We start from the raw sequence: 55,377 nt of genomic DNA on the forward strand, positions 1-55,377 counted from the left end.
GAGGCGGTGGGCCATGGGGAGCCAGGCGCAGACGATCTCCTCGCGCAACCGGGTGCGGGCCGGGCCGTCCGGGAGGGTGGCGAGCTGGTGCAGGGCGACGCGGGTGTCCGGGTCGAGTTGCGGCTTCCGGCGTCCGGTGGGCGCCTGGTGGGCGACGCGTCCGGTATGGATTGTCATTCCCCTCACGCCTTCCGTTCCGTTCGGTGGTCCGCCCGGTGCGCCGCAGGGTGCGGGTCCGTGGCGGGGTGTTCCGGTCGGTGGCTGGTGTCCGCGGGGCCGTGGTGCGGCCGTGGGCTCCCGTCGCCCGGTCCGCGCGTCCGGGACGGTCCGGCCCGCCCGCAGGGGGCGCGGGGCGTCTCCGCCCGTCAGCGCGGCGCTTCTTCACTCGTCCGTGTGATGTCCCTGTGATGTCCCTTCCACTGTGCAGCAGGCGGGGGCGGTACGCGCGACAGCGTTCCGACCGCAGGTGGCAGGCGGTTCACGGCGGTGGGACGCCGCCACGGGGCCGCGCGGTGACCGTGGGTGATTCTTCAAGGTGCCGATGGCGGCGGGCGCTGATTCGCTGGGGGTGGAGGTTGCCGACCCGTGTGTTCGCGCGGACGGACCGTTCGAGGAGTGATCATGAGCGCAGACGAAGTGCGTGGCCGGATCCAGCAGATGCGCGAGAAGGCGCAGCAGTTGGAGGACCGGGCCCAGCACACCCGCGATCCCGCCGAACGCGACCGGCTCAAGGAGAAGGCCCGGAAGCTGCAGAGCCGCAGTGAACAGGAGAGCGGTATGCGGAGCGGGGACATCCACCCGTCCCTGTGAGGCCCCTGGAGGGCGAACCCCGTCATCCCTCTTGGGGGAGCCCGGGGGTCGCCCTCCGGGGAAGAGACCGGTCGTGCGGCTGTGCCCGCCCCTTGCGGAGGGGCGGGCACAGCCGTCTGCCGGGAGGGGTACGCCTCCGGGGCGGCCGTCCCCGTAAGGGCGACCGTCCCCGTAAGGGCGACCGTCCCCGTAAGAGGGAGAGAAGGCCGGTCCCCTACGGGATACGGCTACGGGACCTCAGTCGTTCTCAGGTGTGTCCGTGACCGTGAAGAGGGCGCCGTGCGGGTCGCAGATCATGGAGCGTCCCCCGGGGCGGCCGGTCTGGGGCGCCGGGGACATGACCGTTCCTCCGGCGGCGACGGCTGCGGAGATGACGGACGGCAGGTCGCGTACCTGGAAGTGGACGTGCCACCGGGGGCGCAGATGCGGGTCGGGTGCCTCCTCCACGCCGCCGCCCCGGAGCGTGGCGACGATGTGCCGGTCCTGGCGGACGATGACCTGCTCGTCCTCGTAGGTGACGTCGCAGCCGCCGGGGCGCTGGGTGGCCCAGTCGAAGATCTCGGCGTAGAAGATGGCGGCGGCGAAGGCGTCGCGGGTGCGGAGTTCCAGGCAGGCGGGGGCGTTGGCGCGGCCGACGGACCAGCGCAGGGTCTGGCCCTCCCAGAAGCCGAAGACGGCGCCGTCGCGGTCGGAGGCGAGGGCGGCGCGGCCGGTGCCGAATTCGAGGGGGCCGACGGCGACGGTGGCGCCGCGTTCGCGGACGCGGGCGGCGACGTCGTCTGCGCTGTCGACGGCGAAGTACGGGGTCCAGGCGGTGGAGCCGCGCAGCCGCTGGGTGAGTTGGGCGATTCCGGCGACGGGGCGGCCGTCGTCCAGCGCCACGCAGAACTCGTCGCCGAGGCTGCCCGGCCGGAACTTCCAGCCGAGGACCTCGGTGTAGAAGTCCTGGGTGGAGCGCAGGTCGCGGGTCATCAGGTTGACCCAGCAGGGCGCGCCGTGTATGGGGACGGTGGGCGCTGCGGTGGCGGGTGCGCGGTGCTCAGCGGCCGACATGGTGGACATCTCCCTTTCGCGGACCACGCGGTGAGCACTCCGCCGGGTCGGCGTGGTGCACTCGGAAACGGTGCGGCGGGTGTGGTGGGCGGCCGGGGCCCGGGCGCGTGGCCGGGCGGCCGTGTTCGCTCCAGGGCGAGGCGGCCCCTCTCCGACGGTACGCCTGCACCGGGTGCCCGGCGCGCTCGCGCGGGCCGGGCGGGGCATCGGCCCCGTGAGGGCTGGGGAGTCCGCCGCCGGGATGCGATCTCGTCGTATCCGGAGTGCGATGGAGGGGTCCGGGGCGCGTACGGGTGACGGGGGGCGCGCGGGCCCGGCGCGGGCGCCCGGTGTGGCGGGGCCCGCAGCGCGGCGCCGCCTCCCTTCCGGGATGTCGGCGGGCGACCGCCTCCCGCATTCCGGAACGCCCTGCGGTGGACCACGTACACCGCGCCCCGGAAAAGGGGCGGACTCCCGGAATTGCACGTCCGGAAGAGATGTGCACACGGGAGGCCGGTTGCACATATGGGAGAAAAGCGGGGGATCGCAGAGAGGGGCGTCGAGGCTGGACGGCGTGCGTCGAGCATTTCGAGGAATGTCGAGCATTTCCAGGAATCCGGTATTCGATACATCCGGCGACATCGCGACGAGAGGGCGGACGACATGCAGATCGCGTTTCTGGTGGCCTCCGAGGGCGTGGAGCAGGTCGAGTTGACGGAGCCGTGGCAGGCGGTGGTGGATGCCGGTGCGGTGCCGCATCTGGTGTCACCGTCGGGCGGATCGGTGCAGGCTTTCCACCATCTGGACAAGGCCGACTCGTTCACCGTGAATCGCACCCTGGACGAGGCGCAGGTGGCGGATTACGGCGCGCTGGTGTTGCCGGGCGGGGTGGCGAATCCGGACGCGTTGCGGCTCGACCGGCGGGCGGTGGACTTCACCCGTGGATTCTTCGACGCCGGAAAGCCGGTCGCGGCGATCTGTCATGCGCCGTGGATGCTGATCGAGGCGGATGTGGTGCGAGGACGCACCCTCACATCCTGGCCGAGCCTGGCGACGGATATCCGTAATGCGGGCGGCTCCTGGGTCGATGAGCGGGTGAAAATCTGTACCAGTGGCAAGAATACGTTGGTCACCAGCCGTAAACCGGATGATTTGAAAGCGTTCTGCGCGACCCTGGTCAATGAATTGGACGACGGCGGGCGGTGAATTTCCCAGGAGGAAGCACGGAGCGCGGTTTCCGTCCGACGCCGCGGAAGGCGGGCGGACGGCAGGAGAGGAGTGCTGTTCAGGGGGCGGGTCCGGCGGGGTGCTGCGCCCCGCCGTCCGCCCTCTGTACGGCGTCACCTGGAGGAAGGCATGGTCATGGAGCACGGTGCGGACAAGATCGGGCCCGCTCGGGACGAGATGATGAAAAAGGAACTGCGGGCGGAGATGACGGCCGACCGGTCGCTGCGCGCCGCGGAGGACCGGGAACTCCAGCCCGCGGGTGAGGATCAGCCGGAGGTGGCGCAGGCGCCCGACCGGGTATTCCGCGGGGGCACTCCGCGGGGAATGACCGAGGAGGACGTCGGTATCCGTTCCGACATCGCGCGGCATCTCGGGCGGAGCATTTATCCGGCGGACAAGCCGTCGGTGGTCGACAAGCTGCGCCGGGACAATGCTCCGGACCGTCTGGTGTCCCTCGCCGAAAAGCTGCCGTCCGAGGGCACCTATCCGAATGTGCAGAGCATCGCGCAATCCCTCGGCCTCGGTACGGAAAGGCGGCGGGGCCGGGAGTGACCGGATCGGACGCGGCACCGGGAGGGCGGGGCATGCGGTATTTCGACCGGCGGCATGCCGGGGAGGCGTTGGCGACGCGCTGCCTGGCGCTGGTGCGTACCGGCGCTCTCACCGACCCGCTGGTGGTGGCGCTGCCGCGGGGCGGTGTGCCGGTCGCGGCGGTGGTGGCGCGGGCGCTGGGGGCGCCGCTGGAGGTGCTGGTGGCGCGGAAGATCGGGGTGCCGGGGCGGCCCGAGGTCGGGGTGGGGGCGCTGGTCGGCGAGGATCCGCCGGTGTTCGACGAGGGTGCGCTGGCGGCGCTCGGGCTGACCGCCGAGCGGTTGGCCGGGGACGTCGAGCGGGAGCGTGCGGAGCTGCGTCGCCGGGAGGAGGCGTACCGGGCGGGCCGTCCGCCGCTCGGGGCGGCGGAGGTGACGGGCCGGGCGGTGCTGCTGGTCGACGACGGGCTGGCGACGGGCGGGACGGCGCGTGCCGCGCTGCGGTATCTGCGGCGGTGGGATCCGGCCCGGCTGGTGCTGGCGGTGCCGGTCGGTGACGCCGCTGCGGCTGCGGCGCTGCGCGAGGAGGCGGACGATGTGGAGTGTGTCCACCAGCCGCGGAATTTCCACGGTGTGGGCGAGTGGTATCTCGATTTCGACCAGGTGCAGGACGCGGAAGTCATCAGCATTCTGCGGGGTTCCGGCACCGCAGTATGAGAAAGCAGGGTGAGAAACCCTCGCATCCGGAGAAGGAGAGCGGACATGCCCGACAATGCGATGGGGGACGAGGTCTATCAGCCGTCCGCTTCCGATCCGCAGGACAATCCCGATGACCTGGATATGGAGGACGCTCTCGGTGAGCCGGATCTCGACCAGATTCTGGACGAGGGATATTCACCGCCCGAGCGTCCGCTCGCGGTGAATCGCGGCACCACGGCACGGGAGCAGTTCGACGGCGAATCCCTGGAGCAGCGGCTCGCGGAAGAGGTCCCGGAGGTGTGGGACCCGGACGGGGACGGCATCGGGGACAAGGTGGACGGCGACGGGGAGCCCGTGGACGACCAGGTCGGCGAGGTGCGCGCCGGGCGGCTGACGACCGCCGAGGAGGGTTTTCCGCGCCACCGTAACGACGTCGTGGCGCACGATGTCGGGATCGACGGCGGGGCGGCGTCCGCCGAGGAGGCGGCGGTGCATCTGTGCCCGGAGAGCGGCGAGGAGGCCACGACGGGCTGAGGGGCCACCGCGCCCCGGGGCCACCGGGGTCGGCCGTCGGAACGTTCAGGAGCTTTGTGGCGGTTCGTCCCGGGCGTCCGCGGCCACCTGGCCCAGGGTGCGGCCGCTCCGTACGGAACGGGCGCGCAGCGGATCGGGGGCGCCGTGGGCGGCCGCGCGGGCGTCGTTCTCCTTGACCAGCAGCCAGGACTCGCGGTCACCGGCCTCTTCGCCGGTGCGGAAGCGGGTGAGGGCGTAGCCGCCGTGCAGTTTGGCGCCGTCGAGCCAGAAGGAGGCGTGGCCCCGCTCCAGCGCCTCGGCGAAGTCGGCCGCGTGGTCCCGGCGCCTGCCGGGGAGCGGGCGGTAGGTGCCCTGGTCCCAGACGATGACGGTGCCCGCGCCGTACTCGCCGCGGGCGATGACGCCCTCGAACTCCCGGTACTCCAGCGGATGGTCCTCGGTGGGGACCGCGAGCCGCTTGTCGCGCGGGTCGGCGGACGGCCCCTTGGGCACGGACCACGACTTCAGGACCCCGTCGACCTCCAGCCGGAAGTCGAAGTGCATCCGGCGGGCGTCGTGGATCTGGACGACGAAGCAGGGCGCGTCCTCCGGGGCGCCCGGCCCGCCGCGGGGCTCCCCGGTGCGGTCGAAGTGCCGTTTGCCCCGGTAGTCGGCGAGCCGGTCACGCTCCCCTGGACCGCCACCCGCCGGGGAGGGGGCGTGCGGGGCGTTCCGGCCGCCCCCGTCGTGCGTCGTGTCGTCGCCGCTCATGTCCGTCCCTCCGCCGCCGTGCCACACCGGCGCGCACGCGCGACCGCACGCCCCGCACGCCCATGCTTGCGCCCCACGGACGACGCGGCCACCGCAGCGCACCCCGGGCACCGCAGGCGGGCTCAGACCGGGCGGGTACCCGGCGGCTGCACCCACACCGGTGCCTGCGCCGCCGTCTGTCCCAAGGGCATCCCGCTGACCGGTGTCGCCGTCATGAACCGCGAGTTCCTCCGGGCCGTCCGTGAGGAGCCCGGAGCCGGGCGCCACTGATGCCCGGCCGCCGGACCCGTTGGCCACGGGTCCGGCGGTTTCGCGGGCCTTGGGCCGTCAGACGGCCCGGTGGTACTGCACCGGTGCGGCAACCTCGCCGCCGAGTGCCTGCGCGGCACGGCGGGCGAAGTACGGGTCGCGCAGCAGCTCACGGCCGATCAGTACGGCGTCCGCCTGCTGGTTCTCGATGATCTTCGCCGCCTGGTCCGGCCCGGTGATCTCCCCGACGGCGGCCACCGCGAGTCCGGTCTCGGTCCGGACGCGCTCGGCGAACGGCACCTGGTACCCGGGGCCGGTGGGGATCCGGGCCTTGGGGGCGTTGCCGCCGGTGGACACGTCGAGCAGGTCGACGCCGTGCTCCTTCAGGACGGCGGCGAACCGCACGGTGTCGTCGGCGGTCCAGCCCTCGCGGGCGTCCTCCGGGTTCTCGGTCAGCCAGTCGGTCGCGGAGACGCGGAAGAGGAGGGGCAGTTCCTCGGGCCAGACGTCCCGTACCGCGTCGACGACCTCCACCGCGAAGCGCGTGCGGTTCTCGAAGGAGCCGCCGTACGCGTCGGTGCGGTGGTTGCTGTGCGGGGAGAGGAACTCGCCGATCAGATAGCCGTGGGCGCCGTGGATCTCCAGCACCTCGAATCCGGCCTCCCGGGCCCGCCGGGTGGCCGCGGCGAAGTCCCGGACCACCTGCCGGATCCCGTCCACCGTCAGCTCATCCGGCACCGGGTGGCCCTCGTCGAACGGCAGCGGGCTGGGCGCGACCGGCTGCCAGCCGAGAGCGTCCGGGCCGACGGGCGCGCCGCCGCGCCACGGTGCGTCCGTCGACGCCTTCCGTCCCGCGTGCGCGAGCTGCACACCGGGCACCGTGCCCTGCTCCTTGAGGAAGGAGGTGATCCGCCGGAACGCCGCCGTCTGCCGGTCGTTCCAGAGGCCCAGGTCCCCGGGGCTGATCCGGCCTTCCGGGGAGACGGCGGTGGCCTCGACCAGGATCAGACCGGTGCCGCCGCCGGCGCGGGCGCCGTAGTGGGCGAGATGCCAGTCCCCCGGGGCGCCGGTCTCCGGCCCCGAACCCTCGGCGCTGTACTGACACATCGGGGACATCCAGATCCGGTTGGGGACGGTCACCGACCGAAGCCGGTAGGGCTCGAAGAGGGCACTCACAGAGGACTCCGTTCACGCGGGCAGCCGTCGCGGCCGCCCCCAGTACGACGACAATCACCGTACTACGAAGATTCTCGAATTACGACAGCTCTCGTACAAACGCCGAGCCATCCACCGGACGCCGCAACACCGCCGTCACACCGGGACCCGGCGGCGCGCCCCCGCCCTCCCCGCCGGGCCGTCCGACCAGCTCACAACGGCCGTACGACGGCGTACGGAAGTCGCTGCTCCGCACGCCGTCCCCACGTGATCACTGTCACCCCCATGACGTAATCTGACGCTCGATCGCGGGCGTTCGGCCCGCCATGAACGTCGGGGTACGCCATGCGCCCATCCATCCGTGTCGCCTCGCTCCTCGCGGGCGCCCTCCTCACCGCCGGTCTGACGACGGGCTGCTCGCCCTCGGGTGACGACTCCAAGAAGCCCGCCGATGCGGGCAGTTCGCAGGAGGCGCCGAGCGGCGACGCCACCGGGAAGTCCGGGAAGTCCGGGAAGACCCCGATCACCATCGGCGACTTCGGGACGTACCAGGCGGTCGACGCCGCCTCGGGCGCGCGGACGAAGATGTCGGTCACGTTCAAGGACCTCCGGGCGGTCCAGGCGTCGGAGATCAAGGCGACCAAGCCGCCGCAGCACCAGTACGTCGTCCTCACCTTCACCGTGAAGAACACCGGCGACAAGGAGGGCGCCTTCCACCCGCAGCAGCTGAAGTGGACCGACGGCGAGAGCCCCGAACGGGCCGTCGCCACCACCGAGAAGTCCGGTTCCGGACAGAACCTCGACACGACGTTCCACGCGGGGCAGAGCGCCACCGGCGATGTCGTCGTGGACATCCCGGGCGCGGGCGGCACCCTCCGCTACTACGACGGCTCCGGCCCCGTCTCCCTGTCGTTCGAACTCCCGGCGGACTGACCGCGGATCCGCTCGGGGCCCGCGGGGCCCGGCCGACGGCGCGCCGTACCGGACCCCGGTGCGGCGCGCCGTCGCGTGTGCCGAGGACCGACCGATTGCACCCGACGGGCCGTGTGACCTGGGGCGTTGGCGCGGCGGACCGGCGTTGTCAGTGGTCGGGTGCAGACTGGCCGCAGCTGAGACAACGGCGTCGCGGAGGTGTTCCGGTCATGACCGATGTGCTGCTCGCGGTGGGCACACGCAAAGGGCTTTTCGTCGGCCGCAGAAGGCACGGCGAGTGGGAGCTGAGCGGCCCCCACTTCCCCGCCCAGGCGGTGTACTCCCTCGGCATCGACACCCGCCGGGAGACCCCGCGGCTGCTGGCCGGTGCCGACAGCGCGCACTGGGGCCCGTCGGTCTTCCACTCCGACGACCTCGGGCAGACCTGGCGCGAGCCGACCAGACCCGCGGTCAAGTACCCCGGGTACACCGGCACTTCGCTGGAGCGGGTGTGGCAGCTGCATCCGGCCGGGCCCGCCGCGCCCGATGTGGTCTACGCCGGTACGGAGCCGGGCGGACTGTTCCGTTCCGAGGACCGCGGCGAGACGTTCGAGATGGTCAGAGCGTTGTGGGAGCACCCGAGCCGGGAGCGGTGGATGCCCGGTGGCGGCGGTCTCGCGGTGCACACCGTGGTCACCGACCCACGCGACGCGGACGCCGTAACGGTCGCGGTGTCGGCCGCCGGGGTCTTCCGCAGCTCCGACGGCGGCGCGCACTGGGAGCCGTCGAACACCGGCGTCCGGGTGTCGTTCCTGCCCGAGGAGTACCCGGAGTTCGGCCAGTGCGTCCACAAGATCGCGCAGGACGCCGTCGACCGTGACCGGCTCTACCTCCAGAACCACTGGGGTGTCTACCGCAGCGACGACGCGGGCGCCCGGTGGACGGACATCGGCGCGGGGCTCCCCACCGACTTCGGCTTCGCGGTGGCCGCCCACCCGCACCGCGCCGACACCGTCTACCTCTTCCCCATCACCGCCGACGTGGACCGCGTCCCGGCCGACCACCGCTGCCGGGTCTTCCGGACCTCCGACGCCGGTGCGTCCTGGGAACCGCTCTCCCACGGCCTGCCGGCGGAGGACCACTACGGCACGGTGCTCCGCGACGCCCTCTGCGTGGACGACAGCGACCCCGCGGGCGTCTACTTCGGCAACCGCAACGGCGAGTTGTACGCCAGCGCCGACGACGGCGAGAGCTGGCAGCGACTCGCCTCCCACCTCCCGGATGTGCTGTGCGTACGGGCATCCGCGGTGGCCTGAGGGTGCGGGCGCCCCGCCGCCCGGGTCCGGCGCCCCGCGTGGTGGGGCCCCGGGCCGGGTCAGGGCGCCGCGGGCTCCGGCGCCGGCGCACCGGCGGGCGCCGCGCCCGGTTCCTCGCCCGTCACCACCGGCAGCGCCGAGGGCAGCCCCCACTCGCTCCACGAGCCGTCGTACACGGCCAGGTCGCGGTGGCCCGCCAGGTGCGCGCCCAGCGCCAGCACACAGGCGGTGACGCCGGATCCGCAGCTGAAGTACAGCCGCCGTCCCTGCTCCGCCGCTGCGCGGAACGCCTCGCGCAGTTCGTCCGCCGGGCGCATCCGGCCGTCGCGCAGAAGGTCGCCGAAGGGCAGGTTCACGGCGCCCGGCATGTGGCCGCCGCGCAGACCCGGCCGGGGCTCGGGGGCGGTCCCGGCGTACCGTCCGCGGGTGCGGGCGTCGAGCACCACCGCCGCCGGGTCACTGAGCGCGGCCAGCACCTCGGCGCTGCCGACGAACAGCCCCGCCCGGGGCCGTGCGGTGAAGGTGCCGCGGGGCCCGTCGTAGGCGGCGGGCCGGGGCTCCACCGGCAGGCCCGCACCGCGCCAGGCGGGCAGCCCGCCGTCCAGCACGGCGGCCCGGTCGAAGCCCATGGCGCGCAGCATCCACCAGGCGCGGGCCGCGGAGTGGATCCCGGCGGCGTCGTAGACGACCACGGTGTCCTCGTCGTCCAGGCCGAGACGGCGTACGGCGGCGGTGAACGCGTCCGCGCCGGGCAGGGTGTGGGGCACCGGGGCGGCGGGGTCGGACAGCTCGCCGTCGAGGTCGAACGGCCGGGCCCCGGGGAGGCGTTCGGCCGCGCCCCGGTGGGCGCCGACGGACGCGTCCAGCAGCACCAGCCGCTCCGCGCCGAGCCGCGGCGCGAGCCAGCCGGTGTCCACCAGCGGGCCGGGCGGACACATCGCCGTCGGGCCGGACGGCCGCGGGTGCCCGGTGGCCGGGTCCGGAACGGAACGCGTGCTCATACGGGGCCTCCCTGCACCGGCAGACCGCCTCCGGGCCTGCGTACGGGCGTCACTCTGCCGCCCGCACCGGACGCGCGGGCACGCAGGGCTCCGGATGCCGTCCGGCCGCGCGGCTCACGGGAGCCGCCAGTCCACCGGTTCGGCGCCCTGGCGGATGAGGAGGTCGTTGGTACGGCTGAAGGGGCGCGAGCCGAAGAAGCCGCGGTCGGCGGACATCGGGGAGGGGTGCGCCGACTCGATCGCCGGGTACGCGTCGAGGAAGGGGCGGAGGTTGCGGGCGTCGCGGCCCCACAACACGGGCACCAGCGGCTTGCCGCGGGCGGCGAGGGCGCGGATGGCCTGCTCGGTGACCTCCTCCCAGCCCTTGCCGCGGTGGGCGGCGGGCTTGCGGGGCGCGGTGGTCAGGGCCCTGTTGAGCAACAGGACGCCCTGGCGGGTCCACGGGGTCAGGTCGCCGTTGGAGGGGCGGGGCAGGCCGAGGTCGGTGTGGAGTTCGCGGAAGATGTTCTCCAGGCTCCCCGGCAGCCGCTGCACCTCGGGCGCGACCGCGAAGCTCAGCCCGATGGCCATGCCCGGCGTCGGATAGGGGTCCTGACCGACGATCAGCACCCGTACGTCGTCGAAGGGTTGCTGGAAGGCGCGCAGGACGTTGGCGCCCGCGGGGAGATAGGTCCGGCCGGCGGCGATCTCCTGACGGAGGAAGTCGCCCATCTCGGCGATCCGTCCGGCGACGGGGCGCAGCGCCTCCGCCCAGCCGGGCTCGACAAGTTCGTTCAAGGGTCGTGCTGCCACAAAGCCTCACCCTACCGGCCCAACACCCGGGCTCCGTTCCGTCCGGAGCGGGCGCGGGCGCGGTCGGCGGTTCCCGGGGGGGCGACCGGCCACCGGAGGCGCCCTCCCGCAGTGCCGGGCGGGCCGCCCTGCCGCCGGTCCGGCGGGGTCCGTACCGGCCCGGCCGGGTGGTGTGCCGGGTCCGCGGTCGGGGCCCGGCGGTGGGGTGGCGGCCGGTACTGTGCCGCCATGACACATGCGAACATCCCTGCGGGCTGGTATGCGGACCCGCAGGGGACTCCCCACCAACTGCGCTGGTGGGATGGCGCCCGCTGGACCGAGCACACCCACGCCGCCCCGCAGCAGCCGCAGGGCCAGGACCCGGCCCGGCAGGCCCCCCAGCAGCCCCAGCAGGCCCCTCAGCAGCAGGTTCCGCAGCAGGCGCCGCCGCAGCAGCCGCAGGCGGCTCCGGCCGGGGCCGGGGCGCCCCAGCAGTGGGCCGCCGGGCCCGGGGCGCCGTACGCGGCGCAGCAGGCCCCCTACGGGCAGCCCGGCTTCCCCCCGGCGGGGGCGGCGCCCGGCAACCCCGATGCGGCGCGTCAGGTCCAGCAGCAGGCGGGCGTCGCCCCGACGGGTCCCGGTGGCGGCACGCTGTTCACCGAGCCGGTGCTGGTGGTCAACCAGAAGGCGAAGCTGATCGAGGTCACCAACGAGTACGGCGTCTTCGACCAGAACGGCAACACCCTCGGCACGGTCGTCCAGGTCGGGCAGAGCACCGCGAAGAAGGTGCTGCGGGTGGTGTCCAGCCTGGACCAGTACATGACGCACAAGCTGGAGATCCGGGACGCGTACGGGCAGCCGCAGCTGGTGCTGACCCGGCCGGCGAAGTTCATCAAGTCGAAGGTGCTGGTGGCGCGTCCGGACGGGCAGCCGGTCGGCGAGATCGTCCAGCAGAACGCCATCGGCAAGATCAACTTCGGGATGATGGTCAACGGTCAGCAGATCGGCGCCATCAAGGCCGAGAACTGGCGGGCCTGGAACTTCGCCATCGTCGACCACACCGACACCGAGGTCGCCCGGATCACCAAGACGTGGGAGGGCCTGGCGAAGACGATGTTCACCACCGCCGACAACTACGTCCTGCAGATCCACCGGCAGCTGCCCGACCCCCTGCTGAGCCTCGTCGTCGCCACGGCGCTGACCGTCGACACCGCGCTCAAGCAGGACTCCCGCGGCCTTGGCTGAGCCGTCGCGCACGGCGGGACCGGCCGTGCTGGGCGTCGACTCCGGCGGTTCGGGGCTCCGCCTCGCCGTCGCCCCGGTCGCCGCACCGCGCGTCCGCCCGGAGTTCCGGTACGCGTCGGACACCCCGGTGCGCACCGGCGGGCGCGGTATCGACGCGCACCATCTGCTGGGTCAACTGCTGCCCGCCGCCGAGAAGCTGCGGCAGGAGGCGGGGGTGCCGGGCTTCGCGGCGGTCTGTGTCGGCGCCGCCGGGATGACGACGCTCGGGCAGGAGCTGCGGGATGTGCTGCCGCAGGCGCTGGCCGACGCCTTCGGGGTGCGCGCCCTGGCGCTGGCCGCCGACGCGGTCACCGGCTACGCGGGCGCGCTCGGGCAGCGGCCGGGCGCCGTCGTCGCGGCCGGTACGGGGCTGATCGCGCTCGGCGCGGACCCCGGGTCCGGGGCGGGCTGGCGGCGGACGGACGGCTGGGGCCATCTGCTCGGCGACTGCGGGGGCGGGGCGTGGATCGGCCGGGCCGGGCTGGAGGCCGCGCTGCGGGCGCACGACGGGCGGCCCGGCGCATCCCCGGCGTTGCTGCGGGCCGCCGAGGAGCGGTTCGGGCCGATCGGCGGTCTGCCGGGGCAGTTGTACCCGCGGTCGGACCGGCCCGCGGTGCTGGCGTCGTTCGCGCCGTGTGTGGCGCGCGAGGCGGCGGCGGATCCGGTCGCGGCGGGGATCGTCCGGCGGGCCGCGGAGCACATCGCGGACACCGCGGCGGCCGCCTGTCCGCCCGGGCCGGACCGGACCGTCGTGCTGACCGGCGGGCTGTTCCGGCTGGGCGAGGTGCTGCGGGCGCCGGTACGGGCCAAGGTGGCGGCGCGGCTGCCGGACGCGGTGTGCGCGGAGCCGGAGGGCGACCCGCTGGACGGCGCGCTGCGGCTGGCCGCCGCGCTGGCCACCGACACGGTGCGGCTGCCGGTGGACGGCGCGCTGCTCCAGCTCGTCCGTCATGGCAGGTGAGCGGCGCGCCCCGATCCGGAAGGCCCGCGGCGCGGACACCGGCCCGGGGCGCGTCCGGCACCCCGCCGGACCACCGTGACGCGCGGGATAAATCGGGACGGATACCTCCCGACCGAACCCTCCCCCGGCAGTGTGTCGGTACGAGGCGTTAGCATGCGGCGCCATGAGTTCCCCCACTGGGCCCGCACCTGGCTCGCCCCGCTTTGACGACGATTCTCCGAGCTCGGCGCCCGGCCTGCCCGTACGAATGCCGCGTCCCCGGCAGTCCGGCCGACACCGTAAGCCGGAGCCGGTCGCCGCACCCGAGGGCGCACCCGCCCTGGTGCTGGCCGTGCCCGGCACCCCCACCCCCGCCGCGCGTTCCCTGGCGGAGGAGGTCTGCAGCATCGCCCGTTCCGAGCTGCCCGGCCTCGACGCCCGGATCGGTTACGTGGACGGTGACGGCGCCGACCACCCGGCGCTGGACGCGGTGCTGGCGCAGGCCGGTGCCGAGTACAAGGCGCGTGCCGCGCAGGGCGACGGCGCCGCCGGTCCCGCCGCGGTGGTCGTGCCGCTGCTGGCCGGTCCCGACAGCTCGCTGCTGCGGCGGATACGCCAGGCGATGATGAACAGCGGTTCCGGCGCCGAGCTGACGGACGTTCTGGGCCCGCACCCGCTGCTCGCCGAGGCGCTGCACGTCCGGCTCTCCGAGGCGGGGCTGGCCCGCGCCGACCGTGCGCGGCTGTTCACCGTCGCCACGGCGGCGGACGGCATCATCCTGGCCACCGTGGGCGGCGAGGAGGCCGTGCAGGCCGCGGGGATCACCGGCATGCTGCTGTCGGCCCGTCTGGCGGTGCCGGTGCTGGCCGCCGCGCTGGACGAGGACGGGGCGATCTCGCGCACCGCGGAGCAGCTGCGGACGTCCGGTTCGCAGCAGCTGGCGCTCGCGCCGTACCTGATCGGCCCGGAGATCTCCGACGGGCTGCTGGGGGCGGCCGCGGCCGAGGCGGGTTGTGCGTCGGCGGAGGCGCTGGGCGCCTACGGGGCGGTCGGCCGTCTGGTGCTGTCGAACTACGCCGCCGCGGTGGGCATCACGCTGCGGCCCGCCGCCGGGGGCCCGCAGTACGCTCCGGCACGCTGAGCCACCTCCCGGGTGACCGCCCGGGAGCCGGGAGGGCCGTTCCGCTCCGTGCGGGACGGCCCTTCCGTGTGTCCGGCGCCGGACACGCCCCACGGCGGCAGCGGCGCCACCTCCTGGAAGGTGCGGGCCGCCGACGTTACGGTCCCCGGGAAGGCACCGGCCCGCCGGCCGGTCCGCACCGGAGGGAAGTTCCGATGTCCGCCGCCGAAGCGCCACTGCCCGCCGTCGAGGTCGTCCGTTCCCTGTACGCCGCCTATCTCGCGCAGGACCGCCCCGCCATGGAGCGGCTGCTCGCCGACGATTTCGTCTTCACCAGCCCGCACGACGACCACCTGGGCAAGGACGTCTTCCTCACCCGCTGCTTCCCGACCGCCCACCGGTTCCGTTCGTACGAACTCCTCGACACCGTGCCGGTGGGCGACGGGGAGGTGTTCGTCCGGTACGCGTACGAGTTGGTGGGCGGCGGGCACCACCGCAATGTCGAGGTGCTGACCGTGCGGGACGGGCGGATCGCCGAGACGCAGGTGTACTTCGGCGGCAGCTTCCCGCCGGGCTGAGCGGCGCCCGCGCGGGCTCAGGCGAAGACGACGCAGGAGGCGGCGGGTGCGGGCATCGAGCCGGTGCGGGTGGGGACGCCGCTGGAGTGGTCGACGGTGAACCATGTGAGGTCGCCGGAGCGTTCGTTGGCAACGTAGAGGAACCGGCCGGTGGGGTGCATCGCCAGGTCGCGGGGCCAGGCGCCGCCGCAGGGCACGCTGGTGACGGGGGTCAGCTCCGCGCCGGAGGCGTCGAGGGCGTGGACGCAGATGCGGTCGCGGCCACGGACCGCGGTCCACAGGAACCGGCCGTCCGGGGAGACGACCGCGGCGGACGGGTGGCAGGGCTCGGCGCCCGGGTCCCCCGGCTGGTCGCCGTCGACGAACAGGGCGGTCTCCCCCAGCGGCGTCAGGGTGCCGTGTTCGGCGTCCCAGCGGCAGCGGGTGAGCGCCGCGTCCAGTTCGTTGACGACGTAGACATGGCCGCCGCCGGGGTGGAAGGCGAGGTGGCGGGGGCCGCTGCCAGGGCGGAGGCGGACCTCGTCGCGGATCTGTGTCATGCCGGTGACGGGGTCGAGGCTGCAGCTGCGGACCGAGTCGGTGCCGAGGTCGGCGGAGAGCAGCCGGGTGCCGCCGGGCGCGGCGTACACCGAGTGGGCGTGCGGGGTCTTCTGGCGCTCCGGGTCCGGGCCGCTGCCGTGGTGGGCGAGGACGGCGGCGGGTCCGCCGAGGGTGCCGTCCGGCCCGACGGGGAGCGTGCTGATGCTGCCGGAGGTGTAGTTGGCGGTGACGAGATGTCCGGCGGCCAGGGTGAGGTGGGTGGGGCTCGCGCCGCCCACCGGGACGGGCGGGGCGAGCAGCTGCGGGCCGTCCGGGGTGAGGGTGAAGGCGGCGGCCGCGCCGTGCTCGACCTCGCTGACCGCGTAGAGGCGCCTGCGGTCGCGGCTGGGGGCGAGGAAGGAGGGGTTGGCGACCTCCGCGGTGGTGTGCAGCGGGGTGAGCGCGCCGGTCTCGGGGTCGAGGGCGGCGGTGGTGATGCCCGCGCCGCCCGCCTGCGTGAACGATCCGATGTAGGCCCGCAGGCCCTGCTCCGTGGTCACCGCTGTGCCGCCTCTCGTCCGGTCGCCCGCCGCCCCCGCGCGGGGCGGGGCAGGGCGACGCTAACAGCCGGGGACGGGGCGGGGGCGGGATTGTGGGCCGGGGGCGCGGACCGTACGGCCGGTGGGGTCAGGCCCGCGCGAGCGGGGCGCGCGGCGGGCTGGCCAGCGGGGCGGCGAGGGCGGCGAGTTTCTGCTCCAGACCGTGCAGATGGAGCAGGGGGCCGTCCCCGGCGGCGGGCGGGGCGGGCGCGGGCGCCGGTGCGGCGTGGCGGGCGGTGAGGGCCTCGGCGGCGGCCTCGACGCGGCGCCAGGCGTCGGCGAGGTGGGCGTCGTGCGCGGCGTCGGTCCGCCCGGCGGGGGCGAGGGCCGTGAGGGCGGCGACGTCGTGGGCGCAGGCGTCCAGCAGGGCGAGGACCTGGCGGGCGCGGGCCTTGCGGTGGCGGAGCGGGTTGAGGGGGTGTACCAGCGGGCCGAGGGAGAGGCGGACCCGGCCGAGGAGGGCCTCCAGCTCGCCGGTGCGCGCGGCCGGGTCCGCGTCGTGGGCGCCGCCGAGGCGGGCGACGGCCTGGGCGGTGCACTCGTGGACGCAGCGGACGGCGCGTTCGATCCAGGCGTTGGTGGTGGCGTGGGTGGTGACGGGCAGCACGAGGACGACGGCCACGGCGGTGACGAGGGCGCCGACGCCGGTCTCGGCGAACCGCAGCGTGAGCAGCCCGGGGTGCAGGACGCCGAGGAGCCCGTAGAGCAGTCCCGCCATGACGGTCACGAAGAACATCATGGAGGTGTACGACAGCGGCGCCGTGTAGAAGAGGCCGAAGACGCAGGCGGCGACGAGGACGGCGGTGGGTACGGGGGCGCCGTGCAGCGGGACGGCGAGGAGGAGGGCCGCGGCGATGCCGGTGACGGTGCCCAGGACCCGGCGGAAGCCGCGGACCAGGGTCTCGCCGCAGGACGCGGTGTTCACGAAGATCCACCAGACGGTGGCGACGGCCCAGTACCAGCGGTCGGCGGAGACGGCCTGACCGGCGGCGAGGGCGACGGCGCAGGCCACGGTCGCCTGGACGGCCTGCCGGGTGGTGGCGCGGGCCAGTCCGCGGCCGGGCGGCGGCGGGGCGGGCGCGGGCGCCGGGCGCAGCCGCCGTTCGTAGCACCAGACGCCGAAGCGGACCGCGGCGGCCACCGCGACGGCGACGAGCACCGCGGCGGTGAGGCGCGGCAGCTGGTGCGGTGCGGCGTGCAGGAACTGCGCCATGAAGAACATCATGAACGCGAAGACGCCGAGGGCGTGGCCGCGCGGGCCCCAGCGGCGGGCGTACACCCCGGCGCCGACGACGGCGAGGAAGGCCGTGTCGCGGACGAGGGGATGCCCGTGCAGCCCCGCCGCGAGGGCCAGGACGGGCAGGCCGACGGCGGGCAGCAGCGCGGTCGTACCGGCCTGGCCGCGGACCGTGGGGTCGGCGACGGTGAAGAGCACCAGCAGTGCGGCGAGCCCCCCGGCGATGGCCCCGGTGAGGGTGTGGACGGCGAGGCCGGAGACGGCGGTCGCCAGGCCGATGCCGAGTACGGCCCGGGTCGCGGCGCGCAGCCGCAGCCGTCCCGGGTCCGGGACCCACACCTTCCTCATCAGCAGCGTCATCCTCTTCAGCACCGCTTCCTCTCCGTACGTCTCGGGTGCGCGGCGCGGCCGGGCGGCCGGGCGCGCATGAAAAAGGCGCCGCGGAGTTCCGCAGCGCCATCGACGGGGCCATCTCAGCATCTGATCACCCAGTGGTTCAATAGATGCCGGATTCACTGGGCCATTGGTACAGTCAGAAGAGGAATATATGGTTCCGGAGGGGGCCAACGGCCGGGTCGGGAGGCCGGGGCCGGACCGGAGCCCGGAACGGGCGGGAAACGGGCCCCGCGACCCTCCGGACGGGCACGGCGGCGGCGCCGCGCGCCCCGCGCCGCCGCCGACACCTCCTGAACGCGGCCCGCCGGGGCGCCGGACCGCCCGGACGCCGCCTTCCCGCAGGCCAGTCGCGAGATCACCGGAATGGGAACACCCGCTCGGGGCAGAAGGGTTGACGGTCCGTTCCACACACCGTGACCATGCTGCGGGCAGGAGAGCGCTCCCCCGCGCCTCATGTGTTCACTCCCTGAAACAGGAGGGCTTCATGCCCACTCCCCCCACACCCGGCCGTCCCTCCGGTCCCCCGCGCCGCGCCGTGCTGGCGACGGTGGCCGCCGCGCTGCCGCTGGCCGGTCTGCCGCCCACCGCCTGCGCCGTCACACCCCCGGCCGCCCGGCGCGGCGCGGCCGGTCCGGTGTCCGGCGGCGGCGACCTCGGCGAGAACGTCCTCGTCTTCGACCCGGCCACGCCCGGCATCCAGGGCAAGCTGGACGAGATCTTCCGCAAGCAGGAGAAGGCGCAGTTCGGCACCGACCGCTATGCGCTCTTCTTCAAGCCGGGCACCTACGACGGGCTCAACGCCCAACTCGGCTTCTACACCTCGATAGCGGGCCTGGGCCTGTCGCCCGACGACACCACGATCAACGGCGATGTCACCGTCGACGCGGGCTGGTTCGAGGGCAACGCCACCCAGAACTTCTGGCGTTCGGCGGAGAACCTCGCGCTGAAGCCGGTGAGCGGCACCAACCGGTGGGCGGTCGCGCAGGCGGCGCCGTTCCGGCGGATGCACGTCAAGGGCGGGCTGAACCTCGCGCCCGACGGGGACGGCTGGGCCAGCGGCGGCTACCTCGCCGACTGCCGCATCGACGGCACCGTCGAACCCCGCTCGCAGCAGCAGTGGTACACCCGCGACAGTGCGCTCGGCGGCTGGCAGGGCGCGGTGTGGAACATGGTCTTCTCCGGCGTCGAGGGCGCCCCGGCGCAGAGCTTCCCCGACCCGCCGTTCACCACGCTCGACCACACCCCGATCTCCCGCGAGAAGCCGTTCCTGTACCTCGACGGCGACGCGTACAAGGTGTTCGTCCCCGAGAAGCGGACCGACGCGCGCGGCACCAGCTGGGGCAACGGCACGCCCCGGGGCACCTCGCTGCCGCTGGAGAAGTTCTACGTGGCGAAGCCCGACGCGGACGCGGCGACCCTCAACGCCGCCCTCGACCAGGGGCTCCATCTGCTGCTGACGCCCGGCGTCTACCACCTGGACGAGACCGTCGAGGTCAAGCGCCCCGGCACCGTCGTGCTGGGCCTGGGCTACGCCACGCTGATCCCGCAGAAGGGGGTGACGGCGCTGAAGGTCGCCGATGTCGACGGGGTGCGGCTCGCCGGATTCCTGCTCGACGCCGGGCCGGAGAACTCCCCCACCCTGCTGGAGGTCGGCCCGGAGGGCGCCTCGGCGGACCATGCGGCGAACCCGACGACGGTGCAGGACGTGTTCGTCCGCGTCGGCGGCGCCGGACCCGGCAAGGTGACCTGCGCGATCGTGATCAACAGCAACGACACGGTCATCGACCACACCTGGGTGTGGCGCGCCGACCACGGCGAGGGCGTGGGCTGGGACGTCAACCGCGCGGACTACGGCGTCCGCGTCAACGGTGACAACGTGCTGGCCACCGGCCTGTTCGTCGAGCACTTCCACAAGTACGACGTCCACTGGCGCGGCGAGCGGGGCCGCACGATCTTCTTCCAGAACGAGAAGGCGTACGACGCGCCGAACCAGGCGGCGGTCCAGGACGGCGACACCAAGGGCTTCGCCGCGTACCTCGTGGACGACAAGGTCACCGAGCACGAGGGCTGGGGTCTGGGCAGTTACTGCTTCTACAACGTGGACCCGACGATCCGGCAGGACCACGGGTTCGCGGTGCCGAAGGCGCCCGGTGTGAAGCTGCACGGGCTGCTCGTCGTGTCGCTGGGCGGCAAGGGCCAGTACGAGCATGTCGTCAACGCCACCGGCGCGCCGACGTCGGGTGAGACGACGGTGCCGTCCACGGTGGTCTCCTACCCCTGAGCCGGGCCGGGCGCGCGGCGGGCGGTCCTCTGGACGGGCGGGGTGCGGTGCCCTAACTTCCCCGCGAGGAAGCACCAACTCCGTTCGGGGAAACCGAGGTTCCGCCTGTGACGACCGTTCCGCCGCCGCCCGACATCCTCTCGCCGGAGTTCGCGGCCGACCCGTACCCGGCCTACCGCGTCCTGCGGGACCACCATCCGCTCCACCACCATCCGGGCACGGACAGCTATCTCCTCTCCCGGTACGAGGAGGTGACGCGGGCGTTCAAGGACCCGGTGTTCACCAGCGACAACTACGGCTGGCAGCTGGAGCCGGTGCACGGCGGGCGCACCCTGCCGCAGATGAGCGGCGCGGAACACGCCGTGCACCGGGCCCTGGTGGCGCCGTCCTTCCGGGGGCGGGCGCTGCGGGAGCGGTTCCAGCCGGTGATCGAGCGGAACAGCCGCGAGCTGATCGACGCGTTCCGGGACGCCGGGGAGGCGGATCTGGTGGCGCAGTTCGCCACCCGGCTGCCGGTGAACGTCATCGTCGACATGCTGGGGCTGGACCGCGCGGACCACGATCTCTTCCACGGCTGGTACGGCGCGGTCGTCGGCTTCCTCGCCAACCTCGCGCAGGACCCGCAGGTCGCCGCCGCCGGGCTCGCCGCCCGCGACGGGCTCGCGGCGTATCTGCGGCCGATCATCCGGCAGCGGCGTACGTCGCCCGGGGACGATCTGCTGTCGGAGCTGTGTGCGGCGGAGGTCGAGGGGACCCGGATGAGCGACCGGGACATCACCGCGTTCGTCAGTCTGCTGCTGTCGGCGGGCGGCGAGACGACGGACAAGGCGATCGCCCTGGTGGTCCGCAATCTGCTGGCCCATCCGGCGCAGCTGGCGGCGGTACGCGCCGACCGGAGCCTGGTGCCGCGGGCGTTCGCGGAGACGCTGCGGTACTCGCCGCCGGTCCAGTGGCTGATGCGGCAGCCGTCGGCGGACGTCACGGTCGCGGGCGGGACGATTCCGGCGGGCGCGACCGTCACCTGTCTGATCGGCAGCGCCCACCGCGACGAACGGCGGTACGCCGACCCCGACACCTTCGACCTCTTCCGCGACGATCTGTCGGTCACCACGGCGTTCACCGCAGCCGCCGACCATGTGGGCTTCGCGCTCGGGCGGCACTTCTGTGTGGGGGCGCTGCTGGCGAAGGCGGAGGTGGAGACCGGCGTCAACCAACTCCTGGACAGCTTCGGCGAGTTGAGCTTCGCGGACGGCGCCGCGCCACCGGAGGCCGGGGTCTTCAGCCGCGGCCCGGCCACACTGCGGGTACGCCTCACGGCCGGGTGAACCGACCGGCGCGGGGCCCCCGGCCGCCTACGGAGATACATACAGGCAAAACTGTACAGCTGAGGCTGTAGAGATTACCGTGGCGGCATGAGTGAGCACCCGAGCCCGTCACCGTCGGCGGTCGAGGCATCGCGCGAGGTCCGCGCGGCCATCAGCCGTCTGCGGCGCCGCATCCTGAATGCCTCCGAGGTCGAGGACCTCACCCTGGGGCAGGCGTCCGCCCTGGCCCGGCTCTCCGGCCGGGGCGGCGTCACCGCCAGCGAACTCGCCGCCGACGAAGGCGTACGCCACCAGTCGATGACGGCGACCGTCACCTCGCTCGCCGCCCGCGGGCTGGTGGCGCGGACCCCGGACCCGGACGACGGGCGGCGGCTGCTGCTCACGCTGACCGACGAGGGCCACCGCCGGGTGGCCGAGGGGCGGCAGGCCCGGACGGAGTGGCTCGCCGGGCGGCTCCAGGAGCGGTGCACCGAGGAGGAGCGCCGGACGGTGATCGCCGCCATGGCCGTCCTCGATCGGCTCACCCGTGACTGAGATACGCGAGGCCGGGGCGGGGACGGCGGAGCGGCCGGGGTTCGACCGGCGGTTGCTGCCGCCGATGCTGCTCGGCTCGGTCCTCAACCCGGTCAACTCGACGATCATCTCCGTCGCGCTCGTCCCCATCGGCCGCGCCCTGGGCGCCCCGGCCGCCCAGACCGCCTGGCTGGTCTCCGCCCTGTACCTGGCCACCGCGCTGGGACAGCCGGTGGTGGGCCGGCTCATCGACCTCTTCGGGCCGCGCCGGCTCTTCCTCCTGAGCACCTCCCTCGTCGGCGTCGCCGGGGTCGTCGGCACCCTCGCGCCGAACCTGGGCGTACTGATCGCCGCGCGGGTCCTGCTCGGGTTCGGCACCTGCGCCGGGTATCCCGCCGCGATGGCCCTGGTACGCAGCGAGGCCGAGCGGACCGGGCGGGACAGCCCCGGCGGGGTGCTGACGGCGCTGGCGGTGGCCAACCAGACCGTCGCGGTCATCGGCCCGCTGCTGGGCGGTCTGCTGATCGCGGCGGGCGGCTGGCGCGCCACCTTCGCACTGAACGTCCCGCTGGCCGTCGCCGCCGTCCTGCTGGGCCTGTGGCGGCTGCCGAAGCCCCCGGCGGGCGAGGCGCCGCGCCGTGACGGTCTCGTCGCCCGGCTCGACCTGCCCGGCATGGGCCTGTTCGCCGCGACGCTCCTCTCGCTGCTGCTCTTCCTGATGAACCTCCACCCGCGGTTCTGGTACCTGCCGGTGCTCACCGCCCTCGCGGGCGCCGCCTTCGCCGTCCGCGAGCTGCGGGCCGCCACCCCCTTCATCGACCTGCGGGTCCTCGGCGGCAACACCCCGCTGCTGGCCACCTACGGCCGCGCCCTCGTCGCGTACGTCGTCTCCTACGCCTTCCTCTACGGCTTCACCCAGTGGACCGAGGAGGGCTACGGGCTGACGCCGTTCCACGCCGGGCTGGTGCAGATCCCGATGTTCCTGCTGGCGATCGGCGTCTCGCTGGTCTTCGGGCGGCGGCCGGGCGTCCGGGGGAAGCTGCTGGTCGGCGCGGTCGGGCAGCTCGTCGCCTGTGCGGTGATGCTGACGCTCGGCGGGACCAGCCCGCTGTGGACGCTGCTCCTGGTCGCCCTGGTCTTCGGCATCCCGCAGGGGCTCAACAACCTGGCGCTGCAGAACTCCGTGTACGTCCAGGCCGACCCGGAGCGCACCGCCTCCTCGGCCGGACTGCTGCGCACCTTCGCCTACCTCGGCTCGATGGTGGCGTCCTCCGCGACCGCCACCTCCTTCGGACCGCGCGCCGACACCGCCGGAATGCACCACCTCGCCTGGCTGATGCTCGGCGCCGGAGCCCTCTTCGCGCTGCTGACCTGCTGCGACCGTTCGCTCGGCCGCACCACGACGGCGGACGCGCCCACGACGGCGTAGCCACCACGGCCGCCCCACCCACCCGAAAGGCATCGCCATGTCCCGTACCGCACTGCTGCTGATGGATCTTCAGCTGCGCAATCTCGCCCATGCGCCGGACGGCTACCTGCCGCACGCCGTGCGGGCCCTGGAGGCGGCGCGGGCCGCCGGGGTCCCGGTCATCCATGTGGCGCTCCAGCTGCGCGAGGGCCACACCGACGCCCATCCGCGTAACAAGACCTTCGGCGCCCTGCCGTCCGGCCTCTTCACGCCGGGCGACCCCGAGGCGGCGATCCACCCGGACGTCGCCCCCGCCGACGGGGAGATCGTCGTCCACAAGAACCGGGTCAGCGCCTTCGCCGGGAACGACCTGCGGCAGCTGCTGGCCGTCCAGGACCTCACCCATCTCGTGCTGGCCGGGATCGCCACCGGCGGCATCGTCCTGTCCACCGCCCTCCAGGCGGCCGACCTCGACCACCGGGTCACCGTCCTCTCCGACGCCTGCGCCGACCCCGACCCGGAGCTGCACGAGACGCTGCTGCGCTCGGTGCTCGCCCGGCGCGGCGAGGTCACCACCGTCGACGCCTGGGCGCGGAGCCTGGGTGCCTGAGGGCGGGCCGGGAGAGCGCCCGTTGCTACAGTCCCCGGGACGGATCCCGCCCCTGGAAAGGCCCCGAAGCATGGCCGTGGACGCCTTGGACGCAAAGATTCTGGGGTTGCTGCTGGAGGCGCCGCGGACCAGTGTGCGGGAGTACGCCCGGCTGCTGGGCGTGGCCCGCGGGACCGTGCAGGCGCGGCTGGACCGGCTGGAGCGGGACGGCGTGATCACCGCCTACGCGCCGCGCCTCTCCCCCGCCGCGCTGGACCACCCGGTGCTGGCGTTCGTCCACATCGAGGTGGAGCAGGGGCATCTGGAGGAGGTCGCCGACGCGCTGGCGGAGGTGCCGCAGATCATCGAGGCGTTCTCGACGACCGGCGGCGGCGATCTGCTGGCCCGGGTGGTGGCACGGGACGCGGAGCATCTGGAGGACGTCATCCAGCGGCTGATCAGCCAGCCGGGCGTGGTCCGCACCCGCACCGAGGTGGCGCTGCGCGAGCGGGTGCCGCACCGGATGCTGCCGCTGGTCCAGGACGTCGGCGCGGCGGACCGGGGGCGCTGAGCCCGGGTGCCGGGTTCGGGCGGCGAGTCCGGGCGCCGGGTTTGGGTGCGGCCACCGGACGGTGCCGCGGGGCGCGTCCGGCCGGGGCGCCTCCGGGCCCGCGTCTCCCCCGCCGTCCGCGGAAATCCGGTTGCCGCCGCCCGGACCCGGCTGAAGACTTCACGGGATGACCGGCCATGATCCGCGCCGCTCCTCCACCGTCGCCGCGCTCTTCTCCGGCGGACGGCTCACCGCGATTCCCCGGAGGACCGCGCGCCGCGAGCAGTTGCTCACCCACCTCGCCACGACGCTCTTCGAGACGGACCGCTCGTACACCGAACGCGAGGTCAACGAGGCGCTGCTCACCGTGCACGACGACTGCTCGGCGCTGCGCCGCCACCTCGTCACCGGCGGGCTGCTCTCCCGCACCCGGGACGGCAGCAGCTACCGCCGCGTCACCGCCTGACGCGGCTCACTTCCGGGCCCGGCTCGGCTGGACGCGTTTGGGCTCGCCCTTCACCTTGGGGTGCTCGGGCGGGTAGGGCAGATCGCCGAGACCGTGGTCGCGTTCGTCGCGGGCGGCCAGCTCCAGCGCCTCGTCCAGCCGGAACGCCTCGTCGTCCATGGCCGCGTGCAGATCGCCGCGTGCGGCGAACCGGTCCGGCATGGTGGCGAGGTCGAAGTCCTCGGGCACGGCGTCGGGGACCTCCTGCCAGGTCAGCGGCGCGGAGACCGGGGCGCGGGCGGCGGGGCGTACGGAGTAGGCGCTGGCGATGGTGCGGTCGCGGGCGGTCTGGTTGTAGTCGACGAAGATCCTCGCGCCGCGCTCCTCCTTCCACCACGCGGTGGTGATGCGGTCGGGGGCGCGGCGCTCCAGCTCCCGGGCGACGGCGATGGCCGCGCGCCGTACGTGCGTGAAGTCCCACTCGGGGACGATCGGCACGAAGACGTGCATCCCGCGACCGCCGGAGGTCTTGGGCCAGCCGGTCAGGCCCAGCCCGGCGAGGACGTCACGGAGTTCGAGGGCGGCGCGTACCGCGTCGGCGTAGTCGGTGCCGGGCTGCGGGTCGAGGTCGATACGCAGCTCGTCGGGGTGTTCGGTGTCGGCGCGCCGCACCGGCCAGGGGTGGAAGGTGAGGCAGCCGAGGTTGGCCGCCCACAGGACGGCGGCGGGTTCGGTGGGGCAGATCTCGTCGGCGTAGCGGCCGCTGGGGAAGGCGATACGGCCGGTGGGGATCCAGTCCGGGAGGTTCTTCGGGGCGCGTTTCTGGAAGAAGGATTCGCCGGTCACGCCGTCCGGGTGGCGTTGCAGGGTGGTCGGGCGGTCGCGCAGGGCGCGCAGGATGCCGTCGGCGACGGCGAGGTAGTAGCGGGCGACGTCGCCCTTGGTGAAGCCGCGCTCGGGGAAGAAGACCTTGTCCGGGTGGGTGACCCGGACCGTCCGGCCGCCCGCCGTCAGCTCCAGTGCGTCTGCCATGGGGCCACGCTACGGGCGCCGTGGCGGGGCCGCCCGGCGGGCGGTCGGCGGCCCGGCGCCGGAGAATCCGGTGCATGGACCTTCCGGTAATGCCGCCCGTGAAACCGATGCTCGCCAAGAGCGCCGCGACCATCCCGCCGGGCCTCCTCTACGAGGCGAAGTGGGACGGCTTCCGGGCGATCGTCTTCCGCGACGGCGACGAGATCGAGTTGGGCAGCCGCTCCGGCAAGCCGCTGACCCGCTACTTCCCGGAGGTCGTCGAGGCGCTGCGGGCGCAGGTGCCGCGGCGGTGTGTGCTGGACGGGGAGATCGTCGTCGCGCGCGAGGGGCGGCTGGACTTCGACGCGCTGCTGGAGCGGATCCACCCGGCCGACTCCCGGGTGCGCCATCTCGCCGAGGTGACCCCGGCGAGTTTCGTCGCGTTCGACCTGCTGGCGCTCGGCGACGCCTCGCTGCTGTCCGAGCCGCAGCGGGCACGGCGCGGCGCGCTGGTGGCGGCGTTGCGGGACGCGGCGGCGCCGGTCTTCACGGCGCCCGCGACCGAGGACACCGAGCTGGCGCGGGAGTGGTTCGAGCGGTTCGAGGGCGCCGGTCTCGACGGTGTCGTCGCCAAGCCCCCGCAGTCGCCGTACCGGCCCGGCGAGCGGGTGATGACCAAGGTCAAGCACGAGCGGACGGCCGACTGTGTGGTGGCCGGGGTCCGGCACCACAAGAGCGGTCCGGTGGTCGGTTCGCTGCTGCTGGGGCTGTACGACGGCGCCGGGCGGTTGCAGCACGTCGGGGTGTGCGCGTCGTTCCCGATGCGGCGGCGTGAGGAGCTGATGGCGGAGCTGACGCCGCTGCTGATGGAGTCGGTGACGGGGCATCCGTGGGAGGCGTGGACCAGCGAGGAGGCGCAGGCGTCCGGGCGGTTGCCGGGCGGCCCGAGCCGGTGGACCGGCGGCAAGGACCTGTCGTGGCTGCCGCTCCGCCCCGAGCGGGTCCTGGAGGTGGCCTACGACCACATGCAGGGCGACCGTTTCCGGCACACCGCGCAGTTCCGCCGCTGGCGCCCGGACCGCGCACCGGAGAGCTGTACGTACGCGCAGTTGGCGGAGCCGGTGCGGTACGACCTCGGGGAGGTGCTGGGGGAAGCGCCCCGCGCCTGAGTACAGGAACCCCGCTCTGGTCCAGACCTCTTGACGAGAGGTCTGGACCAACTTAGTTTGTTGGCCGCTGCGCAGCCGCACATGCCGCCCGGACCGCACCGCCGGTCCGCCACCGCGAGCCATCGCTCGCACGGACGAGGAGCCCGCCATGTCCGGTCGTCGCACATCACGCCTGCTGGGAGCCGGTCTGGCACTGGCCGTCGCCGCCCCGCTGCTGGTCGCCGCCGCACCCGCCACGCCTTCCGCCGCCACCGGCCCCGCCGCGCCGCGGGCCACCGCCGACTGCGGGGTGAAGTCCAAGCCCGCCGGGAAGGTCGTCCAGGGCTACTGGGAGAACTGGGACGGCGCGGCCAACGGCGTGCACCCGCCGCTCGGCTGGATCCCGATCACCGACTCCCGGATCGCCGCCCACGGCTACAACGTCCTCAACGCCGCCTTCCCCGTGGTCCTCTCGGACGGCACCGCGCAGTGGGAGGACGGGATGGACGCGACGGTGAAGGTGCCGACGCCGGAGGAGATGTGCCAGGCGAAGGCCGACGGCATGACGGTGCTGATGTCGATCGGCGGGGCGACCGCGGGCATCGACCTCAGCTCGCAGGCGGTCGCCGACAAGTTCGTCGACACCGTCGTCCCGATCCTGCAGAAGTACCACTTCGACGGCATCGACATCGACATCGAGACGGGGCTGTCGGGCAGCGGCGACATCAACACGCTCTCGCCCTCGCAGGCCAACCTGATCCGTATCATCGACGGCATCCTCGCCAAGATGCCCGACGGCTTCGGCCTGACCATGGCCCCCGAGACCGCCTACGTCACCGGCGGCAGCGTCACCTACGGCTCGATCTGGGGCGCGTATCTGCCGATCGTGAAGAAGTACGTGGACAACGGTCGGCTGTGGTGGCTGAACATGCAGTACTACAACGGCAGCATGTACGGCTGCTCCGGCGACTCGTACGAGGCGGGCACCGTCGAGGGGTTCACCGCGCAGACCGACTGCCTGGACAAGGGCCTGGTGGTGCAGGGCACGACGATCAAGGTGCCGTACGACAAGCAGGTCCCGGGGCTGCCGGCCCAACCGGGCGCCGGTGGTGGATACATGGCGCCCGGTCAGGTGTCCCAGGCCTGGCAGCACTACAACAACGGCCTCAAGGGGCTGATGACCTGGTCGGTCAACTGGGACGGCTCCAAGGGCTGGACCTTCGGCGACAACGCCAAGTCACTCCAGGGGCGCTGAGCCGGGTCCGGCCGACGGGGCGTCGTTCAGGGGGTCGGCTTCTTGGCCGCCCAGGCGGTCACGTTGAGCTTGTGGTTGTCGACGGTGTCGTCGAGGGATATCACGCTGTGGGAGTTGCTGCCGGTCGGGGAGACCTGAAGGTACTTGGCCTTCGCGGCGTTCGCACCGCTGTGGGTCCACTCGATGTTGGCGTAGGCGGCCTTGCCCGGCTTGAGGGTGACCTTGTGAACACCCGGGTTCTTGGCGTAGTAGGTGTTGCCGTGGTGCACGACGGTGTTGATCGCCGTGTGACCCTTGCCCTCCAGGGCGAGGCCCGGGTAGCCCTGGAAGGTGCAGGTGGTCTTCCCGGTGTTCTTGGCGACCAGGTAGAAGCCCGAGTGCATCATCCCGGCGGAACCGTCGGGCAGGGGCGCCTGGGAGACCTTGAGGGTGCCCGGGGCGCAGGCGGCGGTGGCGGTCGCGCCGGTCGGGGCTGCCGAGGCGACACCCGCACCCGTGACGGCGGCCACGGCGACGGCGGCCGAGGCGAAGGCCGCGATACGCAGACCACGCATGTACATCATCTCCTGTTGTTTCGTGGGTTGTTCCAGGGAGGCGGGCGGGGCGGGTGGTGACATCCGGTGAACCGGCGCCCCGCGCGTCTGCCCTGCAGCGTGAGTCTGCTGGTGCTTTCTAAAGATCGGCTAACACTCCGCTAACGCCGCCGCGTTAACAATCCACGAATCCCAACGCGAAGGGCCCGCCCGTGTCTTGCTGCCACGGGCGGGCCCTCGCTCCGTCCGGTCACCCGCCCCGGACGGCATCCGTTACTTCTTGAAGCCGTAGTCCATCAGCTTCTTGGCGTCCGCCGTGCGGTTGGCGACCGACGAGGACGTCAGGACGGTGCCGACGACGGTCTTGCCCCCACGGGTGGCGGCGAAGACGAGGCAGTACTTGGCCTGCGGACCCGAGCCGGTCTTGACACCGATGGCGCCCGAGTAGCTGCTCAGCAGGTTGTTGGTGTTCTGCCACGACATGTAGCGGTAGCCACCACTCTTGGTGGTGGTCTTCTGCTTCGTCGCCTTGGTCTTCACGACCGTACGGAACGTGGAGTACTTCAGCGCACTACCGGCCAGCTTCGACAGGTCGCGGGGCGTCGAGTAGTTGGCGCCGTTGCTTATGCCGTCGAACGAGTCGAAGTGCGTGTTCTTCATGCCCAGGCTCTTGGCCGTGGCGTTCATCTTGCCGATGAACGACTTCACCCGGGCCGCCCGGGTGGAGCCGCTGCCGAACTTGTCGGCGAGGGCGTACGCCGCGTCACAGCCGGACGGCAGCAGCAGGCCGTACAGCAGTTGGCGGACGGTGACCTTGTCGCCGACGATCAGACGGGCCGAGGAGGCGCTGTTGCGGACGATGTAGTCGCTGTACGCCTTCTGGATCGTGACCTTGGAGTTGAGGTTCAGGCCCTTCTGGGCCAGCACCACCCGGGCAGTCATGATCTTGGTGGTGGAACCGGTGGAGCGGCGGGTGTCGGCGGCCTTGGTGTAGAGCGCCTTGCCCGTCGCGTAGTTCATCACGAAGCCGCCCTTGGCGACGATCGACGGCGCCTTGGGGGCGGCCGCCTGTGCCGGTGCCGCGAACACACCGGCGGACAGGACGGCACCGGCGGTCACGACTGCCGCGCCGGACCGCCGTATACCTTTGATACCAATTTTCAAGGTTTTGTACTCCAAATACCCTTGCAGTGCGGCCACATGGGAGGACCGCTCACTCACAGGACATGCGACGCGACTGTATGGATGCATGTCCTGACGCATTTTTTACCACCCGTGAATTTCCGGAGCATCACGGAAGAGAAACAGAATTCTCCGGCGGGACACCGAAAGAGGACGCCGAAGTCCGTTATGCGGGAAAAGTAACCACCGGCTTGACCACCGCACCGTGGTGGGCCGCGTCGATCGCCTCGTTGATCTTCTCGACCGGGAAGGTGGTGATCAGCCGATCGAACGGAAATCGTCCTTCGCGGTGGAGCGCGATCAGCCGCGGAATGAATTCGTGCGCATCCGCATCGCCCTCGATCACACCGACCAGGGACCGCCCGAACAGCAGGTGGCCCTGGTCGATGGTGAGTTCGTTGTCGACCCCCTGGAAGCCGACGGTGGCGCAGACGCCCGGCGAGGCCAGGCACTCCAGGGCCTGGCGCAGCGTGCCGGGCAGCCCGATGCACTCGACGGAGTGGTTCGCCCCGCCGTCGGTGAGCCGCACGATCTCCGCGGCGGCGTCGGTCGCCGCGGGGTCGAGGGCGTGGGTGGCGCCCAGCTCCAGGGCGAGGGCGCGGCGTTCGGCGCGGGGTTCGACGGCGACGATCGTGGCGCATCCGGCGACCTTCGCCGCCATCACCGCGCAGAGGCCGACGGAACCGGCGCCGAACACCGCGAGGGAGCTGCCGGGCGCCGGATCGAGACTGTTCAGGACCGCGCCCGCGCCGGTCTGCACCCCGCAGCCGAGCGGCGCCAGCACCTCCATCGGGAGGTCGTCGTCGACGCGGACGAGGTTGCGCGGCGAGGTGACGATCTGACCGGAGAAGGACGACTGCCCGAAGAAGTGACCCTGGAGCGGGGCGCCCTGGGAGCTGTAGGCGGTGGTGCCGTCGCCGCGGGCGCCGCTGAAGTTCAGCGCCATCAGCTTGCGGCAGTGGACGTAGAGCCCGGCGTCGCAGCGGGCGCACTCGCCGCAGTAGGCGTAGCTGAGGACGACGCGGTCGCCGACCGCCACGCCCGTGACGTCCGCGCCGACCTCCTCGACCACGCCCGCGCCCTCGTGCCCGAGGACGAACGGCAGCTGGCCCTCCTCGGCGGTGGCCATCACGCCCACATCGGTGTGACAGACGCCGGAGGCGGCGATCCGCACCCGCACCTCGTCCGCCCGGGGCGGCGCCACGTCGATGGTCTCGACGGAGAGCGGCGCACCGGTGGCGCGCAGGACGGCAGCGATGGACTGGGGCATCGAAGGCTCCTCTGATCGGGCAGGCGGGGGCGGCCGGGACCGCGCGCACGGGGTGCGGGGCGGAGGTCGCCGCCCGGGACCGCGGGGAGGGGGTGGTGCGCGGACGCGCACCCGCACGCGGGGGCGGCGTGGACACCGTGCGCCCACCGGCCGTGACCATGAGTAACACACCAACTTCGGGCGGTCCAGGCGGTGTTCGGCCGATGGTCCGCCGCCGGGGCCGATTCCGTACGGCGGCGGCGCTCCGCACGGCGCGGGCGGCCGGTCCGTGCGCCCCCGGCCCGCCCCGCACTCCCCCGCCCACCGGCTCTGTGCGGCGGAGGGGCCACATGCCATGCTGAGGCATCCGCAGGTCAGGGCAGAGGTGGGGAGAGTTCATCAGCGTGAGCGCAGGTATACGGCGGGGCGCGACCGGCGTCTGGGACCGATTCGCGGCATCCGATCCCGGGTTGCTGCGGCTGATGGCGGGGCTGCGTACGGTCGCGGCCATCGCGCTGACCCTGGCGGTGCTGACGGTGCTCGGCACCGACATGACACACACCGTCGCGGGGGCGATGACCGCGATGGTCGCCACCTTCGCCATCAAGGAGAAGCAGGTCCGCGGCCAGGCGGTGACGCTGGCGCTGGGGCTGCCCGTGGCGCTGGCGGCGGTGGCGCTGAGCGCGCTGCTCAACTCCCGCATCGTCGCGGGTGACGCCTTCTTCATCCTGCTGATCTTCGCCGCGGTCTACTGCCGCCGCTTCGGCGACCGCGGCACCGCGCTGGGGCTCATCGGCTTCCAGATCTACTTCGTCTCGCTCTTCGTCGGCTCGTCCGTGGACGGGCTGCCGATGCTCTGTCTGACGCTGGTCCTCGCCTTCGTGTGCAGCGCCGTCGTGCGGTTCGCCCTCGTACCGGAGACGCCGCAGCGGATCCTGCGGCGGCTGCGGGACGCGTTCCGGGCCCGGTTGGCGCAGCTGGTGGCGAGTCAGCTGGAGCTGCTGGACGCCGGTCCCGAGGAGCTGGACGGGGTCGTCGCCGATCTGCGTGAGCGCACCGCCCGGCTGCACGAGGCCGCCCTGATGATCCAGGACCGGCTGGAGGAGGGCACCCGGGACACCGCGACCGCGGCGCTGCTGGAGCGGCGCATCGCGGACGCCGAGATCGCCACCGAGCGGCTGGGGGTGCTGCTGCTCAACGCGCGCAGCGCGGAGCGTGCCAACACGCTGACGCTGCATCTGCCGGATGCGACGGTGGCGACGTCGGGCCCAAACCTCATCGCCGCGGACGACAAGGTCACCGCCACCCTCCGCCGCGATCTGCACGCCCTGCACCACCTCGTCTCCCACCCGGCCACCGCCGACCGGGGCACCGCCGTCGCCCATGTCCGCAACCGGCTGCTGGGCTACCGCGACGAGGAGAAGCTGCCGCGCGCCTCCACCGCGGTCCAGGACGTCTTCCGCGGTCTCGGTGAGGTCGCCCGCGCGGTGCTGGGTCTGCGGCTGGCGCTCGACGGGCCGCAGGACGAGTCGAACGACTCCCCCGCGACGACCCGCTCCCGTGAGGAGTTCGACGCGGAGGACGTGGCGCTCGCCGGTGGTGAGGAGGAGCCGGAGGAGGACCGTAAGGGTCTTCAGCGGCCCACCACCCGCGCCGCGTGCCAGGTGGCGGTCGGCTCGGTGCTGGCGATGGTCGGCGGTGAGTTCCTCTCCTCGCAGCGCTGGTACTGGGCGGTCCTCACCTGCTGGGTGGTCTTCCTCAACACCGCCTCCACCGGCGAGATCCTGGTGAAGGGCTACCGCCGGGTGGTCGGCACGGTCCTCGGGGTGATCGCCGGTGTGGCGCTGGCCGGTCTGGTCGGCGGCCACACCTGGATCGCGTTCGCGCTGGTCCTGCTCTTCATCTTCGCGATGTTCTTCACCGCTCCGCTGTCGTACGCGCTGATGTCGTTCTTCGTCACGGCGATGCTGGGGATGCTCTACACCCTGCTGCACACCTACAGCCTCGATGTGCTGGTGCTGCGGATCGAGGAGACGGCGCTGGGGGCGGTCTGCGGGATCATCGCCGCGATGGTGGTGCTGCCGGTGCACACCGACAGCCGTACCGACGAGCTGCTGGGCACCGTCCTGGACCGGCTCGGCGACGTGGTCTCCGCGGCGGTGGAGCAGCTCTGCGGCGGCCCCGCCTCGGACCTGCTGGGCCGGGCGCGGGACCTGGACACCGCGCTGGACGATCTGCGGGCGTCCACCAAGCCGCTGACGCATCCGATCACCCCGCTGCGCGGGCGGCGCCGTACTGCGCGCTATCTGGTGGCGCTGCTGGAGACCTCCGCGTTCCACGCCCGGTCGCTGGCGGCCACCGCGGAGTTGGTGCCGGACAGCCGGAACGTCGCCGCCGACCCGCGGCTGGGGCGCGCCGGACAGCGGATCGCCCGGAACATCGAGGTGGTCGCCGCCCATGTCCGTGACGAGCCGACCGGTGCGAAGGTCGGCGCCGGGGCCAGCATCGCCGCGATCCTGAAGGAGGAGGGAAGCCGCACCCCGCCGACCGGTTCGGTCGCCTCCCGCGTGCTGCGCCACCTCCAGCGCGTCGACGAGGGTGTGGTCGGTCTCGCCCGTCCCCTGGGCGTGCCGGTGGACGACGGGACGGAGCAGCAGGCGGTCGGCCTGCGGGAGTGAGCCGCGGAGAGAAAGAGGAAGCGGGGCGGGTCCGTCGGGCCCGCCCCGCTTGCCTTTCCGCGTACGGCTACGAGCGGCGGCGGGGCGCCCCGCGGCGGGTGCTCTTCGCGCCGCCGGAGCGGGCCGGACGGCCCTTGGCGGCGCCGCGGCCCCGGCCGGCGGTACCGGTCTTCTTCGCGGTGCCCTCCTGGCCCTTGCCGCCGTCCTTGCGGCGGCCGGTGGCCGGGCCGTCCTCGGTGGCGCGGGCGGTGGGGCGGCCGCGGGTGCTGTTGACGGTGCGGCCGCGGACGATGCCGATCATGTCCTCGACCAGGTCGGACGGCTCGTCCTTGGGCCAGGAGAGTCCGACGCGGGAGACCGGGGCGTCGGTCAGCGGCCGGTAGGTGAGGTCGCGGCGGTGGTGGAGGCGGGCCAGCGACTGCGGGACGGCGAGCAGCCCGATCCCGGCGGCGACCAGCTCGATCGCGTCCGCGGTGGTCGCCGGGCGGGTGAACGCCTCCTCGCCGGGGAGCGTCTCCCAGCCGAGGGTGTCGTCGAGGGGGTGCAGCACGGTCTCCTCGGCGAGATCGGCCGTGGTGACCTCGTCGGCGGCGGTGAGCAGATGGTCCTTGGGGACCACGACGACGGTCGTCTCGGTGTAGAGCGGGATGGCGTGCAGGTCGTCGCCGTCGACGGGCAGCCGGACGAAGCCCGCCTCCGCCTCACGGGCGCGCAGCGTCGCGTGCGCGTCGGCGGCGGGCACCGGTACGAGGGTGAGGGGGACGTCCGGCAGCCGTTCCTGCCAGATCCGCACCCATTTACCGGGGATCACGCCGGGGACGTACACGAGGCGGAACGACGGGGATACTTCCGAGCCTGTCACGCGGCAAGGGTATCCGGTCGTGGTCGGCGGCCGTCCCGGCGCTCGATACCCTTGACCTCATGAAGTCCCAGCAGACCACCCAGACCATGAAGCCCGCGACGGCGGCCAAGAAGCTGGGCGTGTACCTCGAGGCCACGCCCGCCGCATTCCAGGAGGGCGTCGTCTCCCGCGCGGAGCTGAACGCGCTGCAGGCCGAGCCGCCGCAGTGGCTGGCGGACCTGCGCCGCAACGGCCCGCACCCGCGTCCGGTGGTGGCGGCCAAGCTCGGCGTCTCCATCGCGGGCCTGGCCCGGGGCGGCGTCACCGAGGCGCTGACCACCGAGCAGATCGACGCGCTGAAGCAGGAGCAGCCGGAGTGGCTGGTGCGGGAGCGCGCCACCCAGGCGGAGGTGCGCAAGGAGGCCGTGCGCATCAAGGAGAAGCAGGTGGCGGACCGTGCGAAGAAGGAAGCGAAGGACGCGCAGTCCTGAGCCCCGCCGCGTCGCCGGGCTCCCCGCCCGGCGACGCGACCGCTGCGCTCAGGCCGGTCGCTGCCAGCGGATGCGGGTGGCGCACACCGCGACCACCAGCGCCGAGGCGGCGACGGCCGACATCCCCCAGACCAGTCCGGCGGCGCCCGCCAGGAAGCCGATGAGCGGCGGTCCGGCCAGCAGTCCGGTGGTGCCCATGGCGGCCACGAGGGTGAGGGCGTCCGAGCCCTGCCGGGCCGCGGCGACGTAGACGCACGGGGTGACCGCGGCGACGCCCAGGCCGACGCAGGCGAAGCCGAGCAGCGCCGGGAGGACGCCGCCGCTCAGCAGGGCGAGGGCGAGCCCGACGCCCGCGACGGTGGAGCCGACGCGGACGACCCGGCCGTCGCCGAAGCGGCTGCGCCAGCCGTCGGCGAAGAGCCGCGCCACCACCATCATTCCGGAGACGACGGCGATGCCCAGCGGGGCGATCTCCGCGGCGGCGTGCGTCACGTCCGTCATGTAGAGCGCGGACCAGTCGTTCATGGCGCCCTCGGTGATGGTGCCGAAGACCATCGCGCAGCACATCCACAGCGTCATCGCGGTCGGCAGCCGCCGACCGCCGCGTACCCGCTCCGCCTTCGGCTCCGCCGTGGGCGCCGCGTCCTCCCGCAGCAGCCGTGGCGCCGCGAACGCGACCAGGGCGAGCAGCAGGACGGCGGCGACGGTGAAGTGCGCGGCCACCGACGGGGTGAGCGCGTGGGTGGCGGAGGCCAGCAGCGCCGCGCAGAGGGAGCCGCCGCTGAAGACGGCGTGCAGCCGGGCCATGGCGGTGCGCTCGTGCGCGGCCTCCAGCGCCGCTCCCTGCGCGTTCATCGCGACGTTCAGACAGCCCACCAGGACGCCGTCCACACACATCACCGCCAGGGCCGCCGGGTAGTTCGGCGCGGCGGCCAGGGCGAGCAGCGCCGCCGCCAGGCCGAGGGCGGCCAGCGGTGCCAGGCGGTGTGAGCCCAGCCGCCGCATCAAGACCGCGACCAGCGGGAACGACACCGCGGCGCCCACTCCGGCGGCCATCAGCAGCAGCCCGACCTCGGCGGCGTTCAGCCCGAGGTCGTGCTTGAGCTGCGGCAGCCGCGCGGTCCAGGTGGCGTATTGGAAGCCGAGGCAGCAGAAGAGCGCGGCGATGGCGCACAGGGCGCGGCGGAACGGGTCGTCGAGTCGGAACACGCGATCAGCTCACTTCGTGGGGCGCGGCGGGGCGGTGGCGGGCGGGGCGCCGCACTCCGGGGTGGCCGGCGGGCGGGGGCAGGGGGCGGACCATGCAGACGGCGTCCGGCCCGTAGTCGGGGCCGGGGGCGGCGGCCCGGGGGTCGGTGGTGAAGCCGCGGGCCGCCCAGAAGGGGTGGCTGCCGCCGACCGCGATCAGGGAGATCTGCGTGTAGCCGCGGGCGGTGGCGGCGGCCGTGAGGCGGTGCAGCAGCAGACGGGCCAGACCGCGACCGCGCTGCGGCGGGGCGACGACCAGGTCGTGGAGGTGGAGGTTGCGGGAGGCGAAGGGGCGTTGTTCGGCGCGGGTGAGGTGCGGGTGGGTGTGGGGCGGGTAGGGCAGGGCCAGCAGATAGCCGTCGAGCCGGTCGCCGCGGACGGCGACGAAGCAGGTCGCCGGGGAGGCGTCGGCGCGGGAGCGGAGCGCGGCGCGGTCCTCGGAGAGGCCGAGCGGGGTGTAGGTGGCCGCCTCCAGGGCGGTCAGGGCGTCCCAGTCGCCGTCGGCGAGATGCCGTATCCGCAGGTCAGGACTCATCTGCCGGATGCCTTTCGGGGGCGGCGCCGTCGGTGACGCAGTGGTACGGGAGCGGGGCGAAGCCGTTGAACTCGCGGGTCATGTAGCTGAGCGCGTAGGCGCCGCTGGAGAGGATCCAGACGGGGTCGCCGGAGGCGGCGTCCGCGGGGACGGGTACGAGGTGGTCGGGCGAGAAGGCGTCGTCGCTGTCGCAGGTGGGCCCGGCGACGACGGCGGGCACGGTGGGGCCGTCCGGTCGGGTGGGGAAGACCAGGCGGTACTGGACGGCGTCCATCTCGTAGAGCCCGTTGAACTTGCCGCAGCTGAGGTAGAGCCAGTGGCGGGGGGTGCCGTCGGGGGCGCGGCGGGTGGCGAGGCGGCTGACGTGGGCGCGGATGGCGCCGTGGTCGGCGACGAGGTGGCGGCCCGGTTCAATGCGGAAGTCCAGCGGGTGTCCCGCCTCGTCGGCCAGCCGCCGCATGCCCTCGCGGAGCACCGCGAAGATCTTGTCGAGCGGGGGGTCGAGGTCGTGGCCGTGCCGGTCGCGGTAGCCGAGGGCGGGCAGTCCGCCGCCGAGGTTGAGGTGGTCGAGGGTGATGCCGCGCCCGCGCAGGGCGGCGAGGACGTCGCCGAGCCGGTCGAGCGCGGTGTGCCAGGCGTCGGCGGTCATCTGCTGCGAGCCGACGTGGACGGAGAGTCCGGCGGGGGTCAGTCCGGCGTCCCTGGCGGTCTCCAGGATGCGTACGGCGTCCTCGGCGGAGCAGCCGTTCTTGCCGGTCAGGCCCCACAGGGCGCCGTCGCCGTCGGTGGTCAGACGGCAGAAGACGCGGGCGCCGGGGGCGTGTGCGGCGAGGGCGGCGACGTCCTCGGTGCTGTCGGTGGCGTAGTCGGTGATGCCCAGCCGGTGGGCGTCGGCGATGTCCCGGTCGGACTTGACGGTGTTGCCGTAGTGGATGCGGGTGGGCGGTACCCCGGCGGCGAGGGCCTGGGCGATCTCGCGGGGTCCGGCCGCGTCGACACCGGCACCGCGCCGGGCGAGGTGGGCCAGGACCTCGTCGGCGGGGCACGCCTTCATGGCGAACCGGACGTGGACGCCGGGGAGTTCGCGCCGGAGTGTGTCGTAGCGCTCCGCGATGCCGGTGAGGTCGAGGAGGAGGCGGTCGTCGTCGGCGGCGGCGAGGGCGGTGCGCAGCCGGGCGCCGGGGCCGGTCATCGGCGTCCCCGGTCGGGGTGGCTGCCGCCGGGGGGCGGGCCGGTGGCCGCGCTCGCCGCCACGAGGCCCGGCCATGCCTCGGTGAGCAGGGCGAAGTCCTCCATGTCGCGGCGGGCTTCGTCGAGCAGGCGGGCGCGGTGGGTGGCGAGGTGGTCGGCGAAGTCCGCGTACCGGCCGCCGAGGCGGCGGTAGGAGCGGTCGAGGACGGTGAGGCGCCGCAGGTTCTCCGCCGGGTCGAGGTGGGCGCTCTCCCGGGTGAAGAGGGCGATGTCCTCGGTGCGTACCCGGTCGTCCGCGTCGAGGAGGGCGGGTCCGGCGTGGGCCATCCGGTCGTAGACGTGGTGGAGGTATTGCATGGAGAGGAGGAATTTCACGAACCGCAGCTGATACGCCAGGAATCCGGCGTCGGTGCGGCGTTCCCCGGTGTAGTAGTTGACGATATGGCGGTTGTGCAGCACACCGGGGAGGGTGGCGCTGCGGGCGAGATGGAAGAGGAAATAGTCGCTGCCGATGGTGTCGGTGGCCGGGGGCAGCGGCACGTCTTCCTGAATGCGGTGGAATCCGATGTTGCACATGTCGACATGCATGGGGTCGACGAGGGCGAGTGTCGAGCGGTCGCCGGTGAACGGGTCGGTTCCGGCGCCGAGAAAGGAGACGTCCGCCAATTCCCTTTTCTCGTCCGCGGACCAGTTCTCGGGGGCCCACAGTCCGACGATGTCCCGGTAGATTTCGGGGTCGGTGGCGCGTATCTCGCCGATGTCGACGGAGAGTTCGCCGACGAAGGAGGCACCGGCCATGACGACGGCTTTACCGGCGTGGTGGTCGTCCAGGGAATTCTCGGTGACGGCGGCGGCCACGTCGCGGGCGGGTCTGCCGAGGGCGAGCAGTTCGTGGTGGATCGGGTACACCGGTTCGCCGTGGTGGAGCTGGTAGCGGCTGTCGGAGTCGCGCCGGTGGACGGAGCGGCAGCCGAGGGCGGCGGCGAGGAGGAAGGCGCGGTTGGTGCAGGCGCCGTAGGAGAGCCGGTCCGGGAGCATCAGGTCGAGCATCAGCTCGGGTTTGGGCAGCTCGGCGCGGTCGATGACGCGGCGCAGGAAGGCGCGTTGGGCGGCTTCGTCGAGGTGGTGGACGGTGATGTGTTCCCCGGCGGCGGCGTGTGCCGCGCGGGCGTGGCGGGCGCGGTCCGGGGCGTCGGCGGAGTCGAGGATCAGCAGATCGACCTCGACGCCGAAGTGTGCGGCGGCGTAGGCCGCCTCCTCGCCGAGGGCGGTGAGGGTGGCGGTGCATTCCCGGTTGGTGGGAAGGGTCAGACAGATGCGGTCCATGCCCCGTCTCCGGTCGGCTGTGCGGTGGGATTTCCGTTCCAGGATTCGAGGCCCAGCAGTGCGGCGCCGAGCGGATTGAGCGTGGCCCGGCCGTAGCGGAGCGATTCATGGCGTACGGCGTCGCCGAGCAGCGTCGCATTCCATTCCGGGGTCCGCAGATGGCGCCAGGAATCGATACGGGAGCGGCGCAACTCCTCGTGGGATTCGAGGGCGGGCATCATCGAGAGGTACTGCACGGCGCGGACGCCGTCGGCGGAGGTGTTGGGGGCGACGCCGTGGGCGAGTGCGCCGTTCCAGATCAGCAGGTCCCCGGCGTGCAATTCGGGGCGGACGACGGGAATTTCGGCCCGGTCGATCTGCGGCCGGATCGGGTCGCGGCCCGGTGGCTGGAGGGCTTTCCAGCGGTCGAAGTCGCGGAAGAGTTCCGGGGCGCACTGGAATCCGCCGGAGGCGGGGTCGGTGTCGTTGAGGGCGATGATTCCCTGGACCCGCTGGGGCAGGACGCCGAGGGAGGTGTCGATGTCCCAGTGGAGTCTGATGTCGAAGCCGCGGTCGGTGCCGGGGATCAGCGCGCGGTCGCGGTTTTTGACGTTGGGCGGGTTGAGGTTGAGGCGGTCCAGCGTCACCCACAGTTCCTCGGCGTCCCAGACGTCGACGAACGCGTCGTAGACCCGCTGCGTCTGGCGGCTGTCCCAGAGCAGTTGGTGGTGGTACGCCTCGACGAAGCCGTAGATGTGCAGTTCGCGGTCGAGGTCCGAGCGGTAGGGGCGGTCCTCGTACCAGGTGTCGGGCCGGGTGGGGTCGAGGCCCTGGAACTCCCAGGCGAAGTCGAGGAGGCGGGTCGCCGACGCGGCGGGGATCGCTTCCTCGACGACGACGTAGCCGTAGGTCTGCCAGTGGGCGAAGTCCGCGTCGGACAGCACCCGTAGCGGGCGGGTCTTGGTGAGGTCGCGCAGCGGGGTGCGGGCGAGGTAGGTGTCGGCGTCCTCGCTGAAGTACGGGACGTCGCTGGCTGCGCGGTACAGGTGGCCGGGGGCCGGCATGTGTGCACTCCAAAGCTCGAAGGTCCGGTGGCCGGGGCCGTTTCCCGGGGTCGCCGCGGCGTGCCCGGTGGGGCGGGCGGCGAGCGCGGGAGGTCCCGGACGGGCGCGTCGGTGGCGGTGGGGGGCCGCGCGGGGCGCGGCGGCACGGACGGCCGTCGGTCGGGAGGGATGCGCGTGCGGGAGGAGTCGGTGCGGGGTGGTGAGGGATTGCGGTGGTCGGTTCCGAAGGGGGCGCCGCCCGTCGCCGGAGGACGGTGGGGTCGCCGAAGGCGTTGCCGGTGCGGGGCGCCGCGCGGCGCTCCGAGCCGGGAGGAGGGCGGGCCTCCCGGGCAGCGGCGGCGGTGTGCCGCACTGCCCGGGGCGAGTCACACCCGCCCCTTGCTTCACTCGCGTCCCACCAAACTGGACTAGACCACGGCAGCATGTCAACACTTGCCCGGTATTCGACGTGGCGTCAACGAAGGGCGAGTGAACGGCAGTTGAGACCTCGCCCCGAAGGGGCGCCGGGTCCCGCCGGGATGCGGGGGCGGATGCGGGGCGGCAAGGCGGTAGCCACCGGATACGGCAGCGGGCATCCTTGACATCGGCAATTGGTACAGGCCAATATCCATTGGCCTGTACCAATGAACACCGTGGCGAAGTGTCGGCACTACCCGGAAGGCCGGTCGATGTCCTCCAACCTGCACAGCAAGGAGCTGCGGCGGCTCGCCCTCTCCGTCCTCCAGCCCGGGTTCACCGGCACCGTGGCGCCCCCGTGGATCCTGCGCGCCATCGGCGAGGGGCTCTCCTCCGTGGTGCTGTTCACCCGGAACATCAGCAGCGCGGAACAGGTGGCGCAGCTCGCGGCGCAACTACGCGCGGAGAATCCCGAGTTGATCATCGCCATCGACGAGGAGGCCGGAGACGTCACCCGCCTGGAGGCGGCGACCGGCGCCACCCGGCCGGGCAACTTCGCGCTCGGCGCCGTCGACGACACCGAGCTGACCGAGGCCGTCGCCCGGGACCTGGGCCGTCAGCTGCACGCCGCCGGGGTGAGCCTGGACTACGCGCCCAGCGTCGACGTCAACTCCAACCCGGACAACCCGATCATCGGCGTCCGGTCGTTCGGCGTGGACGCCAAGGTGGTCTCCCGGCACGCCTCCTCCTGGGTGCGCGGGCTCCAGTCCGCCGGGGTCGCCGCGTGCGCCAAGCACTTCCCCGGCCACGGCGACGTCGCCATCGACTCCCACCACGGGCTGCCCAGCTACGACGCCACCGCCGAGGAGATCGCGGCGCAGGCGCTGCCGCCGTTCCGCGCCGCCCTGGACGCGGGCGTCCGCGCGATCATGAGCGCCCACCTCCTGGTCCCCGCCTACGACCCCGAGGTGCCCGCCACCCTCAGCCGCCGCATCCTCGTCGACCTGCTCCGCGGCGAGCTGGGCTTCGACGGGCTGATCGTCACCGACGCCATCGAGATGGGCGCGGTCACCGGGCTCTACGGGATCGACGGCGCCGCGGTACGGGCCGTCGCCGCGGGCGCCGACGCGCTCTGCGTGGGCGGCGAGAACGCCGGGGAGGACACCGCGGAGTTGCTGGTCGGCGCGTTGGTCGCGGCCGCCTCCTCGGGCAAGCTGCCGGAGGAGCGGCTGGCCGAGGCGGCCGACCGGGTCGGCGAGTTCGCCCGCTGGTCGGCCGGGCTGCGCCGCTCGGTGCCCGCCGACCCGGTCAGCCGCGACATCGGCTACGTCGCCGCGCGGCGCGCCCTGCGGATCAGCGGCGCGGGCGACGGGGTGCTGCCGCTGGCCGCACCGGCGCACGTGGTCGAACTGGTGCCGTCCACCAACCTCGCGATCGGCAACGAGACGCCCTGGGGCGTCGGCGCGCCGCTGCGCGAGCGGCTGCCCGGCACCACCTCCGTACGGATCCCCCGGCAGGAGCTGACCGACCGTCCGGGCGTGCTGGAGGAGCGGGCGCTGGCCCCGGCCACCGGACGCCCGCTGGTCGTGGTGGTGCGGGACGCCGCCCGGCACGGCTGGATGGCCGAGGCGCTCGCCACGCTGGTCGCGGCGCGGCCGGACGCGGTCGTGGTGGAGATGGGGCTGCCCGGGCCGTCGGTGCCCGGGGCGGTCCGGCTCTTCACGCACGGGGCGACGGCCGCCTCCGGCGTCGCCGCGGCGGAGGTCCTGGCCGGTCCCCGCTGACCCGGTGTCCGGCCCGAACGCGGCCGGACCCGGACCCGAACCGCGGGACGCGACCTGGCCGGGCGCGCTCCGGCGGGGTGCGGGGCGGCGGGTCGCCTGCCGCCCCGCACCGCACGGCGCGCCCCCTCAGCCGACCGGGGCGGACGCCGGGCGCGGCGCCCGCGCGCGGGGGACGACGACCGGCGCCCCGTCGCCCGGGGCCCGCAGGATGTCGGCGTCCAGCCCGTAGACCTCCTTGACCAGCGCCGCGTCGACGACCTCGTCCGGGGCGCCCTGGGCGACGACGCGGCCGTCCTTCATGGCGACGACGGTGTCGGCGTAGCGGGCGGCGGCGGCCAGGTCGTGCAGGACCATCACGACGGTGCGACCGGCCGCGGCCACCTCGCGGACCAGGGTGAGGACCTCGACGGCGTGTCCGAGGTCGAGGGCGCTGGTGGGCTCGTCGAGCAGGACGACCGGGGTGTGCTGGGCGAGGACCATCGCCAGCCAGCAGCGCTGCCGCTGGCCGCCGGAGAGCCGGTCGAGGCGTTCGGCGGCGAGTTCCGTGGTGCCGGTGGCGTCCAGCGCCTCCCGGACGGCCGTCTCGTCCTCCCGTGACCACTGACGCAGCAGCCCCTGGTGGGGGTGGCGGCCGTAGCGGACGAGTCCGGCGACGGTGACCGCCTCGGGGGCGCGGGGCGACTGCGGGAGCAGGGCGACGCGGTGGGCGGCGCGGCGGCGGCCGAGGGCCCAGATGTCGGCGCCGTCGGCGTGCACGGTGCCGGAGTCCGGGGTGTGCAGCCGGGCGGCGGCGCGCAACAGCGTGGACTTGCCGCAGCCGTTGGGGCCCACGATCGCGGCGACCCGCCCGGCGGGCACGGTGAGCGAGACGTCCCGGACGACGGGGCGGCCGGGGTAGCCCGCGTGCAGTTCGCGTATCTCCAAACCGGGGGTGGGGGTCGGCTGATCGGTCATGACCGGTCCTTTCGGGCGGGGCGGTCCGCGCGGAAGAGGACCCAGAGCAGGAAGGGGCCGCCGAGCACGCTGGTGACGACGCCGACGGGCAGTTCGACGGGGGCGATGACGCGGCCGAGCGCGTCGGCGGCCACCACGAGGGCGGCGCCGGTCAGCGCCGAGCAGACCACCGGGACGCGGGTGGGTCCGGCCATCCGCTGGGCGAGGACGGGTGCGGCGAGGCCGACGAAGGCGATGGGCCCGCCGACGCCGACCGCGACCCCGGCCAGCGCCACGGCGAGCGCCAGGGCGGCGGCCCGTACCCGGCGCAGTTCGACGCCGAGGGCGGCGGCCATGTCGTCGTCGAAGCGGAGGAGTTGCAGCCGGTGCCCGGAGGCGAGGGCGAGCGGGACGAGGACGGCGAGGGCGATCAGCAGCGGGGTCCCGGCGCTCCAGTCCCGGCCGCTGAGGCTGCCGACGGCCCAGAGGAAGACGCCGCCCGCGGTGTTGTCGTTCTCCCGGGACATCAGCAGGTCGCTGACGGCGCCGATGGTGGTGGAGACGCCGATGCCGACGACGAGTACGCGGTATCCGGCGGTGCCCGCGCCGCCCGCGCAGAGCACGACGAGCGCCGCGGCGGCGACGGCGCCGACCGGGCCCAGCCACCAGTCGCCGACCATGCCGGTGGCCGATCCGGCCGCGGCGGCGACGACCGCGGCGGTGGCGCCCTCGTTGACGCCGATCAGGTCGGGGGTGGCGAGGCGGTTCCCGGCGAGGGTCTGGGTGAGGCAGCCGGAGATGCCGAGCGCGGCGCCGACCATGAGGCCCACCAGGACGCGCGGCAGCCGGAAGTCCCGGACGACCATGACCGTCCCGGCGTCGCCGGTGCCCAGCAGTCCGCCGAGCGTCTGCGACAGGCTCATCCCCGTCGAACTCGCCGTCACGGAGAGCGCGACGAGCACGGCGAGCAGCGGGACGAGGAGCGCCGCGGCCAGCGCGCCGCGGCGCGGGAAGAGCCAGGAGAGGGTGCCGGTGCGCAGGACGGTGGTGTCCGGCAGCTCGATCCCGGGGCGCGGGGTCCGGGTGGGGTGCGGGGCGCTCATGCGGACGCCCCGGCGGTGGAGAGGCGGGCGGAGCGGGCGATCCAGACGAGCAGCGGTCCGCCGACGAAGGCGAGCAGCACGCTGACCGGCGTCTCCCAGGGGCGGATGATCACGCGGGCCAGGATGTCGGCGAGCAGCATCACGGCGGCGGCGACCAGCGCGGAGAGGGCGAGTTGGGCGGTGAGGCGGGGCCCGGCGACGGCACGGGCGACGTACGGCGCGAGCAGCCCGAGGAAGGCGATCGGTCCGGCGACGGCGACCGCGCAGCCGACGAGGAGGGAGACGGCGGCGGCCACCGCGAGGCGGATACGGCCCGGGTGGTGGCCGAGCGAGCGGGCGCTGTCGTCGCCGAGGCCGAGCGCCGACAGCGGGCGGGCGCAGCCGAACGCGACGAGCAGCCCGACGGCCGCCGGGGCGGTCAGCGGCAGCAGATCGGCGGTCTCGACCCCGGCGAGCGAGCCGATCGTCCAGTAGCGGTAGGTGTCGAACGTCGACTGGGTGCCGAGCAGGACGTACGAGGTCAGGCCGTGGAAGGTGGCGCCGATGGCAGTGCCGGTGAGGACCAGGCGCAGCGGGGATCCGGCGGTGCGGCCGGACGCGGCGAGCAGCAGGACCACGGCACTGGCGGCCAGCCCCCCGGCGAGGGCCCAGCCCATCAGGGCGGTGGGCGAGGTGGCGCCGAAGAAGGTGAGGCCGAGGACGACGGCGAAGGCGGCGCCGGAGTTGACGCCGAGCAGTCCGGTTTCGGCCAGTGGGTTGCGCGTCGCGGCCTGGAGGAGGCAGCCGGAGACGCCGAGGCAGACGCCGACGAAGAGGGCGGCGAGGGTCCGCGGCAGCCGTACGTCCAGCACCGCCAGGCGCAGTTGGGCGTCGGCGCGGGCGGCCGGGTCGCCGGTGAGGAAGTGCCAGGCGTCGGCGGCGGAGCTGTGGCCGGTGCCGATGACCAGGGAGAACACGACCAGGACCGGCAGGACGACGGTCAGCGCGAGCGCGGCCCGGCGGAGGGGGCGGTGGCCCGGCGTGAGGGGGTCGCCGGGGCGGTTCCCGGTGCCCTCGGGCCGCCCCTCTTGCACAATCAACATGAGGTTAGCCTAACCTAAATCGATCGCTCCGGGTTTTCTGCGGAGCGCTCCGCAGCCTGCCCGAAAGCGGACGAACTCGGCGTACCCGTACGCCGCCTACCGCTCGGACACGTACCTTTTCCGCCACCGACACACCCCAACGGAGAACCCAGGCCATGGCGTCCACCCCCGCCCTCAGACCCTTCCGCACCACCGCCGCCGTCGCGACGCTCGCCGCCTGCGCGCTCACGCTGACCGCCTGCGGCTCCTCGGACACGGCGTCCGGCGCCAAGGACACCAGCAAGGTGACCGATGCGACCGGCACCGCCGTCGACGTGCCCGCGAAGCCGCAGCGCGTGGTGGCGCTCAGCGAGATGGATCTGGACTCCGCGCTCACCCTCGGCGTCGAGCCGGTCGGCCTCACCGCGGGCCGCGGCCAGAAGGGCGCCCCCGCCTACCTCGCCGACAAGGCCAAGGGGATACCCGTCGTCGGCGCCGTGACCGGGCCCGACATCGAGAAGGTCGTCCAGGCGAAGCCGGACGTCATCCTCGCCGGTCAACTCGCCGACAAGCAGGTGCTCAAGCAGCTGCGCACCATCGCCCCGACCGTCGTGACCATCGGCGCCGACAAGAGCTGGCGCAAGTCCCTGGAGCTGACCGGCAAGGCCCTGGGCCGGACCAACCAGGCGGAGAAGTTCCTCGACGACTACGACGGCAGGGCCGCCGCCCTCAAGAAGGACCTCGGCAAACGCGCCGGTGCCTCCGTCTCCGTCGCCCGCTACTCCGCCAAGGGCACCGCCGTCATGCAGCAGGGCGTCTTCATCGGCGACGTCCTGAACGACCTCGGCTTCAAGCGGCCGGGCATCCAGGCGCAGCCGGGCAAGGGCCACTCCACGCCGCTCAGCGAGGAGAACCTCAAGGAGATCGACGCCGACTGGCTGTTCATCGGCACCCTCGACCCGGGCAGCTCGGAGTCCTCGCTGCTCAAGGAGTTGACCGGGAAGCCCGCCTACCGCCAGCTGAACGCGGTCCGCGACCACCACGCCACCGTCATCGACGGCTCCAAGTGGACCAGCCTGGGCGGTCCGCAGGCCGCCGTCTCCGTCCTCGACGACATCCGCAAGGCGATGGTGAAGTGACCACCGCACCCGAACTCGACGGCCGCCTCGCCCTCGTGACGGGCGCCGGGCGCGGCATCGGCGCCGCCGTCGCGGTGGCCCTCGCCGCCCGCGGCGCCCGGGTCGTCGCCACCGACCTGACCCCCGGCGAACTCCCCGCGGAGGCCCGGCCGTACGCGGACCGGATCACCGCCCGCGCGCTGGACGTCACCGACGCCGCCGCCGTGGACGCGCTCGTCGCGGAGGTCGAGGAGACCGTCGGCCCGCTCGACATCGCCGTCAACGTCGCGGGCGTGCTGCGCGGCGCGCCGGTCACCGAGCTGTCCGACGCGGACTGGGCGGCGACGTTCGCCGTCAACACCGACGGTGTGATGCACGTCTCCCGGGCCGCCGCCCGCCGGATGACCGTCCGCGGTCGCGGCAGCATCGTCACCGTCGCCTCCAACGCGGCGGGCATCCCGCGCGCCGGGATGGCCGCGTACGCCGCCTCCAAGGCCGCCGCGGTGATGTTCACCAAGTGCCTGGGCCTTGAGGTCGCCGCGCACGGTGTGCGCTGCAACACCGTCTCCCCCGGCTCGACCCTCACCGACATGCAGCGCGCCATGTGGACCGCGTCCGGCCAGGACGAGGAGACCGCCGCCCGCCACATCGTCGAGGGCGACCTCGCCGCGCACCGCACCGGCATCCCCCTCGGCCGGATCGCCGACCCGTCCGACATCGCCGAGGCCGTCGCCTTCCTGGTGTCCGACCGCGCCCGCCACATCACGCTGCACGACCTGTACGTCGACGGCGGCGCCACGCTCCGCGCCTGACCGGCCGGGCCGGGGCCGCCGCCCCGGCCCGCGCCCGCGCCCCCCCCGCTCCCCCCTTCCTGGAGACCGCCATGCCCGCTTCCCTGAGCGAACCCCGCACCGCGCCCGTGGTCACCCCGGGCGAGGCCACCGCCCTGCTCGACGCCTACCGCGCCGGAACGGACCGCTTCCTCGGCACCCCCCGCCACACCCTGCTGGGGCGCGGCACCCTCGCCGACGTCCCGCACGATTCCAGACCCGTGTATCTGCGGGTCCGCGAGACGCTGCGGGAGCGGCGTGCCGCGGGCACCCCGGCGCCGGTCGTGGTCGGCGCGCTGCCGTTCGCCCCGGACGGCCCGGCCGCGCTGGCCGTGCCCGCCTCGGTGGCCTGGGCGCCGCCGCTGCGCAAGGACCCGCTCGTCGCCCTGCCCGCACCCGACGCGGAACGCGCCGCCGACTGGGAGATACGGGAGGTGCCCGCGCCCGCCGAGTTCGGTGCGGCCGTCGCCGCCGCCGTGGCGCGGATGCGGGCCGGGGAGTTCGACAAGGTCGTCCTGGCCCGCACCCTGGAGCTGACGTCCCGTCATGACCTGGATCTGCCGTCGATGGTGCAGCGGCTGGCCCGCCGCGATCCGTCCGGCTACACCTTCGCCGTCCCCAGCGGCCCCGGCCGCACCCTCGTCGGCGCCAGCCCCGAACTCCTCGTCTCCCGCACCGGCGGCCGGTTGACCGCCAACCCGCTGGCCGGGTCCGCGCCCCGCAGCGCCGACCTCGCCGAGGACGTCCGGCGCGCCGCAGCCCTGCTGGAATCCCCCAAGGACCTGCACGAACACGCCGTCGTGGTGGACGCGGTCCGCGCCGCGCTGGCGCCCTTCTGCACCCGTCTGGAGGTCCCCGAGCGGCCCACCCTGGTGCGCACCGCGGCGATGTGGCACCTGTCGACGGCCGTCACCGGCGAGCTCGCCGACCCCGAGGTGTGCGCGCTGGAGCTGGCGTCCGCGCTCCACCCCACACCGGCGGTCTGCGGCACCCCGACCCCGCTGGCGCGCGAGGTGATCGCCGCGTCCGAACCGTTCGACCGGGGTCCGTACACCGGCATGGTCGGCTGGCAGAACGCGGACGGCGACGGCGAGTGGGTCGTCACCATCCGCTGCGCCGAGGCCGAGGGCCGGGGGCTGCGGCTCTTCGCGGGCGCCGGGGTCGTCGCCGACTCCTCGCCGGAGGCGGAGACCGCCGAGACCGGCGCGAAGTTCCGTACCTTCCTGAGCGCCGTCGGAGCCGCCCTGTGAGCACGCCGTCCGCCACCACCCCGGGCCTCGACGCGCCCACCTGGCCCGAGGAGTTCGCGGCCCGCTACCGCGCGGCCGGCTACTGGCGCGGGGAGACCTTCGGCGCCGTGCTCCGCGAGCGCGCCGCCGCCCACCCCGACCGCACCGCGCTGATCGACCCGGCGCCGGAGCGCCGCACCTGGACCTACCGCGAGCTGGACGAGGCCGCCGACCGGATGGCCGCCGGGTTCGCCGCCCGCGGCATCGCCAAGGGCGACCGGGTCGTCGTCCAGCTCCCGAACGTCGGGGAGTTCCTCGTCGTCGTCTTCGCGCTGTTCCGCATCGGCGCGCTCCCCGTCTACGCGCTCCCGGCGCACCGCGACACCGAGATCGGCTACTTCTGCGCCTTCGCGGAGGCGGTCGCGTACGTCATCCCCGACCGGCACGCGGGCTACGACCACCGGGCGCTCGCCTCGCGGGTCAAGGAGCAGACGCCGGGGCTGCGGCACGTCTTCGTCGCCGGGGAGCCGGGCGAGCACACCGCGCTCGCCGAGGTGCCGTGTGACGTGGCCGGTCCGCTCGACGGGCCCGAGCCGCACGAGCTGGCCTTCCTCCAGCTCTCCGGCGGCACCACCGGCGTCCCCAAGCTCATCCCCCGCACCCACGACGACTACGGCTACTCGCTGTGGGGCTCCAACGAGATCTGCGGTGTGGACGAGCACACCCGCTTCCTCGTCGCGCTGCCCGCGGCGCACAACTTCCCGATGTCGTCGCCCGGTTGGCTGGGCGTGCTGTACGCGGGCGGCACCGTGGTGCTCTGCCCGCGGCCCGATCCGGCGACCGCGTTCCCGCTCATCGCCCAGGAGCGCATCACGATGACGGGTCTGGTGCCGCCGCTGGCACTGGTGTGGACCGAGGCGGGCCCGGATGCGGCGCACGATCTGTCCAGCCTGGAGCTGCTGCTGGTCGGCGGCGCGAAGTTCTCGGTGGCCGCGGCGCGGCGCCTGGAGCCCGCGCTCGGCTGCCGTCTGATGCAGGTCTTCGGCATGGCCGAGGGGCTGGTCAACTACACCCGGCTGGACGACGACCCGGAGACCGTCGTCACCACCCAGGGCCTGCCGATCTCCCCCGACGACGAGATCCGGGTGGTGGACGACGCCGACGAGGACGTCCCCGACGGCGAGTTCGGCCATCTGCTGACCCGCGGCCCGTACACCATCCGCGGCTACTGGCGCGCCCCGCAGCACAACGCGCGGGCCTTCACCGCGGACGGTTTCTACCGCACCGGCGACATCGTGCGCCGCACCCCGACCGGGCACCTCGTCGTCGAGGGCCGGGCGAAGGACCAGATCAACCGGGGTGGCGAGAAGGTCGCGCCGGAGGAGATCGAGAACATCGTCCTGGGCCACCCGGCCGTCCACGACGTCTCCGTCGTCGCCGTCGCCGACGCCTATCTCGGCGAGCGGACGCTGGCGTACGTGATCCTGCGCGCGGGCGCCGAGCCGCTGAAGCCGGTCGCGATCAAGCGGCACGTCCGGCAGGCGGGCGTCGCCGACTACAAGGTCCCCGATCTCGTGGAGTTCGTGGACGCCTTCCCGCAGACCGGGGTCGGCAAGGTCAGCAAGAACGGCCTGCGCTCCGCCGCCGCCCCCACCGAGCAGCACTGAAAGGCCCCGCCACCATGGCACTTCCCGCCATCGCCCGCTATCCGCTCCCGACCCCCGAGGAGCTGCCCGAGAACCGGGTCGCCTGGACCGTCGACCCGGCGCGCGCCGTGGTCCTCGTCCACGATCTCCAGGAGCACTTCCTCGGCGCGTACCCGGCCGGTGAGCAGCCGCTGACCGGGATGCTCGACAACACCGCGCGGTTGCTGACCGCCTTCCGGGAGCGCGGGGTGCCCGTCGTCTACTCGGCCCAGCGCGGTGGGCAGACGCCCGAGGAGCGCGGTCTCCAGTTGGACTTCTGGGGCCCGGGCGTCGCCGACGACCCGGCGAAGCTCGCCGTCCCCGACCAGGTCGCGCCGGAGGCGGACGACACCGTCCTGACCAAGTGGAAGTACAGCGCCTTCGTCCGCACCGACCTGGAGCGGCGGATGCGTGAGGCCGGACGCGACCAGTTGGTGATCGTCGGGGTCTACGCGCACATCGGCGTGCTGATGACGGCGTGCGACGCGTGGATGCGCGACATCCGGGCGTTCGTCGTCGCCGACGCCGTCGCGGACTTCTCCCGCGCCGACCACGACCTGGCCCTGAAGTGGGCCGCCGGCCGCTGCGCGGTCGTGACCTGCACCGACGCCGTCCTTGAGGAGATCTGAGCATGGCACTCACCCTGGAGACGCTCCGCGCCGACATCGCCGACGCCCTCGGCGAGGACCCGGCGGACATCCCCGTCGACGAGAACCTTCTCGACTACGGTCTCGACTCGGTCCGCATCATGGCGCTGCTGGAGCGCTGGCGCCGCGACCACGGCATCGACGCGAGCTTCGCCGACCTCGCCGAAGCCCCCGCCGTCGAGGCGTGGGCCCCGCTGCTGGGGGTCGGATGACCACCGCCCCGACCGAAGCCGCCCCCGCCTCCCCCGAGGACGGCCCGGGGGCCGGACTGCCGCTGACCGCCGCCCAGTCGGGCATGTGGTACGCGCAGGCCCTCGACCCGCTGAGCCCGGCGCAGAACACCGCGGAGTGCCTGGAGATCGCCGGGCCGCTCGACCCGGAGGTGTTCGCCGCCGCGCTGCGCCACGTCACCGCCGAGACCGACGCGCTGCGCGTCCGGGTCTCCGACACCCCGGACGGGCCGCGCCAGCATCTGCTGACGGAGGTCGCGCCGCCGCTCTCCGTGCATGATCTGCGCGGGGCGGCCGACCCGGACGCCGACGCCGAGGCGTGGATGCGCGCCGATCTGGCCGAGCCGTGCGATCTGGCCGCCGGACCGCCGTTCCGGCACGCCCTCTTCCGCACCGGTGACGAGCGGTGGCTGTGGTACCAGCGCATCCACCATCTCGTCATGGACGGCTACGGGTACTCGCTGCTGGTACGCCGTACCGCCGAGGTGTACTCCGCGCTGGCCCGCGGCGAGGAGCCGGGTCCGCGCGCCTTCGGGTCGCTCGCCGCGCTCGTCGCCCAGGACGAGGAGTACCGCGCGTCGGAGGCGTACGCCGCCGACGCCGACCACTGGCGGACCGCGTTCGCCGACCGCCCGGAGGCGCCGCGGCTCGCCGGGCGCGGTGCGCTCCCCTCACGCACCTTCCTGCGCACCACCGCGCACCTCTCCCCCGAGGCGACCGAACGGCTGCGGGAGCTGGCCACCACGCTCCGGGCGACCTGGCCGGACGTGCTGATCGCCGCGCAGGCGCTCTACACCTCGCGCGCCTGCGACCGTGCCGATGTGGTCCTGGGCCTGCCGATGATGGGCCGGCTGGGCTCGGTGGCGCTGCGGGTGCCGGGGATGGTGATGAACGTGCTGCCGCTGCGGCTCTCCGTCACCCCCGGGGCGACCTTCGCGCAGCTGGTGCGGCAGGTGGTCCTCGGCATCCGCGAGGCCCGCCGCCACCAGCGCTACCGCTACGAGGACATCCGCCGCGACCTGGGCCTCCTCGGCGAGGCGCGCGGTCTGGTGGGGCCGCTGGTCAACGTCATGCCGTTCGACTACGGCGCCGAGTTCGCGGGCGCCCCGGCGCGCGCCCGGAACCTCTCCGCCGGTCCGGTCGACGATCTGACCGTCAACATCTACGACCGCGCCGACGGACGTGGTCTGCGCATCGACCACGACGGCAACCCGGCGCTGTACGACGGTGCGGCGCTCGCCCGCCATCAGGAACGGTTCCTGACCCTTCTGGAGCGGCTCGCCACCACCGACCCGCAGCAGCCGCTCGCCGGTCACACCATCGCCACTCCCGACGAACACGCCCTGGTGATCGACGAGTTCAACGACACCACGCACGAGGTGCCGCCGACCACGCTGATCGGTCCGATCGAGTCGCGGGCGGCCCGCACCCCGGACGCCACCGCGCTGGTCTTCGGTACCACCGCGCTGACGTACCGGCAGCTCAACGCCCGCGCCAACCGGCTCGCCCGGCACCTCCAGGAGCGCGGCGCCGGGCCCGGGAAACTGGTCGCGGTCTCGGTGCCGCGCTCGGTGGAGCTGGTGGTCGCGCTGCTCGCGGTCCTCAAGTCGGGCGCCGCGTATCTGCCGCTCGACCCGGACTACCCGGCGCAGCGGCTGACGTACATGCTCCGGGACGCGGCGCCGGTCTGCGCGCTCACCGACCACGCCGGGCGGCTGCCGTCCGACGCCGGGACGCCGCTGATCGCCCTGGACACCCTCGATGTGTCCGGATATCTGCCGGTCAACCCGGCGCGGGCGCTCACCCCGTCGCATCCGGCGTACGTCATCTACACCTCGGGCTCCACCGGCCGTCCCAAGGGCGTGGTGGTGTCCCATCGGGCGATCGACAACCGTTTGCGGTGGATGCAGCACGCCTACCCGCTGGACGGGCGGGACCGGGTGCTCCAGAAGACACCGTCGTCGTTCGACGTCTCCGTCTGGGAGTTCTTCTGGCCGCTGCGGGAGGGCGCGGCGCTGGTCGTCGCGGAGCCCGGGGTGCACAAGGACCCGGTGCGGCTGGCCCGGCTGATCACCGAACGGTCGGTCACCACCTGCCACTTCGTCCCGTCGATGCTCCAGGTGTTCCTGGCGTCCCCGCGGGCGGCGGGCTGCGGCGCGCTGCGGCAGGTCTTCGCCAGCGGCGAGGCGCTGCCCCGCGAGACGGCGACCCTCTTCGCCCGTACGCTGCCGGGCGCCGCGCTGCACAACCTCTACGGTCCGACGGAGGCTGCCGTCGACGTCTCGTACCACGCGTGTGCGGCGGACGGCGACGGTCCGGTGCCGATCGGGCGGCCGGTGTGGAACACCCGGCTGTACGTCCTGGACGCGGCGCGCCAGCCGTGCCCGCCCGGCGTTCCGGGGGAACTCTTCCTGGCCGGGCGGCAGTTGGCGGACGGCTATCTGAACCGTCCGGAGCTGACCGCGGAGCGCTTCGTCGACGACCCGTTCGGGGCGCCCGGCGACCGGATGTACCGCACCGGCGATCTGGCGCGCTGGACGGCGGAGGGTGAGGTCGAATACCTCGGCCGCACCGACCACCAGGTCAAACTCCGCGGTCAGCGCATCGAACTGGGCGAGATCGAGGCGGCGCTCACCGCCCGGACCGGGGTGGACGGCGCCTGTGCGCTGGTCCGCGAGGACGGCGCCGGTGAGCAGCGGCTGATCGGCTATGTGACCGGCACCGCGGACCCGGCGGCCGTCCGGGCGGAGCTGACCTCGGCGCTGCCCGAGCACATGGTCCCGGCGGCAGTCGTCGTGCTCGACGCGTTCCCGCTGACCCCGAACGGCAAGCTGGACCGGGCGGCGCTGCCCGCGCCGGTGTTCGGCGGCAGCGGCGCGGCCCGCCGCCCGGCGAACGCCCGGGAGGCGACGGTGACCCGGCTCTTCGCCGAGGTCCTGGGGGTGGCGGACGCCGGTCCCGACGACGCCTTCTTCGACCTCGGCGGCACCTCGCTGCTCGCGGTGCGGCTGGTGACGCGGATCCGCGAGGAGTGCGGCACGGAGCTGACCATCGGCTCGCTCTTCGAGGCGCCGACCCCGGCGGCCCTCGCCGCCCGGCTGGCGACGGCGGCACCGGCGGCGGGGGACGCGCTCGACGTCGTCCTGCCGCTGCGCACCGTGGGCGACCGGCCGCCGCTGTTCGCCTTCCACCCGGCGGGCGGGCTGTCCTGGTGCTACGCGGGACTGTCCGCGCGGCTCGGCCCGGACCAGCCGCTCTACGGCATCCAGGCGCGCGGGCTGCTCGACGACGGGCCGCTCCCGCCGGACCTGGAGACCCAGGCCGCCGGGTACGTCCGCCAACTGCGGGAGGTGCGGCCGCACGGTCCGTACCGGCTGCTGGGCTGGTCGGTCGGTGGGATCCTGGCGCACACCGTGGCGGTGCTGCTCCAGGAGGCGGGCGAGGAGGTCGAGCTGCTGGCGCTGCTCGACGCGTTCCCGGCCGAGCAGTGGCGGGAGCGGCCCGCGCCGGAGGAGGGCGACGCGCTCACCGCGGTGCTGCGGATGGCCGGTTTCGACCGGACGGACGAGCGGGACCGCGAGGACGTGCTGACGACGCTCCGCAAGGCGGGCAGTCCGCTGGCCGGGCTGAGCGATCACACCCTGTCGCGGATCGTCGACATCGTGCCGCACCACGCCCGGATGATGCGCGCCCACCGCCACCGCCGGTTCGAGGGTGACGTCCTGTTCTTCACCGCGGCGGCGCCGCGCCCGGAGGACTGGCTGACCCGCGAGGCCTGGCGCCCGCATGTCTCCGGCCGGATCGTCAACCACGATCTGGACTGCACCCACCCGCAGCTGATGCGGGAGACGCAGCTGGAC

General features: G+C 73.7%; 51 protein-coding genes (2 of these 51 running past the window's edge). 30 read left to right on the forward strand and 21 right to left on the reverse strand.

Annotated elements, in window-relative coordinates:
- On the reverse strand, positions 1 to 177 hold the 5' end (the start) of the coding sequence (locus IF23_RS0102700; RefSeq protein ID WP_037677139.1) for a SigB/SigF/SigG family RNA polymerase sigma factor. The gene continues 639 nt to the left of window position 1, outside the view; 177 of the gene's 816 nt are visible here — the first part of the coding sequence; its start codon is at positions 175 to 177; the stop codon falls past the left edge of the window.
- 444 nt (positions 178 to 621) lie between these two features.
- On the opposite strand from IF23_RS0102700, the gene IF23_RS0102705 reads away from it, so the two are divergent.
- Entirely contained in the window at positions 622 to 810 is a 189-nt protein-coding gene (locus tag IF23_RS0102705) for a DUF6381 family protein (RefSeq protein ID WP_030279319.1), read from the forward strand.
- 237 nt (positions 811 to 1,047) lie between these two features.
- Here the strand turns inward: IF23_RS0102705 and IF23_RS0102710 are convergent, their stop codons facing one another.
- A complete protein-coding gene (locus IF23_RS0102710; RefSeq protein WP_037677140.1) occupies positions 1,048 to 1,863 on the reverse strand; it encodes a VOC family protein in 816 nt (271 codons plus the stop codon).
- Between the two features lie 642 nt (positions 1,864 to 2,505).
- On the opposite strand from IF23_RS0102710, the gene IF23_RS0102715 reads away from it, so the two are divergent.
- The 4 genes from IF23_RS0102715 (at position 2,506) to IF23_RS0102730 (ending at position 4,832) form a co-directional block, all read left to right on the forward strand.
- Complete coding sequence (locus IF23_RS0102715) at positions 2,506 to 3,048, forward strand: type 1 glutamine amidotransferase domain-containing protein (RefSeq protein ID WP_030279324.1); 543 nt, start codon at positions 2,506 to 2,508, stop codon at positions 3,046 to 3,048.
- 150 nt (positions 3,049 to 3,198) lie between these two features.
- On the forward strand, positions 3,199 to 3,621 hold the full coding sequence (locus IF23_RS0102720; RefSeq protein ID WP_030279325.1) for a DUF2795 domain-containing protein: 423 nt from the start codon (positions 3,199 to 3,201) through the stop codon (positions 3,619 to 3,621).
- Positions 3,622 to 3,653: 32 nt separating this feature from the next.
- The gene (locus IF23_RS0102725; protein WP_030279327.1) at positions 3,654 to 4,316 is read left to right on the forward strand and encodes a phosphoribosyltransferase; all 663 of its coding nucleotides are present in this window, start codon (positions 3,654 to 3,656) and stop codon (positions 4,314 to 4,316) included.
- Positions 4,317 to 4,361: 45 nt separating this feature from the next.
- Complete coding sequence (locus tag IF23_RS0102730) at positions 4,362 to 4,832, forward strand: DUF5709 domain-containing protein (protein WP_030279329.1); 471 nt, start codon at positions 4,362 to 4,364, stop codon at positions 4,830 to 4,832.
- Positions 4,833 to 4,877: 45 nt separating this feature from the next.
- Here IF23_RS0102730 and IF23_RS0102735 read toward each other — a convergent pair whose 3' ends face one another.
- Positions 4,878 to 5,582 (reverse strand): DNA polymerase ligase N-terminal domain-containing protein, encoded by a 705-nt coding sequence (locus IF23_RS0102735; RefSeq protein ID WP_078653744.1) that lies wholly within the window; start codon positions 5,580 to 5,582, stop codon positions 4,878 to 4,880.
- A 327-nt stretch (positions 5,583 to 5,909) separates the two neighbouring features.
- Complete coding sequence (locus IF23_RS0102740) at positions 5,910 to 7,007, reverse strand: NADH:flavin oxidoreductase/NADH oxidase (RefSeq protein WP_030279333.1); 1,098 nt, start codon at positions 7,005 to 7,007, stop codon at positions 5,910 to 5,912.
- Positions 7,008 to 7,331: 324 nt separating this feature from the next.
- Between IF23_RS0102740 and IF23_RS0102745 the strand changes: the two genes are divergently transcribed.
- Together IF23_RS0102745 and IF23_RS0102750 are read left to right on the forward strand one after the other, a co-directional pair.
- A complete protein-coding gene (locus tag IF23_RS0102745; RefSeq protein ID WP_030279335.1) occupies positions 7,332 to 7,919 on the forward strand; it encodes a DUF4352 domain-containing protein in 588 nt (195 codons plus the stop codon).
- 209 nt (positions 7,920 to 8,128) lie between these two features.
- The gene (locus IF23_RS0102750) at positions 8,129 to 9,214 is read left to right on the forward strand and encodes a WD40/YVTN/BNR-like repeat-containing protein (protein WP_030279337.1); all 1,086 of its coding nucleotides are present in this window, start codon (positions 8,129 to 8,131) and stop codon (positions 9,212 to 9,214) included.
- Between the two features lie 59 nt (positions 9,215 to 9,273).
- On the opposite strand, the gene IF23_RS0102755 is transcribed toward IF23_RS0102750, so the two are convergent.
- Both IF23_RS0102755 and IF23_RS0102760 read right to left on the reverse strand, forming a co-directional pair.
- Positions 9,274 to 10,152, reverse strand: coding sequence for a sulfurtransferase (locus tag IF23_RS0102755; protein WP_051739185.1), 879 nt, complete (start codon positions 10,150 to 10,152; stop codon positions 9,274 to 9,276).
- Between the two features lie 177 nt (positions 10,153 to 10,329).
- Complete coding sequence (locus IF23_RS0102760; protein WP_037677141.1) at positions 10,330 to 11,007, reverse strand: uracil-DNA glycosylase; 678 nt, start codon at positions 11,005 to 11,007, stop codon at positions 10,330 to 10,332.
- 228 nt (positions 11,008 to 11,235) lie between these two features.
- Between IF23_RS0102760 and IF23_RS0102765 the strand changes: the two genes are divergently transcribed.
- From IF23_RS0102765 to IF23_RS0102780, 4 genes are all read left to right on the forward strand, one after another.
- Positions 11,236 to 12,231 carry an LURP-one-related family protein gene (locus IF23_RS0102765; RefSeq protein WP_030279343.1) on the forward strand — a complete coding sequence of 332 codons (996 nt, stop codon included), beginning with the start codon at positions 11,236 to 11,238 and terminating at the stop codon, positions 12,229 to 12,231.
- Positions 12,224 to 13,231 carry an N-acetylglucosamine kinase gene (locus IF23_RS0102770; RefSeq protein WP_030279345.1) on the forward strand — a complete coding sequence of 336 codons (1,008 nt, stop codon included), beginning with the start codon at positions 12,224 to 12,226 and terminating at the stop codon, positions 13,229 to 13,231. The genes IF23_RS0102765 and IF23_RS0102770 overlap by 8 nt, the downstream gene beginning before the upstream one ends.
- A gap of 163 nt (positions 13,232 to 13,394) precedes the next feature.
- Positions 13,395 to 14,351 (forward strand): sirohydrochlorin chelatase, encoded by a 957-nt coding sequence (locus IF23_RS0102775; RefSeq protein WP_030279347.1) that lies wholly within the window; start codon positions 13,395 to 13,397, stop codon positions 14,349 to 14,351.
- Between the two features lie 194 nt (positions 14,352 to 14,545).
- On the forward strand, positions 14,546 to 14,908 hold the full coding sequence (locus IF23_RS0102780; protein ID WP_030279349.1) for a nuclear transport factor 2 family protein: 363 nt from the start codon (positions 14,546 to 14,548) through the stop codon (positions 14,906 to 14,908).
- 17 nt (positions 14,909 to 14,925) lie between these two features.
- Here IF23_RS0102780 and IF23_RS0102785 read toward each other — a convergent pair whose 3' ends face one another.
- The gene (locus tag IF23_RS0102785; protein WP_030279350.1) at positions 14,926 to 15,987 is read right to left on the reverse strand and encodes a lactonase family protein; all 1,062 of its coding nucleotides are present in this window, start codon (positions 15,985 to 15,987) and stop codon (positions 14,926 to 14,928) included.
- Between the two features lie 127 nt (positions 15,988 to 16,114).
- On the reverse strand, positions 16,115 to 17,623 hold the full coding sequence (locus IF23_RS0102790) for an FUSC family protein (RefSeq protein WP_107126858.1): 1,509 nt from the start codon (positions 17,621 to 17,623) through the stop codon (positions 16,115 to 16,117).
- A gap of 520 nt (positions 17,624 to 18,143) precedes the next feature.
- Between IF23_RS0102790 and IF23_RS0102795 the strand changes: the two genes are divergently transcribed.
- The 7 genes from IF23_RS0102795 (at position 18,144) to IF23_RS0102825 (ending at position 24,791) form a co-directional block, all read left to right on the forward strand.
- Entirely contained in the window at positions 18,144 to 19,940 is a 1,797-nt protein-coding gene (locus IF23_RS0102795) for a hypothetical protein (protein ID WP_030279354.1), read from the forward strand.
- A 107-nt stretch (positions 19,941 to 20,047) separates the two neighbouring features.
- Complete coding sequence (locus IF23_RS0102800; RefSeq protein WP_030279356.1) at positions 20,048 to 21,265, forward strand: cytochrome P450; 1,218 nt, start codon at positions 20,048 to 20,050, stop codon at positions 21,263 to 21,265.
- A gap of 87 nt (positions 21,266 to 21,352) precedes the next feature.
- The gene (locus IF23_RS0102805) at positions 21,353 to 21,799 is read left to right on the forward strand and encodes a MarR family winged helix-turn-helix transcriptional regulator (RefSeq protein WP_030279357.1); all 447 of its coding nucleotides are present in this window, start codon (positions 21,353 to 21,355) and stop codon (positions 21,797 to 21,799) included.
- A 64-nt stretch (positions 21,800 to 21,863) separates the two neighbouring features.
- Positions 21,864 to 23,207 (forward strand): MFS transporter, encoded by a 1,344-nt coding sequence (locus tag IF23_RS0102810; protein ID WP_107126859.1) that lies wholly within the window; start codon positions 21,864 to 21,866, stop codon positions 23,205 to 23,207.
- Between the two features lie 37 nt (positions 23,208 to 23,244).
- Complete coding sequence (locus IF23_RS0102815; RefSeq protein ID WP_030279360.1) at positions 23,245 to 23,796, forward strand: cysteine hydrolase family protein; 552 nt, start codon at positions 23,245 to 23,247, stop codon at positions 23,794 to 23,796.
- Positions 23,797 to 23,866: 70 nt separating this feature from the next.
- Positions 23,867 to 24,346, forward strand: a complete 480-nt coding sequence (locus IF23_RS0102820) for an Lrp/AsnC family transcriptional regulator (protein ID WP_030279361.1) — start codon at positions 23,867 to 23,869, stop codon at positions 24,344 to 24,346.
- Positions 24,347 to 24,512: 166 nt separating this feature from the next.
- Positions 24,513 to 24,791: a DUF2087 domain-containing protein gene (locus IF23_RS0102825; RefSeq protein WP_030279362.1), complete on the forward strand. Its 279-nt coding sequence runs from the start codon at positions 24,513 to 24,515 to the stop codon at positions 24,789 to 24,791.
- Between the two features lie 6 nt (positions 24,792 to 24,797).
- Here the strand turns inward: IF23_RS0102825 and ligD are convergent, their stop codons facing one another.
- A complete protein-coding gene (ligD, locus tag IF23_RS0102830) occupies positions 24,798 to 25,802 on the reverse strand; it encodes a non-homologous end-joining DNA ligase (RefSeq protein WP_030279363.1) in 1,005 nt (334 codons plus the stop codon).
- A gap of 74 nt (positions 25,803 to 25,876) precedes the next feature.
- On the opposite strand from ligD, the gene IF23_RS0102835 reads away from it, so the two are divergent.
- Together IF23_RS0102835 and IF23_RS0102840 are read left to right on the forward strand one after the other, a co-directional pair.
- Positions 25,877 to 26,950, forward strand: coding sequence for an ATP-dependent DNA ligase (locus IF23_RS0102835; RefSeq protein WP_030279364.1), 1,074 nt, complete (start codon positions 25,877 to 25,879; stop codon positions 26,948 to 26,950).
- 148 nt (positions 26,951 to 27,098) lie between these two features.
- Positions 27,099 to 28,184: a chitinase gene (locus tag IF23_RS0102840; RefSeq protein ID WP_030279365.1), complete on the forward strand. Its 1,086-nt coding sequence runs from the start codon at positions 27,099 to 27,101 to the stop codon at positions 28,182 to 28,184.
- Positions 28,185 to 28,210: 26 nt separating this feature from the next.
- Here the strand turns inward: IF23_RS0102840 and IF23_RS0102845 are convergent, their stop codons facing one another.
- The 3 genes from IF23_RS0102845 to IF23_RS0102855 form a co-directional block, all read right to left on the reverse strand.
- Positions 28,211 to 28,738, reverse strand: coding sequence for a DUF4232 domain-containing protein (locus tag IF23_RS0102845; RefSeq protein WP_030279366.1), 528 nt, complete (start codon positions 28,736 to 28,738; stop codon positions 28,211 to 28,213).
- Between the two features lie 252 nt (positions 28,739 to 28,990).
- The gene (locus IF23_RS0102850; RefSeq protein ID WP_051739130.1) at positions 28,991 to 29,881 is read right to left on the reverse strand and encodes a D-alanyl-D-alanine carboxypeptidase family protein; all 891 of its coding nucleotides are present in this window, start codon (positions 29,879 to 29,881) and stop codon (positions 28,991 to 28,993) included.
- Positions 29,882 to 30,065: 184 nt separating this feature from the next.
- Complete coding sequence (locus IF23_RS0102855) at positions 30,066 to 31,169, reverse strand: NAD(P)-dependent alcohol dehydrogenase (RefSeq protein ID WP_030279369.1); 1,104 nt, start codon at positions 31,167 to 31,169, stop codon at positions 30,066 to 30,068.
- Between the two features lie 461 nt (positions 31,170 to 31,630).
- Between IF23_RS0102855 and IF23_RS0102860 the strand changes: the two genes are divergently transcribed.
- Positions 31,631 to 33,826 carry an FUSC family protein gene (locus tag IF23_RS0102860; protein WP_078653771.1) on the forward strand — a complete coding sequence of 732 codons (2,196 nt, stop codon included), beginning with the start codon at positions 31,631 to 31,633 and terminating at the stop codon, positions 33,824 to 33,826.
- A gap of 67 nt (positions 33,827 to 33,893) precedes the next feature.
- On the opposite strand, the gene IF23_RS0102865 is transcribed toward IF23_RS0102860, so the two are convergent.
- Positions 33,894 to 34,688 carry a LysR family transcriptional regulator substrate-binding protein gene (locus IF23_RS0102865; protein WP_030279371.1) on the reverse strand — a complete coding sequence of 265 codons (795 nt, stop codon included), beginning with the start codon at positions 34,686 to 34,688 and terminating at the stop codon, positions 33,894 to 33,896.
- Positions 34,689 to 34,747: 59 nt separating this feature from the next.
- On the opposite strand from IF23_RS0102865, the gene IF23_RS0102870 reads away from it, so the two are divergent.
- Positions 34,748 to 35,158, forward strand: coding sequence for a DUF5997 family protein (locus IF23_RS0102870; protein WP_030279372.1), 411 nt, complete (start codon positions 34,748 to 34,750; stop codon positions 35,156 to 35,158).
- Between the two features lie 48 nt (positions 35,159 to 35,206).
- Here the strand turns inward: IF23_RS0102870 and IF23_RS0102875 are convergent, their stop codons facing one another.
- The 5 genes from IF23_RS0102875 to IF23_RS0102895 are packed head-to-tail and all read right to left on the reverse strand — an operon-like array spanning position 35,207 to position 40,501.
- Positions 35,207 to 36,367, reverse strand: a complete 1,161-nt coding sequence (locus IF23_RS0102875) for an MFS transporter (protein ID WP_030279373.1) — start codon at positions 36,365 to 36,367, stop codon at positions 35,207 to 35,209.
- 4 nt (positions 36,368 to 36,371) lie between these two features.
- Complete coding sequence (locus IF23_RS0102880) at positions 36,372 to 36,941, reverse strand: GNAT family N-acetyltransferase (RefSeq protein WP_051739132.1); 570 nt, start codon at positions 36,939 to 36,941, stop codon at positions 36,372 to 36,374.
- On the reverse strand, positions 36,931 to 38,133 hold the full coding sequence (locus IF23_RS0102885; RefSeq protein ID WP_030279379.1) for a type III PLP-dependent enzyme domain-containing protein: 1,203 nt from the start codon (positions 38,131 to 38,133) through the stop codon (positions 36,931 to 36,933). The genes IF23_RS0102880 and IF23_RS0102885 overlap by 11 nt, the downstream gene beginning before the upstream one ends.
- A complete protein-coding gene (locus tag IF23_RS0102890; protein WP_030279381.1) occupies positions 38,130 to 39,458 on the reverse strand; it encodes a DUF6271 family protein in 1,329 nt (442 codons plus the stop codon). Before IF23_RS0102890 ends, IF23_RS0102885 begins: the two co-directional genes overlap by 4 nt.
- Positions 39,440 to 40,501 (reverse strand): phytanoyl-CoA dioxygenase family protein, encoded by a 1,062-nt coding sequence (locus IF23_RS0102895; RefSeq protein WP_030279382.1) that lies wholly within the window; start codon positions 40,499 to 40,501, stop codon positions 39,440 to 39,442. The genes IF23_RS0102890 and IF23_RS0102895 overlap by 19 nt, the downstream gene beginning before the upstream one ends.
- Positions 40,502 to 41,169: 668 nt before the next feature.
- On the opposite strand from IF23_RS0102895, the gene IF23_RS0102900 reads away from it, so the two are divergent.
- Positions 41,170 to 42,681 carry a glycoside hydrolase family 3 protein gene (locus IF23_RS0102900; RefSeq protein WP_030279384.1) on the forward strand — a complete coding sequence of 504 codons (1,512 nt, stop codon included), beginning with the start codon at positions 41,170 to 41,172 and terminating at the stop codon, positions 42,679 to 42,681.
- A gap of 126 nt (positions 42,682 to 42,807) precedes the next feature.
- Here IF23_RS0102900 and IF23_RS0102905 read toward each other — a convergent pair whose 3' ends face one another.
- From IF23_RS0102905 to IF23_RS0102915, 3 genes are read right to left on the reverse strand one after another with little or no spacing between them, the layout of a single operon-like run.
- Positions 42,808 to 43,635 carry an ABC transporter ATP-binding protein gene (locus tag IF23_RS0102905; protein WP_030279386.1) on the reverse strand — a complete coding sequence of 276 codons (828 nt, stop codon included), beginning with the start codon at positions 43,633 to 43,635 and terminating at the stop codon, positions 42,808 to 42,810.
- Complete coding sequence (locus IF23_RS0102910; protein WP_037677145.1) at positions 43,632 to 44,717, reverse strand: FecCD family ABC transporter permease; 1,086 nt, start codon at positions 44,715 to 44,717, stop codon at positions 43,632 to 43,634. The genes IF23_RS0102905 and IF23_RS0102910 overlap by 4 nt, the downstream gene beginning before the upstream one ends.
- Positions 44,714 to 45,799 carry a FecCD family ABC transporter permease gene (locus IF23_RS0102915; RefSeq protein WP_030279390.1) on the reverse strand — a complete coding sequence of 362 codons (1,086 nt, stop codon included), beginning with the start codon at positions 45,797 to 45,799 and terminating at the stop codon, positions 44,714 to 44,716. The genes IF23_RS0102910 and IF23_RS0102915 overlap by 4 nt, the downstream gene beginning before the upstream one ends.
- Before the next feature lie 155 nt (positions 45,800 to 45,954).
- Here IF23_RS0102915 and IF23_RS0102920 point away from each other — a divergent pair, with 155 nt between their 5' ends.
- From IF23_RS0102920 to IF23_RS0102950, 7 genes are all read left to right on the forward strand, one after another.
- Complete coding sequence (locus IF23_RS0102920) at positions 45,955 to 46,917, forward strand: ABC transporter substrate-binding protein (protein ID WP_030279392.1); 963 nt, start codon at positions 45,955 to 45,957, stop codon at positions 46,915 to 46,917.
- Positions 46,914 to 47,708 (forward strand): 2,3-dihydro-2,3-dihydroxybenzoate dehydrogenase, encoded by a 795-nt coding sequence (locus IF23_RS0102925; protein WP_030279394.1) that lies wholly within the window; start codon positions 46,914 to 46,916, stop codon positions 47,706 to 47,708. The genes IF23_RS0102920 and IF23_RS0102925 overlap by 4 nt, the downstream gene beginning before the upstream one ends.
- Positions 47,709 to 47,779: 71 nt before the next feature.
- Complete coding sequence (locus tag IF23_RS0102930; RefSeq protein WP_030279396.1) at positions 47,780 to 48,976, forward strand: isochorismate synthase; 1,197 nt, start codon at positions 47,780 to 47,782, stop codon at positions 48,974 to 48,976.
- Positions 48,973 to 50,622, forward strand: coding sequence for a (2,3-dihydroxybenzoyl)adenylate synthase (locus IF23_RS0102935; protein ID WP_030279398.1), 1,650 nt, complete (start codon positions 48,973 to 48,975; stop codon positions 50,620 to 50,622). Before IF23_RS0102930 ends, IF23_RS0102935 begins: the two co-directional genes overlap by 4 nt.
- Positions 50,623 to 50,636: 14 nt before the next feature.
- Positions 50,637 to 51,269: an isochorismatase family protein gene (locus tag IF23_RS0102940; RefSeq protein ID WP_030279400.1), complete on the forward strand. Its 633-nt coding sequence runs from the start codon at positions 50,637 to 50,639 to the stop codon at positions 51,267 to 51,269.
- A gap of 2 nt (positions 51,270 to 51,271) precedes the next feature.
- A complete protein-coding gene (locus IF23_RS0102945; RefSeq protein ID WP_030279402.1) occupies positions 51,272 to 51,499 on the forward strand; it encodes a phosphopantetheine-binding protein in 228 nt (75 codons plus the stop codon).
- Positions 51,496 to 55,377, forward strand: the 5' portion of a protein-coding gene (locus IF23_RS0102950) for a non-ribosomal peptide synthetase (RefSeq protein ID WP_030279404.1). 48 nt of this gene lie beyond the right edge of the window; only the first 3,882 of its 3,930 coding nucleotides appear in the window; it begins with the start codon at positions 51,496 to 51,498; the stop codon falls past the right edge of the window. The genes IF23_RS0102945 and IF23_RS0102950 overlap by 4 nt, the downstream gene beginning before the upstream one ends.

This window comes from Streptomyces catenulae (assembly GCF_000718015.1).
GTDB classification, from domain to species: Bacteria; Actinomycetota; Actinomycetes; order Streptomycetales; family Streptomycetaceae; genus Streptomyces; species Streptomyces catenulae.

Coding starts and splice junctions, on each gene's coding strand:
- IF23_RS0102705 (WP_030279319.1), top strand. CDS start 622: ATGAGCGCAGACGAAGTGCGTGGCCGGATCCAGCAGATGCGCGAGAAG.
- IF23_RS0102710 (WP_037677140.1), bottom strand. CDS start 1,863: ATGTCGGCCGCTGAGCACCGCGCACCCGCCACCGCAGCGCCCACCGTC.
- IF23_RS0102715 (WP_030279324.1), top strand. CDS start 2,506: ATGCAGATCGCGTTTCTGGTGGCCTCCGAGGGCGTGGAGCAGGTCGAG.
- IF23_RS0102720 (WP_030279325.1), top strand. CDS start 3,199: ATGGTCATGGAGCACGGTGCGGACAAGATCGGGCCCGCTCGGGACGAG.
- IF23_RS0102725 (WP_030279327.1), top strand. CDS start 3,654: ATGCGGTATTTCGACCGGCGGCATGCCGGGGAGGCGTTGGCGACGCGC.
- IF23_RS0102730 (WP_030279329.1), top strand. CDS start 4,362: ATGCCCGACAATGCGATGGGGGACGAGGTCTATCAGCCGTCCGCTTCC.
- IF23_RS0102735 (WP_078653744.1), bottom strand. CDS start 5,582: ATGAGCGGCGACGACACGACGCACGACGGGGGCGGCCGGAACGCCCCG.
- IF23_RS0102745 (WP_030279335.1), top strand. CDS start 7,332: ATGCGCCCATCCATCCGTGTCGCCTCGCTCCTCGCGGGCGCCCTCCTC.
- IF23_RS0102750 (WP_030279337.1), top strand. CDS start 8,129: ATGACCGATGTGCTGCTCGCGGTGGGCACACGCAAAGGGCTTTTCGTC.
- IF23_RS0102755 (WP_051739185.1), bottom strand. CDS start 10,152: ATGTGTCCGCCCGGCCCGCTGGTGGACACCGGCTGGCTCGCGCCGCGG.
- IF23_RS0102765 (WP_030279343.1), top strand. CDS start 11,236: ATGACACATGCGAACATCCCTGCGGGCTGGTATGCGGACCCGCAGGGG.
- IF23_RS0102775 (WP_030279347.1), top strand. CDS start 13,395: ATGAGTTCCCCCACTGGGCCCGCACCTGGCTCGCCCCGCTTTGACGAC.
- IF23_RS0102780 (WP_030279349.1), top strand. CDS start 14,546: ATGTCCGCCGCCGAAGCGCCACTGCCCGCCGTCGAGGTCGTCCGTTCC.
- IF23_RS0102790 (WP_107126858.1), bottom strand. CDS start 17,623: ATGACGCTGCTGATGAGGAAGGTGTGGGTCCCGGACCCGGGACGGCTG.
- IF23_RS0102795 (WP_030279354.1), top strand. CDS start 18,144: ATGCCCACTCCCCCCACACCCGGCCGTCCCTCCGGTCCCCCGCGCCGC.
- IF23_RS0102805 (WP_030279357.1), top strand. CDS start 21,353: ATGAGTGAGCACCCGAGCCCGTCACCGTCGGCGGTCGAGGCATCGCGC.
- IF23_RS0102810 (WP_107126859.1), top strand. CDS start 21,864: ATGCTGCTCGGCTCGGTCCTCAACCCGGTCAACTCGACGATCATCTCC.
- IF23_RS0102815 (WP_030279360.1), top strand. CDS start 23,245: ATGTCCCGTACCGCACTGCTGCTGATGGATCTTCAGCTGCGCAATCTC.
- IF23_RS0102820 (WP_030279361.1), top strand. CDS start 23,867: ATGGCCGTGGACGCCTTGGACGCAAAGATTCTGGGGTTGCTGCTGGAG.
- IF23_RS0102825 (WP_030279362.1), top strand. CDS start 24,513: ATGACCGGCCATGATCCGCGCCGCTCCTCCACCGTCGCCGCGCTCTTC.
- ligD (WP_030279363.1), bottom strand. CDS start 25,802: ATGGCAGACGCACTGGAGCTGACGGCGGGCGGCCGGACGGTCCGGGTC.
- IF23_RS0102835 (WP_030279364.1), top strand. CDS start 25,877: ATGGACCTTCCGGTAATGCCGCCCGTGAAACCGATGCTCGCCAAGAGC.
- IF23_RS0102840 (WP_030279365.1), top strand. CDS start 27,099: ATGTCCGGTCGTCGCACATCACGCCTGCTGGGAGCCGGTCTGGCACTG.
- IF23_RS0102845 (WP_030279366.1), bottom strand. CDS start 28,738: ATGCGTGGTCTGCGTATCGCGGCCTTCGCCTCGGCCGCCGTCGCCGTG.
- IF23_RS0102855 (WP_030279369.1), bottom strand. CDS start 31,169: ATGCCCCAGTCCATCGCTGCCGTCCTGCGCGCCACCGGTGCGCCGCTC.
- IF23_RS0102860 (WP_078653771.1), top strand. CDS start 31,631: ATGGCGGGGCTGCGTACGGTCGCGGCCATCGCGCTGACCCTGGCGGTG.
- IF23_RS0102870 (WP_030279372.1), top strand. CDS start 34,748: ATGAAGTCCCAGCAGACCACCCAGACCATGAAGCCCGCGACGGCGGCC.
- IF23_RS0102880 (WP_051739132.1), bottom strand. CDS start 36,941: ATGAGTCCTGACCTGCGGATACGGCATCTCGCCGACGGCGACTGGGAC.
- IF23_RS0102885 (WP_030279379.1), bottom strand. CDS start 38,133: ATGACCGGCCCCGGCGCCCGGCTGCGCACCGCCCTCGCCGCCGCCGAC.
- IF23_RS0102890 (WP_030279381.1), bottom strand. CDS start 39,458: ATGGACCGCATCTGTCTGACCCTTCCCACCAACCGGGAATGCACCGCC.
- IF23_RS0102895 (WP_030279382.1), bottom strand. CDS start 40,501: ATGCCGGCCCCCGGCCACCTGTACCGCGCAGCCAGCGACGTCCCGTAC.
- IF23_RS0102900 (WP_030279384.1), top strand. CDS start 41,170: ATGTCCTCCAACCTGCACAGCAAGGAGCTGCGGCGGCTCGCCCTCTCC.
- IF23_RS0102905 (WP_030279386.1), bottom strand. CDS start 43,635: ATGACCGATCAGCCGACCCCCACCCCCGGTTTGGAGATACGCGAACTG.
- IF23_RS0102910 (WP_037677145.1), bottom strand. CDS start 44,717: ATGAGCGCCCCGCACCCCACCCGGACCCCGCGCCCCGGGATCGAGCTG.
- IF23_RS0102915 (WP_030279390.1), bottom strand. CDS start 45,799: ATGTTGATTGTGCAAGAGGGGCGGCCCGAGGGCACCGGGAACCGCCCC.
- IF23_RS0102920 (WP_030279392.1), top strand. CDS start 45,955: ATGGCGTCCACCCCCGCCCTCAGACCCTTCCGCACCACCGCCGCCGTC.
- IF23_RS0102930 (WP_030279396.1), top strand. CDS start 47,780: ATGCCCGCTTCCCTGAGCGAACCCCGCACCGCGCCCGTGGTCACCCCG.
- IF23_RS0102940 (WP_030279400.1), top strand. CDS start 50,637: ATGGCACTTCCCGCCATCGCCCGCTATCCGCTCCCGACCCCCGAGGAG.
- IF23_RS0102945 (WP_030279402.1), top strand. CDS start 51,272: ATGGCACTCACCCTGGAGACGCTCCGCGCCGACATCGCCGACGCCCTC.